Source organism: Subsaximicrobium wynnwilliamsii, from assembly GCF_007997225.1.
GTDB classification, from domain to species: Bacteria; Bacteroidota; Bacteroidia; order Flavobacteriales; family Flavobacteriaceae; genus Psychroserpens; species Psychroserpens wynnwilliamsii.
Genome location: NZ_VORM01000002.1, coordinates 288,357 through 344,048 on the forward strand (window position 1 = coordinate 288,357; position 55,692 = coordinate 344,048).

Genomic DNA, 55,692 nt, shown 5'->3' on the forward strand with positions numbered 1-55,692 from the left:
TTTTTCGGCACTAATATATTTTGAAACATAAACACCAACAATAATCCCCAGGATGGAAATGCCTGAAAAGATGAGTAAAAATGGCCATTCAATGCTTCTGCTTTGAAGGTCGCCCGTGAAACCAATGAGTGAATTGAGCGCGATGATGAATAAAGAACTGCCAATTGCGGTTTTCATGGGCATTTTGGCCAAGAGTACCAAAGCTGGTATGATTAGGAAACCTCCGCCAGCACCAACGACCCCTGTAAGTAGACCAACACAAATACCAATCAAAATTAGAAATGGGATATGGATGCTTTCGGCTTTTTCTTTAGACTCTAAATCCTCATGTGATTGAATCATCGAGAGAGAAGCCAAAAACATGATGACCCCAAAAAAGGCCATAATGAAAAGGTCTTTCGTGATGATTAGGTTGTCGGTTTGGAATAGAATATCTGGAATGGCGGGCACCAGATACCTCCTCGTAAAATATACCACTGTAAAGGCCGGTATTGCAAATATGATGGCTGTTTTAAAATCGATGAGTTGTTTCCGGTAATTTTGAAAAGCGCCAATAGAAGAGGTAGTACCCACCACAAAGAGTGAATAGGCAGTGGCTGTAACTGGATTTACACCAACTAAATACACGAGTACTGGGACCGTAATGATTGAGCCGCCACCACCAGTGAGTCCTAAGACAAGTCCCACAGCAAAGGCGCCAACATATCCTAAAATAGTATATAGTTCCATTATTTCATTTTTGGTAAAAGACAATTTAACATTATTTCGGCCATACTACTTGGAGTTTAGTCTTCAATCCCTCCTGAGGGTATTCCCCGAGGCTTGCCTCGAAATACAAAGAAATCTTTCAATTCATACCTTGAAGGCTTGCCCCGAGGTCATTGCTTTATTTTTATGGTATTTACTCCCGAGAGGTAGCTCAATGAGGCAATTTAGGCTTAAGTACTCCATACACATAAGTGCCTAAAATAGCAGCCGCAATTACAATGAGCATTGAGAATACACCAGTGCCGACAAGGATGTACATGGGGCCAGGACAAGCACCAGATAAGGCCCATCCCAATCCAAAAATACTGCCACCAACCAAATAATTGGTAATGCCGCTTTCCTTGGCAGGAACCTGCATTTGTGCGCCCTTGATATTCTTGAACTGAAATTTCTTGGAAATCAAGAGTAATAAAATTCCAGTAAGCACTGCAGTGCCTATGATGCCATACATGTGGAAGGATTCAAATTTGAACATTTCATAAATGCGGTACCAAGAGACTGCTTCCGATTTAACGAGTACTATTCCGAAGATAATTCCAACGAGTAAAAATTTCAAACTTTTCATAGTCAACTAAAAATTAAAGGAAACAGTAAATGAATCATGACCAAACCTCCCAAAAAGAAACCAACCACTGCGATGAGCGAAGGCAATTGCAAATTACTCAAGCCAGTAATGGCGTGCCCTGAGGTGCAGCCGCCGGCATAACGGGTGCCAAAACCAACTAGGAATCCACCAACAATCAAAATAGCTAAACCCTTAAAGCTCAATAAGGCGTCCCAACTATAGAGCTCTGGCGGTAGGAGGGCGTCTCCTGCATTTTTAAAACCAAGTTGGGACAAGTCGCTTACCGTTTTGGGATTGAGATCGATTGCGACTGGTGCCGATAACAAAAAATGTGCGATAAAGCCACCAATAACGGCTCCAAGCACTACAATGAGGTTCCAACGCTGGGCTTTCCAGTCAAAATCGAAAAATTCAGTCTTTTTTCCAGCACCCCCAATGGCACAAAAGGTGCGAAGGTTGGACGACATGCCAAAGGTTTTCCCAAAATAGATGAGCGTGAACATGACGATGGCAATCAAGGGACCAGAGATATACCAAGGCCAAGGTTGAATTAGGTATTCCATATAAGTGATGTATTGAATGATGCGATTAAATATAAAATAAGTTTTTGCGAAATAAAAGCGCTCTAGAATTCCAAAACCTCAATTTTGTTACGACTGAGTTTGAGGATGTGATCGTTTTCCAGTTTTTTGAGAAGTCTTGAAACCACAACGCGCGAGGTGTTGAGGTCTTCAGCGATATTTTGATGGGTTTTGCTAATGATGGTGTTGGCATTTAATTTAACCTGATTGGTTAAATACTTTAATAGGCGTTCATCCATCTTCATAAATGCGAGGGTATCTATGGTTTCGAGCATCTCGTCAAAGCGGGTTTGATAAGATTGTAGTATGAAATTGCGCCAGGTTTCGTTGGTATTGAACCACTGGCTCATTTTGTCGTTCGGAATCATGATGACCTTGGTATCTTTGTCGGCAATTGCCCTAATCCGGCTTTTAGATTTTGCCACGCAGCAAGTAAGTGACATAGAACAGGTATCGCCAGACTCTAAAACATAGAGCAACAGCTCATTGCCATTATCGTCCTCTTGCAGCACATTTATATTGCCATCTAACAGTAAAGGCACATGCGTAAGAGTTTGACCAATGTCTATAATGATTTCATCTTTTTTAAATTCCCTTACTTGGCCTTCTGATGCTATGTTTTTCAATAAGTCATCGTCAAACTGATATTGGAAAGGATTGAGTACGTTTAGTGGTATCATAAGCCAAAAATAAACATTTAGAAATTTGAAATAAATAGTTTGGTATATTTTTAATAAATGCTTTATATTTGCACCCACTTAAAAAAGCTTAGCGCAAGTATAATTGTTAAGATTTTTAAAGGGAACTGGAAGGTTTTAAAACATTCAAAAATCGGCCTCGTGGCGCAACTGAATAGCGCACTTGATTACGGCTCAAGAGGTTACTGGTTTGAATCCAGTCGAGGTCACGAATAAATCATACAATAAGAAAAAACGCCAAGTTTACTTGAGCGTTTTTTTGTTTGTATGATTTTCAAAGCGGAGCTTTGCTGGAACACCGCAGGTAATCCTGGAGTTTTCAATTGCTACAATGAATCTAATCTAGCTTGAGCGTTTTTTTGTTTGTATGATTTTCAAAGCGGAGCTTTGCTGGAATACCGCAGGTAATCCAGTCGAGGTCACTGGTGTTTATAAGGGTTTCAAGAAATTGAGACCCTTTTTTGTTTTCTATATTCACACTATATTCATACTATTTTAAAATTAAGGCTGTTCACACTACTCCTATATTCCAGCTTTTCCAACTTCCAGTCCATCGACTGAAAAATAATTATTTGTTTTAGGACTACACTTACTACATCTTTTTGAGAGCTGGTAAAAGAATAAGCATATTATGTACTCATAAACGGCTCATTAATCTTTTTGAAATAAATTTCAATAGTTAATTATATCCGATCAAGAAAATATAGACTTGATTTTGATGTTACGTAATTAAATAACATCTTCCGATAAGTGCGAGTCTATCATATGACAAAAAAACACTACGAATTAATGTGTAATTCAAAGCAAAAAAAATGAGAAGTACTTATATCCAAATGGCTACTATTAATGCTATAAATATAGTTTTTAGTAAAACTTAGTAGTTATATGCAATAACATATAGTATTTATAATTTTAAATGAATTGTATGTTATTGCATATAATTATGTATTTTTGTGTATAATTATACGTAAATACATATAATGGAAGAGTTGGCAGATTTTGTGAAAACACGGCGGAAAGAAGTTAATCTTACTCAAGAGGAGTTTGCTGATAGGGCAGGAGTGGCATTAACCGTGGTCCGAAAAATAGAACAGAACAAAACAAATTTGAATCTTGATAAGGTTAATCAAGTTTTAAAGATGTTTGGGCATAAACTGGTGCCTATAAGTTTGAAAAATATAAAAGAAGATGAGACAAGCTAAGATCTTATATGATAATGTTATTTGTGGATTATTGACAGAAACGGATGATGGAGAATTCACATTTAAGTATGAGGATGCTTATGTCAATCATTATCCCAGTCAATTCATAACGTTTACTATGCCTGTAAGAAATAAAGAATATAAGGAAAAACGACTATTTCCATTCTTTGAAGGTTTAATACCTGAAGGATGGCTGTTAGACATCGCTTCAAAAAATTGGAAGATTAATACCAACGACCGAATGGGGCTGTTATTGGCCTGTTGTCAAAATTGCATAGGTGCTGTAAGTGTTCAACCAATACAGATGAAAGATGAGTAAGTGTTTATACTGTTATAAGGAGGTTGCCTCAGGTGAAGATTTTCATCGGGAATGTAGCCTTGCTTTTTTTGGAGTTGAAAATCCTCCTAAAATAGAATACTCTCTAAAAGAAATGTCTGAATTGGCATTAGAAGTTGTGGAGCGCAGTGTTTCTGTTCCTGGAGTTCAACCTAAAATTTCTATGTCCTTGATTGAGGATAATAAAAAGGACAAACGATTAACAGTGGTTGGTGCTCTAGGTGGTAATTATATTTTTAAACCACCTTCAGAAGATTATGCTGAAATGCCAGCAAACGAGCATTTGACAATGAAAATGGCAGAACTATTTGGTATTGAAGTTGTTACGCATTCACTTATTAAGTTGGCTTCTGGGGAATTGTCCTATATCACTAAACGTATTGACAGAAACGAAGATGGTTCTAAAATCCATATGATCGATATGTTTCAGGTTGTTGAGGCATTTGATAAGTATCGCGGTTCTATGGAACGTATCGGCAAGGCTATTCATGAGTATGCAGATAATACATTATTAGATCTTCTCCGATTTTACGAATTGACTGTTTTTAGTTTCTTAATTGGTAATAATGATATGCATTTAAAGAACTTCTCTATGATAAAAACGTCTTACGGATGGGCTTTATCTCCTGCTTATGATTTATTAAATGTTGCCATTGTTAATCCATTGGACAAAGAAGAATTAGCATTAACTATTGCTGGGAAAAAGAAAAAAATAACGAAGAAAATACTCTTTGATTTTGGAGTTGGACTAGGTTTGTCTAAAAAGCAAATTGAAGGGGTTTTTAAACGTTTTAAGGAATTGCAAGAAGTTGCTATTGACTTGATTAAAATTTCTTTTTTGAGTGAGAGTATGCAGCGTAATTATATTGAATTAATAGAAAATAGATATCATTTATTTAATAAGACCCATTAAAAGGTTATAGGTTTTTTTATGAAAATTATATGGTTCTAATAGAGTTAATTGAACTTGTAATATTAAAGCTAAATATATGGAATTTGTAGGTCATATTGTTTTGAACACACCTTTCCCATGCCATGGTTCTTGCCTGAATAAAAAAATTGAAATTATTATTGGGCAGCATGTGGGGCATTTGTATATGCCTATTTTAAGGAATGATATCGAAAAAGAATCACTTCCTTTTCTTTCTGAACCTTTTCCTCAATCAACTGTCAAATTTAACCAAGAAGTAAATTGGGGTAGGTTGGTTGACTCGGGCAATAATATTTCATCTGTTGAAACTCTTAAATTTGTTTTCAATATCAAGGATGTAAATTTTTTAAATAACCAAGACAAATTTATAATAGAGACGGATCGTTGGCTTAAAAAGTTTGAAGAGAATTTGTTTCCACTCTATTGGATTTTAAATCTTGGAACAATTAGAGTTGCTGGAGAAATGAATAATAATTTTACATATTATTATAAAAATAACGAAGCAAAATCTCAAAATTTATATCAAAAACATAGTGGTACAAAAATTATAATAACGACTCAAGAAAAAGATGGTCTAAACCTCAAATTATTAAAAAAAATAGTCAGGTTATCAAATCAAAATAAGGAAATCTCCATTGATTATAGACTTTTACGCGATGCGCATAAATGTTTCTTAGCGGGTGATTATAGGAGTCAATATTATATATAGGCACTTGCTTAGATATTTTATTAGATACTTTGATTTTAGTTAGATTGCCTACAAGGTCAATTGAACTTAAAGAATGGATAATAAAGGGTAATAGGACAATTTTTAAAAAAATTGAAATAATTCATGAGTTTGGTCCTAAGATAAATGATTTGAAATATGTTCAAAAACAGATAAGCAATATTCGTAATGACGTAATTCATGCGGGTTTTGTGCCATCTGAAACAGAGTGTTTGCAATCATATACTTTGATCGCAAAATTGATGATAGAAAATCAAAAAAGGATTTACGTTTAATTTTACTTTATGAAAGACAATAGTCATGAGAGAAAGGATTGTGGTATTGGTTCATTATCCTCAAAAGTGGATTTAAAAAATATTAATAGTTTCTGCTCATTCAGATAAAATTTTCCTTTACTATTAGGAGTTTTTCCTAGTACACTGAAAAATTCATAGACATACTCTAGGCTGACTCTAGAAATGAGATGGTTTTGCATTTTTGAAAGATCCTCCTTTTTTAATTCAGGTTTCTTTGTATTAGCGATAATTTCTCCATTTAAATACTTTTTGAATATTGGTGTAAACAATTCATTTTTAGAAAATATAATGCTCCAAGCTCGATAATGATAACCTTCAAATACTCCATCTTGATAACCATTGCCTATTTCGAATTGGATATCTGAATTGATAGTGAAAAGAAATCCTTTGCCACTAGTCACTGTTGGCGACGATGATCTGTCAGTAGTAATAAACTTGAATACCTCATTGGCATAGCTTTCTCTATCTGGTGATCCTAAATTAAGAAGCAATGGTGTTATTAAATCTTTTTCGAAATCATTGAAACCTTCATTAAATCCTTCCGCATATTTTTTGAAATATGGTTTTAAATCTAATAAACTATTCAAATTGTGATTGCCTTCTAATGTATGTTTTTCAAATGGATGCAATAGGCTATTTATCTTAGTCCATAAACTTATCCTACTATGATATGCACCTTCAATTACGAAAGGAAAGGGAGAAATAGCCTGGCCATAAATGCTATAATTAGAGTTTTTAGAAAGCTTTTGCCACTCTTCTTTATATAATAAGCTTTTATTTTGCGCAATATAACTCTGCTTTATAGCTTCATCAATTGAACGATACATTAATAGATGATGATGAGTAAGTACATCAGGCACAATATTTATTGTTTCTACACTATTAAGAGTTTCAATAAATTTAAATTTTCTAATTTTTTCTAGAAGCTCTTCGTTTATTAAGATGTCTTTCATATTTGTAGTGTAGTAAGTGTATTAAATGTAGCTTTAAAACAAACAATTATATTTTAGAAGTCAAGTAAAGAATTCGCAAATTCCTTCTTTGCTTTATCTTCAAAACCTGCAAAATAATTCTTTGTTACATTGAGGTCACTATGATTTAATGCTTCACTAATAAATTCCATTGATGCTCCCTTTCGAATCGAATTAGTAGCAAAAGAATGACGCGCCCAATAAAAACTACAATCCTCAGGTAGTTCGTTTGCTTTTGCTATTCTTTTAATATGGTCATTTATATAACGATTGAAATTTTTAATTTTCTTGTATTGAGTTTCGCTTCCTTCGGTTTGTGTTACAATGTCAAACACCAAACCATTTTTCTTTTTGTCGCCTTATGTTTTAATCACGCTTTTTGTAAATTCGGTCAAATAAATAGTTAATTCTGTCTTTTCTGAGGACTTATCAAAAGTTTTGGCTCTATTATAGGTGAATTTATTATCAGCAATATCTGAATATTTCAGTAAGGCGATATCTTTCAAATTCACACCATTACAAGCATAGCTAAAAAACCAAAAATCTTTGACCTTTCCCTCGTTCTCATTGGCAACCTTAGCATTAAACAGTGTTTTGAGTTGCACACTATCTAATGCTTTTTTAACCTTCTTAATACGAGGTATTTTGTATTGGTTTTTTCCAAAGGGATAAATATCATTACCAATATCATTTTCTTGAATGGCATTATTAAAGACAGCTCTTAATGTCCTGGTATAAATTCCTATAGTGGTATAGCTTTTACCTTTGCCAACCATAAATAGTTCATAATCCTTCAACCAATCGACTGTAATATCAGTAAAGGATAATTTATCAATACTACATCTCTTTTGAGCTCACTAAAAGTAGCTAAGGAATTAAGGGTGTATCTGTAGCTTTCTGCTGTGCCAATTTTGTCATTACTTATATGTTTGTCGAGACTAAATTAAAATGATATTTTATGTTATTTTTATCGGTGGATTTTCAAAATAGCTTTGATTCAAATTTAGAAAAATCAAAAACAGACATTGCTTTGGCTTCATCATTCGCTCTTTTTTCAATAGCCTTTAACTTTAATATTATTTCTTTGTTCGTGCCTCTTAATTTTTTATTTTCAGGGTTTAACCATATGGTGTCAAACTCTTTTTCTGTTAAGCCGATTCCAGTGGTGAAGTATCTTACTTTTTTAACATTTTCATGATAAATTGAAATATTATAAGTCATCCCTTTTTGATTTAAACCAAAGATGTATGTATTCACACAATTTTCACACTTTTCATGGTATTAAAGAGTAATGAACAGGTATTGTATTTTGATGATATTAGTGAGTTGCTTGTAAACAAAGGGTTTTTTGAGTACTTAGGTAAAGTACAGGTAATGAACAAATACAAGGACTCTTGATTACGGCTCAAGAGGTTACTGGTTTGAATCCAGTCGAGGTCACGAATAAATCATACAATAAGAAAAAACGCCAAGTTTACTTGAGCGTTTTTTTGTTTGTATGATTTTCAAAGCGGCGCTTTGCTGGACCACCGCAGGTAATCCTGGAGTTTTCAATTGCTACAATGAATCTAATTTAGCTTGAGCGTTTTTTTGTTTGTATGATTTTCAAAGCGGAGCTTTGCTGGACCACCGCAGGTAATCCTGGAGTTTTCAATTTCTACAATGAATCTAATCTAGCTTGAGCGTTTTTTTGTTTGTATGATTTTCAAAGCGGCGCTTGGCTGGACCACCGCAGGTAATCCTGGAGTTTTCAATTGCTACAATGAATCTAATCTAGCTTGAGCGTTTTTTTGTTTGTATGATTTTCAAAGCGGCGCTTTGCTGGAACACCGCAGGGAATCTAGTTCTCCTATTTGATGCGCCAAGTGTACTTGAGCGACTTTCTATTTAAGTATTTTCATGGCAGAGCTCATTTTGAATCGCTGCAACTGATTCTGCAATTTATCACTTGCCCAAGCTTACTTAAATTTATCAGTTTGAACTTTTTGTTTGAAATCCCGAAGCTTCATGAGAAGCGTTATATGAACAACAAAGTTATGTCACTCAATATCCAATCAAAAACCGACAACCCCATTCTATATAACTCAAATTAAGTTCATACCTGAAAAGGTATAATTAAGAACAGAAATAAAAAATTATACCTAATGAGGTATAAAATTTATACATTGCATTACTTTACACCCTTATGGGTATAATTATGAAAGATTGGAATCGAAATAATACTATTGCTGAATTTGTTAGGAATAGCAGAAAAGCAAGTAAAATGACACAGTTAGAGTTATCTGATTTGACTGGTGTTGGAATACGATTTATACGAGATATAGAACAAGGGAAGCCAAATTTAATGACTGCAAAAATAAATCAAGTTCTACTGTTTTTTGGACAAGAACTATCTCCAAGGCCAATAAGTGATGCCACAAGGAGGAATTTGCTTGCATAACTACGATAGATTTTTAAGTATTGAGGAAGATGCTATATATTTTGAGGAAATCAAAGCGAAGATGCGTCAACAGTCCTCGCTCGCTGTTAATTAGCTCAATATATAAACAAAATTCTTAATATGAGTTTTAAGAATTAAAGCACGAATAAGTATAGATGAATTTGTATAGTTATTACATCATAGCTATTATGTATTAAATGTTGATTGTTTTACAATATTATTTTGTGTATATTTGCATCGTACTAATTATGTATGTAGGATTATGCAAAACAAATCAGTTGTTCTAAAATCAATTCTCGCTTATAACGGACTCTCTTCTGGGCACTCTTTTAGGGATAAAATAAAACACACCCACAATGGAAGCCTTCGTGTTATTCAGCTAAAAGATTTTGAGGAAAATTACACCGTTATTGGCAATGATTGTGTTTTGGTTGACGGAGAAAAAATCAAAACCAAAAACTATTTAGAGAATGGAGATGTACTTTTTATTTCTAAAGGGGCAAATAATTTTGCTGTATCTTACATGGGTTTCGACGACATCCCGACAATTGCTTCCTCTGCTTTATTCGTACTTAAAATAAATAAAAATCTCGCAAATCCAGATTTCGTTGCTTGGTACATCAATCAGTCAAAAGTTCAAAATTACTTCAAAACAAATGAGGCTGGCACATATACAACGAGTATAAACAAAGCAACAATAGAACATGCGCCAATTATACTTCCTTCTTTAGAAATGCAGACCAAAATAGCTAAAATTGCAAACCTTCATAATCAGGAGTTAGTACTTAACAATAAAATAATAGAACTAAAAAATAAACTAACAACTGCCCAACTTTTAAACATACTATAAAATGTCAAATAAATTGAAACCAACACAAGACCAAATAAACGCTGCATTATGGAATGCCTGCGACACTTTTAGAGGTGCGTTTGATTCCTCAGAATACAAAAACTACATTTTGGTTTTTATGTTCATCAAGTATTTAAGTGATGTTTGGAAAGACCATTACAATGCCCTCAAAGAACAGTATGGTGACAACGAGGAATTAATTCAAAGAAAACTAAAACGTGAGCGCTTTGTGCTTCCGCCCAATTGTTCTTTTGATTTTATATTCGATCATAGAAACGATACCGATATTGGCGAGAAAATAGATAAAATCTTTGCCCAAATAGAAGAGCGCAATATTGAAAAGTTGGATGGTGTTTTTAGAAACATCAGTTTCAACTCAGATAAATTAGGACAAACTAAAGATCGTAACCGTCGTCTTAAGAACCTAATCAATGACTTCGCAAAACCAGAACTAGATTTCCGTCCATCACTTTGGGATGATAAAGAAGATATTCTTGGAGAAGCTTATATGTATCTGTTAGAAAAGTTCGCATCTGGTGCTGGTAAAAAAGGCGGAGAATTTTTTACGCCAAAAGAAGTGTCTGGCTTATTGGCAAAATTAGTGTCGCCAAAAGAAGGAGACCGCATATTTGATCCAACGTGTGGTTCTGGTTCTCTTCTAATTAAAGTAGCCGAAGAAACCAAAGATAAAGAAGGCAATTCTACCAATAATTTTGCCATCTACGGACAAGAAAGTAATGGCGATACTTGGGCATTGAGTAAAATGAACTGTTTTTTACATAAAATGGATTCTGCTCAGATTGAGTGGTGCGACACCATTAACAATCCTAAACTTATAGAAGGCGACGCCTTAATGAAGTTTGATATTGTAGTGGCAAATCCGCCTTTTAGCCTCGATAAATGGGGACACGAGAACGCAGAAGCAGACCGTTACAAAAGATTTCTTCGTGGTGTACCACCAAAATCGAAAGGAGATTATGCCTTTATCCTACACATGATTGAAACCACATCGCCTAAAGGTAAAGTTGGTGTCATTGTGCCACATGGAGTGCTTTTTCGTGGAGGTGCAGAGCAGAAAATACGCCAAAAACTAATTGAAGAAAATCTATTGGAAGCGGTTATTGGCTTACCTACTAACCTATTCTATGGCACAGGGATTCCTGCTGCGATTCTTATTTTTAATAAAGCAAAAACAACAAAAGATATATTATTCATTGATGCTAGTAAAGGCTTTGAAGATGGTAAAAAGCAAAATGTGTTGCGAACAAAAGACATAGATAGAATTGTCGCTACACACAAGGATTTTAAAACTATTGAAAAATTTAGTACCGTTGTAAAACCAAAAGAAGTCGCTGAGAATGATTACAACCTTAACATACCACGCTATGTAGATACGTTTGAAGAAGAAGCCCCAGTTGACATCGCAGAAGTGCAGAAAAATATAGTCCAACTAGAAGCTGAATTAGTAGAAGTACGTGCAGAAATGAACAAACATCTAAAGGAGTTAGGATTTTTCCCATCCTAAATCCTTCCCTAAAGGAAGGACTTTTGATTGATAAAATAGAAATAGCAGTTGTTCGAAAATTTCGAATAACTGAATAAGAAAGTAGTAAAGTTGTCAAGTAATACTTGACAACTCAAAACAGAATGCTTATGAGTAATAAAGAAGAAAATAATATAATTATATACACTACACAAGATGGTAAAAGTTCCGTAGCGTTATTTGCGCGAGATGGTAATGTGTGGATGAATCAAAAACAGCTTGCAGAACTTTTTGACACCTCCGTGCCAAATATTAGTATGCACATTGCAAGTATACTGAAAGACAAGGAGTTAAATCCTGATTCAGTTGTTAAGGATTACTTAACAACTGCGGTAGATAATAAAGAATATAATGTTACTTTTTATGCCCTAGATATGATATTAGCCATTGGATATCGTGTGCGTAGCAAACGAGGTGTGCAGTTTAGGCAATGGGCAACCAGAAATCTAAGCGAGTTTGTGATTAAGGGTTTTGTAATGGATGATGAACGCTTAAAAAATCCTGATGGTCGTGCAGATTATTTTGATGAATTATTAGAGCGCATACGTGATATACGTGCTTCGGAAAAGCGCTTTTATCAAAAAGTACGAGACTTATTTAGTTTAAGTAGTGATTACGACCCAACAGATAAAGCCACACAAATGTTTTTTGCAGAAGCTCAAAACAAGTTGCTTTATGCTACCACAAACCAAACAGCAGCCTCGCTTATAGTAAAACGTGCTGATGCTGCAACATTAAATATGGGTCTTTCTACTTGGAAAGGTAGCGTGGTTCGAAAACAGGATATTACGGTAGCAAAAAACTATTTAACAGAAGATGAACTAGACAGTCTAAACAGGCTAGTCGTTATCTTTTTAGAAACAGCTGAACTACGTGCCAAGAACAAGCAAGATTTAACGATGCGTTTTTGGCAAAATAATTTAGATAAAATTATTGAATTTAATGATCTTCAAGTATTGAATAACGCTGGAAAGGTAAGTCATAAACAAATGGAAAAGAAAGTGCGTGCACATTACGAAGTCTATGATAATAAACGTAAAAAAGGAGCAGCAGAAGAAGCAGATCGTATAGATTTAGAAGATTTAAAGTCTTTAGAACAAAAAATTAAGAGACAAAAATGATACTACACCCAACCATAAACCGAAGCGTATTACTCGTTATACCAAAACAGCCTTTTTACGATTGGAGCAATACGCTATTTCCAGATTTAGAACCTACAACGCTAGCAGAGATCGATGAGTACAATAGTTACTTATTAGAAGACGAACTCTTTATAGACAACCCAAAAAAGGAATTAAAAAAATACTGGAAGAAAATTTTTATAAACGAACTCTATGGACAATGTATGGATGACACTACGTTTCCTCACTTAACTTGGAAACTATTTACAGAATGGTTCGATTTCCATCGTTCTGCTGTGATTTCAGATTTAACAAAAGACCCGCTTTATACTATAGATTATGACGAATAAAAATACTCAAAATGAGGTTGCTTTGGCTGAAGGAAAAGTAGGTTATAAAAAAACGAAGTTAGGTTGGATTCCTGAGGAATGGGAAATTGTTCAATTCAAGGAAATAGCAAAATTTAATCCTAAAGCTGAAGAGTTACCTGAAAAATTTATTTATATAGATTTAGAAAGTGTGAAAGATGGCACTTTAAGAAAGGAGAATAAAATTTCTAAAATTGAAGCACCAAGTCGTGCTCAAAGATTATTAGAAAATGAGGATATTTTATTTCAAACAGTACGTCCATATCAAAAAAATAATCTTTTTTTTAAGAGTAATGGTAATTATGTTGCTTCATCAGGATATGCTCAACTTAGAGCAAAAAAATGTAGTGGATTTATTTACCAACTCATATACGCTGAATATATAAACAATCAAGTAATGGCGAGATGCACAGGAACAAGCTTTCCTGCAATTAGTGCAAAAGATTTGTCTGGTATTTATGTAAAACTTCCACCACTTCCAGAGCAACAAAAAATAGCAACCATCCTAAATACTTGGGATAAAGCCATAGCAGCACAAGAAAAACTCATTGCCCAAAAACAAGATTTAAAAAAGGGATTGATGCAGCAGTTGTTAACTGGAAAGAAACGGTTTGCTGGGTTTGAGGGTGAGTGGGAGGAAGTGAAAATTAAGGATATTGCTGATACTTTTTCAGGTGGAACACCGTCAAGTAAGAAAGTTGAATACTACAATGGTAAAATTCCTTGGTTAAAATCTGGGGAGTTGAATAAAGGAATAATAAAAAATACTACGGGCTATATTTCTGAATTAGGTTTAAAAAAATCCTCAGCAAAACTAGTCGAGATTGATACAATTTTAGTCGCAATGTATGGCGCTACCGCAGGTGTTTGCGGAATTACAAAAATTAAAGGAGCTATTAATCAAGCTGTATTAGCTTTAATTCTTAACAAGGGATTTAGCACCTATTTTATTTACCAACTTTTAAAAATGAAAATGCCTCACATTGTTCATAGTATGGTACAAGGTGGACAGCCAAATTTGAGCGGAGGAATTATAAATAGTGTAAAAGTAAAAATACCTATACTCGGAGAGCAGGAAAAAATTGGAGAGTTATTATTAAATAGAGATTATGAAATAGATATGATACGGAAAAAACTAGGGAACATGAAAACGCAAAAACAGGGTTTAATGCAGCAGTTGTTAACTGGAGCGAAACGGGTAAAAATTTAAAAATATGCAAAGTCCTTTAGATAATGATATTATTGTGGAGTTGATGAAAACGAAAGCAAATGGTCGTCTTTACAAAAGAGAATCTACTGCGCTAGAGTTTAAATCTGATTTTGATTGGGATATAAGAGAGTCACGTATCAAGTATTTAAAATCTATCGCTTCCTTTGCCAATAGGTTAGGAGGATATATGATTTTTGGAGTTTCAGATAGTCCTAGATTAATCTCTGGAATTACAAAATCATTTATGGAAATAGATGATTATCAAATATCACAATTCATAAATCTCTATTTATCGCCTGCACCAGATTTTGAAAGAGAAGAATTTCTAATTAATGGAAAAAAAATAGGTGTAATGTTTATTCATCCAATAGATAGGAAACCTGTGGTTTGCATTAAGAGTTATGGTAATATTATGTCTGATTCCTCAATCTATTATCGTTACAATAGTTTGAGTTGTATAATCAATTCTGGCGATCTTATACATTTATTAGAAGAAGCGAAACAAAAAGAGAATGACAAATGGATGAAATTATTCACATCGGCTTCTACTGTTGGCGTTCATAATGCAGGAATTTTTGATATTAAATCTGGTAAAATCTCTACTCAGAAAGGTAATTCTTATGTTCTTGATGAAAATTTGTTAAAAAGATTAAAAGTATTAGACAAATACTCACAGCAAGAAGATGGTGCGGAAGCAGTTAGAATTATTGGGGAAATTGATAAGACAGGCACAGTTATTAATCGCCCTTTTGCAATTCATGACGATGATATTATCATAGGATTTTTAGGCGACAAAGATATTAATGCACCTATAGAATACTTAGAAGCAATGTGCTATCAAAGTTCAGGTTTTATGCCTATTTATTATTATATCAATAAAACTGATTTCAATATCGAAGATATTTTAAAAAAGCTCAAGAAAGTAAAGACTAGGTCTCAGGCCAAAAAGAAATTAATAGCAAGATTAGAAGATGATAGTAATATTTTAAATCAAAGAAAAAGTTTAATTATGGAAAATTCCACTTCGGTTAGAACTAAGAGATTGAGGTATCATAATCAATTGATTAATGGAGAGGAAATCATATATAAGAATACTGGAGAGGTCAAACGATTGTTAGAAGCTATTTGTAATCTACAGCATGGGACTTTTAATTTTGCTTATGTTAAGAATGTTCTCATTGATGTATATAACAATTATTTCAATACTGATCTATCGTCATTTATTAGAAAGACAGTTTGTTATTTAGATTTATTAGAAAATAAAAATTAGGGGAAATTTAAACGAGTTCCCTAAAAAACAATAAAGTTTCCCCAGAAACTGATAAGGGAATTAATGACGCAACTAATGCTTTAACTAATGATAACGCTAATTTTATAGGGTTTATAAAGAGTTTTAGAAGGTTTTGAAACAATAGAGAAGAAATTTTATACTAAGTTTTAATTCCCTGAAAACTCAAAATAGTTCCCCAAAAACATATAAAATTCCCCAAAAAGCAAAAATAATAAGGAAAGAAACAATGGTAGCTAATTATAAGGAATACAACGACTCACAAAAACCAGCTTTAGATTTACTTCAAAAAATGGGATGGCAATTCTTATCGTCAGAACAAGTTTTTGAGGCACGAGGCGACATGTACACCAATGTTATTTTAGACGATATCTTAGCACAACAATTGTCTAAAATAAACGCTTTTGATTATAAGGGAGCATCCTATAAATTCTCAACTGGTAGTATTCAAGGCGCTATTAATGCACTTAAAAATGTGCCAAACGAAGGTTTAGTGCAAACTAATGAGCGCGTGTACGACTTAATTACTTTAGGAAAAAGTTTTAACGAAACCGTACAAGGCGATCGTAAAGCTTATACCGTAAATTACATCGACTGGAAAAATCCAGAAAACAATGTATTCCACGTTACCGAAGAATTTGAAGTAGAAGGCGGTAAAGGAAAACGTCGTCCAGATTTGGTGCTTTTTGTAAATGGTATTCCGTTTGTAGTTATTGAAAATAAGCGCAGAGATAAAAATGATTCTATAGACGAAGCCATTTCTCAAAACCTAAGAAACCAAAGAGAGAAAGAAGGGATTCCAAAATTATTCTATTATGCGCAACTATTATTAGCAGTGCATCCAAACGAAGTCAAATATGGCGCAACAGGTACAGCAGCTAAATTTTGGTCATTTTGGAAAGAAGATGTAGAAAAGGAAGTCACCAAACTTTTAAAAAAGAAAATAAATCAAACTCCTTCGGAAGACCGTTTAGTTACCGAGCAAGATAAAGGTCTTTATTCTTTATGCAGTCCAAAACGTTTATTAGATCTAACCTATAAATACATTGTTTTTGATGGTCCCGATAAAAAGATATGTCGTTACCAACAGTATTTTGCAGTTCAGGATACCATACAGCGTGTAAAATCACGCAACAAGGAAGGCAATCGTCAAGGTGGCGTGATCTGGCACACTACAGGTAGCGGTAAATCTTTAACGATGGTGATGCTATCCAAAGCATTAGCCTTAGATACAACCATAGAATCCCCAAGAATTATTATCGTAACCGATAGAATAAGCCTTGACAAACAAATTTTTAAAACCTTTGTCAATTGTGGTAAACACCTAAAAAAGGCTAAAAGTGGTAACGATTTAATTGAGCTATTACAAGATAAAGGCAACGAGATCATCACAACCATTATCGATAAATTTGAAATTGCCACCAAGCGCGCTTCTTTAAAAGATGAATCAAAAAATATTTTTGTATTAGTGGATGAGAGTCACCGTAGCCAATATGGTTCAGCCCACGCAAATATGAAACGTATTGTTCCCAATGCATCCTACATAGGTTTTACAGGAACACCTTTAATGAAATCCCAAAAAAGCACCTCTAAGAAATTTGGTGGCTTTATTCATAAATATACTATAGACCAAGCGGTAAAAGATGGTGCGGTACTTCCGTTATTGTATGAAGGGCGATCGGCAAAACTAAGCATCAATAAAAAACAAATCGATAAAGGTTTTGAACGCTTGGCAGCACCGCTAAGCGAAGAAGCACAAAAAGATTTAAAAAAGAAGTTTGCCACCATTGCAAAAATTTACGAGTCAGACAATGTTATTGAGGAAATCGCTTTTGATATTTCCAAGCATTTTTCTGAAAACTGGAAAGGCACAGGCTTTAAAGCCCAACTTGCAGTTCCAAAAATTGATACTGCGATTAAATATCAAAAGTACTTTGAAGCGCAATCTAACGAGTCACTAAAAATAAACACAAGAGTCGTTTTTACACCACCAGACAGTAGGCAAAATAATGATGATGTTTGGTCAGATTCTACAAGTGAATCTAGAAAATATTGGGAGAAAATACTAGAACGTTTTAATGACCAGGAGGCCTATGAAACTTATGTTATAGATAGATTTAAAGAGTCAAGTAATGAAGTAGAAATCATAATCGTTGTAAGCAAGCTACTTACAGGTTTTGATGCCCCTAGAAATACCGTATTATATTTAGCAAAACCTTTAGTTGCCCACAATTTACTGCAAGCCATAGCGCGTGTAAATAGATTGTTCAGTGGAAAGGAATATGGTCACATCATAGATTATGTTGGTGTTTTAGGAAAGCTGGATGAAGCGTTAACTGAGTATAGCGCTTTAGAAGATTTTGATGAGGAAGACTTAAAAAACACCGTTGTAGATATTAAGGATGAAATCAGAAAACTTCCTGTTCGTCACGCCGAAGTGTGGGATATTTTTAAGGAAGTTTATAATAAAAGTGATATTGAAGCTTTAGAAAGACACATTTCAGAAAAAGACTTGCGAGATCAATTTTATGACCGTGTTTCTGCTTTTGCCAGACTATTACAAACAGCATTAGCATCAGATGATTTTTATTCAGAGTTCAATACCGAACAAATAGGGTTTTATAAAAATGAACTAAAGAAGTTTCAAAGCTTGCGTTTATCGGTTCAATTTAGATATGCCGAAAAGATTTCCTATAAAGAATATGAGCCAAGAGTTCGTAAATTACTCGACACCTATATAGATGCAGACGAAGTGCAAGTATTGGCTAGAGACGTCAACATATTTGATAAAAACATGGTGGAGGAAGCCTTGGAAACCTATGGTAAAACAGCAGCTTCAAAAGCAGACTTTATTGCCAACCAGATGAAAAGAGTGATTACAGAGAATATGGAAAAGGATGAAGCTTTCTATAAAAAATTCTCTCAACTTATTGAAGATACGATAAACGATTTTTATGACGGACGAATTACTGAAAAAGAGTACCTAGAAGCCATGCAGAAAACACGCGAAGATTTGGCAAATGGGTATCAAGAAGGAATTCCTGAAGGCTTACAAGACAATCCAAGAGCACGCGCTTTTTATGGTGCATTAAACGAAGTACTAATCAAAAAGCTTGACAAAGAAATCAGTAAAAAGAAAGTAGCAAAAGCAGGACTTGAAATAGAGGCTATAGTAAACAATCTTATCATAACAGACTGGAAAAAGAATGTAGATATCCAGAATAAAATGGAAAATGAGATTGAAGATTATCTCATAGGTAAAAGAACACAATTTGGAATTGAGATAAGCTTTGATGAAATTGATTCGATTTTAATTAAATGTTTAAGAGTTGCAAAAAATAATTTCTGATGCATAAAATACAATACGGTAGTCAAGAAATTTTCTATGAATTAAAAAGATCCAATCGAAAAACATTAGGAATTGAGGTTCATCCAGATAGTTCAGTTCACATTATAGCGCCAACCGAAAGTTCATTTCAAGATATTGAGCAAAAAGTAGAAAAACGAGCAAAGTGGATTGTAAAACAACAAGCCTATTTTGAGCAGTTTTTACCACGTACACCAGAGCGGAACTATGTTTCTGGTGAAACGCATTATTATCTAGGGAAATCTTACCTTTTAAAAGTTACTCTTGGAATAGAAAATCAAGTCAAACTTAAAGGGGGGAAGCTTGAAGTAGTTTGTAAAAATGAAATAAAACAAGAACAGGTTAAAAAACTATTGGCGCATTGGTATTACGTACATGCTGAAAAAAAATTTAGTTCGATAGCCATAGACGCTTATTCAAAATTTAAAGAGTATGATTTCAATATGCCTGAAATTGAAATTAGAAGAATGGCAAAACGCTGGGGAAGCTGTAATACAATTGATAAAGTAATCTTAAATCCAGAAATTATAAAAGCATCTTCAAAATGTATCGAATATGTATTAATACACGAAATGTGTCATTTGGTGGTTACTAATCATAACAAAGAATTCTATAATACACTAGGTTCAATAATGCCAACTTGGAAAAAATGGAAAGATAGATTAGAGCAGAAGTTAGCTTAATCCCACACTTGCAGCACATCCTTATTCCCTATTTCCGCAAAAGCTACATTCACTCAATAGTAAGAGCTCCCGGTTCTGTGCAATACTCTTTATGTCCATTTCGAACCTGCCTATCGGTCAGGCGCTACATTAACACAAACAGTATTTTCTGCCATGCCCAAAGACCTTTAAAATTTAAGTTTTCGAACCGTTTTTTTGTTTGTATGATTTTCAAAGCGGCGCTTTGCTGGACCACCGCAGGTAATCCTGGAGTTTTCAATTGCTACAATGAATCTAATCTAGCTTGAGCGTTTTTTTGTTTGTATTATTTTCCAAGCTTTACTTAATGAAGTACCGCCTTTGAAAACGAGATGGTTTCCAATCTCCATTCCAAACAAAACTTTTAGAACAAGATGTACCCACCAATCTTTTTCTACGGCATAAGCTGGTATTCCCGTATTAATTGAAGTCTGATTAAATATTTCAATTCTATCTTTTTTTGAAAGTAGTGCAAAGTTAATTTTTGTCATTGTTTAATGCTTTACTCATTGTTTTTTTAATCCAAACTGGAGCAAGTTTTATATCGTGTTTCAAATTCGTTTCTGATTCCTCTTGTAATAATTCTAATATTTTGAGTTCTTCATCATGAGTTACTTTTCCTTTTCCTATGGATCTTAAAGCTTGTATAACTAAACTACTTATTTTACCTATGGCTTTTAAATTTTTAGGTGTTGTGCGTTTAAGCTTTATAGCTTGCTTCCCTATCTGTATTTCTCTAGGTGCTCCATCAGTTAAAAAAGTTAGTTTTAGGGGAATTTGCTGACTAATTCCTAATGCATGTAAGGCATAAATTCCGGTTGGAACTATTTTTATCCGATCTCTTTGAGCAATGCCGTAAGCGACTTCTTCGGCAGTTGGTAAAATTCCACCTATTAGACTATTATTTTTAGGACGCACATATATGCCTTGTGCAATTCTAGTAATAAAACTATCCTTAAAAAGTCTATGTAATGCTAAGCGTACAGCTTCTGAAGAACCAATATCATTAAAATCCTCAGGGAATAACAATGTACCATCTTTTTGAGATATTATTTTTCGCTTAATTTTATCTTCTATGCTTATCATTTGTGTTTGTGGCGGAATAATTTGTAACAAATATATGTGTAATTTGTTACAAAAATTATTTTCAACCCCGAAGTCTCGTGAGGAGCTCTGCATGAACGCTGCGAATCCAGTATGATAGCTAAGCTATTCAATTTCAATCTTACTTGAATCAAGACACTTGGATTTCTAAATGTCTAAACCGAAGTTTCTTTGTGGCGCGCAACTCAAGCTTGATCCTATTCAATCTTAGTCATGTAAGCGTCTTAAATCGCAAGTTTTATTGTTTTAAAACGCCAATCTTCGCATAAAAAGTCTCAATGCCATAGTCTTTGGAAAGGGTAGTCACGATTGAGCTAGTGTTGTCATTTATCCCGAAAAAAATCTTGAATCCTATTCTTTTAAAGTTAAGTTAAATAAAAATCAAGATTCCGCGCTTCTAATATTTTAAAATTAGATTTGTGTCATTGGGAAGTACTCTTAACTACCACACATCTCCTTTTAATGAAAAAAAGATACATTGTTTTCACGCTTATCGTATGTGGAATAATTGCGCTCATTGCTTATAGGATAAGCGCGAACTCCAAAATCAATAACCCAAAAAATGAAAAAAAGACGGTCAATGTGATGGGCGTTGAGGGACAAGTGCTTGAAGCGCAGAAATTTGCAGATAATCTCACACTTTCTGGAACTTTGGAGGCCAATGAGGAAATTGAAATACGCAGCGAAATTTCGGGTATTGTTGAAAGTATTAATTTTGACGAAGGTGCTAAAGTCTCAAAAGGGCAAATACTGTTTCGCGTGAATGATATCGAGCTTCGTGCGCAATTGTCTAAAGTGCAAACAGCGCAGCAACTGGCTTCCGAAAACCAAAGACGCGCGAAACTTTTATTGGAAAAACAGGCCATAAGTCAGGAGGAATTTGACGTGTCTAAGGCCGATTTTGAATCTGCTCGTGCCGAATCGCAGCTCATTGCCGCCCAATTATCAAAAACAACCGTACGCGCTCCGTTTTCTGGCACTATTGGTCTGCGCTCTATTTCTAAAGGTACCTACGTGACTCCTGCAACACCAATCGCTAATTTGGTCAATACAAGTCAGTTGAAAATCACTTTTGCCATTCCAGAAAAATATGTCTCCCGAATGTACGCGGGCAGTCCTTTGACCTTTACAACCTCTAATTCCAAGATAGTATATAACGCTACAATTTACGCCATTGAACCTCAGGTTGACATTGCAACTCGCACTTTAAAGATGAGAGCATTGGCCGATAATAAGGAAGGTAAGTTATATCCAGGCACTTTTGCCAATGTCACGTTGCCGCTTGAGACGGTCAACGACGCGCTTCTCGTGCCTACAGAAGCTTTGATTCCCATTCAAAACGGTAAAAAGATATTTGTGTCTAGAGGCGGAAAAGCAAAGGAAGTTATGGTGGAAACCGGCGCGCGAACAGATAGTGTGGCGCGTGTACTCACAGGACTTAAGGTAGGGGATACCATTTTGACATCGGGTGTGATGTCGCTCAAAAATGGAACACCAGTTAAAGTGAATCTAACCAATTAATTAAACTGATGAGTTTATCTACCTTAAGTATAAAACGTCCCGTGCTCACGATTGTCATGAATTTGACGCTCGTGCTTTTCGGGATTATTGGCTTTACATATCTTGGCGTTAGGGAATTCCCATCCATTGATCCTGCACAAATATCGGTAAGTACCAGTTATTCGGGTGCCAATGCCGATATTATTGAATCCCAAATTACAGAACCGCTCGAAAAATCCATAAATGGGATTGATGGCATTAGAAACATGACTTCTTCCAGTAACCAAGGGTCTAGCCGTATTAATATAGAATTCAATCTCGATAAAAATCTCGAGGAAGCCGCTAACGATGTTCGTGATAAAGTCTCTCAGGCGGTAAGGAGCTTGCCGCAGGATATTGATGCACCACCCGTGGTTTCAAAGGCTGATGCCGATTCCCGTGCCATCATTTCAATGACGGTTCAGAGTGATAATAAAAACATTTTGGAACTTACAGATTATGCCGATAATGTGCTCGCACAACGTTTGCAAACCATTCCTGGGGTAAGTAGTGTCCAAATTTGGGGGCAGCGTCGCTATGCCATGCGCATGTGGATTGACCCCATCAAGTTGGCCTCTTATGGCGTGACGGTTGCAGAAGTGAGGGAAGCTTTATTATCACAAAATGTCGAATTGCCTTCAGGAAAGCTAACCGGTGCAAATACGGAATTGACCGTAAAAACCATAGGCAACCTTTCTAACGAAGAAGAGTTCAACGACATTATCATAACCTCTGAAGGCGGAAGAGTGGTGCGCTTCAGTGATGTTGGTAGGGCTACTTTGGAAGCCGAGAATATGGAAACCAAGTTGAGCGATTCTGGTCAACCCATGGTCGCTTTGGCCATCGTACCTCAGCCTGGAGCGAATTATGTGGCCATTGCCGATGATTTTTATGCTGAATTTGAGAAACTCAAGGAAGCTCTGCCCGAAGATTTTAAATTAAACGTCGTTATTGACGATACACTCTTTGTCAAGCGCGCCATCACTGAAGTGGTCGAGACCCTTGGCATTTCTATAGTTTTGGTTATTTTAGTCATCTTTTTCTTTTTTAGAAACTGGTCCATGGCGCTGCGTCCGCTTATCGATATTCCGGTATCATTGATTGCCACGTTTTTTATCATGTGGATGTTCGGTTTTTCCATTAATGTATTAACGCTGCTTGCGATTGTATTGGCCACGGGTTTGGTGGTGGATGATGGGATTGTGGTCACAGAAAATATCTATAAAAAAGTAGAGGAGGGCATGTCGCCCATTGAAGCAGCTATAAAAGGGTCTAATGAGATTTTTATGGCGGTTATTTCCATTTCGGTCACCTTGGCAGCAGTATTTCTGCCGGTAATCTTTCTTGAGGGTTTTGTGGGGCGTTTATTTCGGGAATTTGGCATTGTCATTGGGGCTGCGGTATTGATTTCAGCATTTGTGTCTTTGTCATTAACTCCCATGCTGAATGCTTACATGATGAAGCCCGGGAAACAGAACCAGACAAAATTTTATCGGGTTACGGAAGGCTATTTTGTAAAAATGAATAAAGCCTATGCGAGTTCACTTGGTAAATTCATGAAGAATAAATGGTGGAGTTTCCCGGTTTTGATCGTCTGCATCGTTATGATCGGGGTGTTCTACAGTTTGCTTCAGAAGGAAACTGCTCCCTATGATGATAGAAGTTATATTCGTCTTAGCGTTTCTGCCCCAGAGGGTGCGTCTTACGATTATATGGACCGTTTTATGAATGAAATTACGGAGCTCATCAACGATTCCATCCCTGAAAAGAAAGTGAGTTTGATCATTACGTCTCCAGGTTGGGGATCTTCGTCGGTCAATAGTGGGCTCGCCATTATTTCATTGGTAGACCCTAGTGACCGGGAACGCTCGCAGAAGGAAATCGCTGAAGATCTTACCAAATGGACCAGAACTTTTGAAAACGCCCGCACAAGTGTTTCTGAATCGCCAACCATTGCGGTCAATAGAAGAGGTGGGATGCCTATTCAATACATCGTTCAAGCACCTAATTTTGAAAAGCTGAAAGAGAAGATTCCTCTGTTCATGGAAGAAGCTGAAAACAATGCTGTGTTCGCCAATACAGACGTGGATTTGAAGTTCAATAAGCCTGAAATTTACGTGACCATTGATCGCAATAAAGCCAAGAGTCTAGGGGTTTCAGTGTTGGATGTGGCGCAAACCTTGCAATTGGCGTTAAGCGGTCAGCGTTTTGGCTATTTCATGATGAATGGTAAGCAATATCAGGTCATAGGACAATTTGATCAAAAGGACAGAAATGCCCCTATGGACCTGAAGTCGATGTTTGTTAAAAACGATAAAGGGGAATTGATCCAGATGGATAATTTGGTCACTACGGAAGAACAAAGCAGTCCGCCACAACTCTTTCACAACAACCGCTATATGTCTGCAACGGTGTCTGCAAGTTTGGCGCCTGGCATGAGTATCAACGATGGTATTGAAGCCATGGAATCTATAAGGGATAAAGTTTTGGACGATTCCTTTACCACAGATTTGGGCGGGGAATCCCGAGATTTTGTTGAAAGTAGTTCCAACACGCTTTTTGCATTTGGCTTGGCACTATTGCTCATATTCCTGATTTTAGCGGCGCAGTTCGAAAGTTTTATAGATCCGTTTGTGATTATCCTAACGGTGCCTATGGCGGTTGCAGGAGCCCTATTTTCACTTTGGTTATTTGGACAGACTTGGAATATCTTTAGTCAAATTGGTACCATCATGCTCATTGGGCTGGTCACAAAAAACGGGATCCTCATTGTGGAGTTTGCCAACCAACTGCGGGAAGAAGGCTTGAGTAAACACCAAGCCATCATGAAGGCTTCAGAGTCCAGATTGCGTCCAATTTTGATGACGAGTTTAACCATTGCTTTGGGGGCATTGCCCATTGCACTGTCTTTGGGTGCTGCTTCTACAAGCCGTATTGGTATGGGGGTTGTTATTATTGGAGGCACCATGTTTTCATTGGTGTTGACCTTGTTTGTCATCCCATCCATTTATATGTTATGGAGTAGAGAAAAGAAAAAACGCCCAGAATTTGATAAAATCGATAGTTATGAAGCCGTATAAATTGTGGTCCCTTTTTCTTAGTGCTTGCTTGGGAATCTGTGCCTTGCAAACATATGCCCAAGAGGTTTTGACGCTTGAAGCAGCGGTAGAAATTGCGCTGGAAAACAATTATGAAATTCGTTTGGCAGAGAATGATCTTAAGGTGGATTCGCTTGGTGTAAGTCCTGGGTTTGCGGGAATGCTCCCAAGGGTTTTTGCCGACGCCAGCGGGAATAATAGTACCCAAAATATTTCACAAACCCGGTCAGACGGCAGCGTCGTTGAATTGGATAATGCCAAAAACAACAACCTCAATTATGGGGTAGGCTTAGACTGGACTATTTTTGATGGTTTGAGTATGTTTGCGCGTTACGACCGGTTAAAGGAACTTCAAAAATTGGGAAAGGCGGAATTGCAAAGCACCGTATTGGGTCGCGCAAGTGACGTGATGATTACCTATTATGATTTGGTGCAACAGCAGCAGCAGTTGACGGCGCTGGATAGTACCTTGGTCATTTCCCAACAGCGAGTGGATTTGGCAGATAACCGGTTTAGCATCGGTAAAGCCTCCAAATTGGAAGTGCTCAATGCCCAGGTCGATCTCAATACCGACAGGACGCTGCAAATAAGGCAGATTGAAATGTATGCCAATACCAAAATCAGGCTCAATGAAATCATGGCGCGAGATACTCAAATCGATTTTAAGGTCAATGATGAGGTCCTCATTGCAAACAACTTAAAATTAGATGAGTTGGAACGTTTGGCCTCGACCCAAAATCCAGAATTGCAAGCGCAATTGATCGCAAAGCGTATTTCAGAATTGGAATTAAAACAAATTAAAAGGAATCGCTATCCCGTTATTACAGCCAATACAGGTTATAATTTCAGTGATTCAGAATTTAGTTTAGGCTTTGCCACAGAAAATAGGGCACAAGGCTGGAACTACGGCTTTACGGCGAGTATTGACATTTTTAATGGATCTAACCAAAATAGGAACGAGAAAATAGCAAAGCTTCAAATCGAAACGACAACCATCGCGATTGAACAGCAAACGCAAACCATAAACTCACAGTTGCAAACTGCGTTCCAGACCTACATAACCAATTTGAGTTTGATAGAATTGGAAACCAAGAACGAAGAAATCGCCAAAGAAAACCTCGATATTACTTTGGCCAAATATAAAATAGGCACCATCCCAACCATCGAGTTTAGAACAGCGCAACTCAATTATATCAATGCAACCTTACGTTTGAGCAATGCCATTTATCTGGCTAAATTATCGGAAATTACCTTGAAGCAACTTTCGGGTAATTTATCGTTGCAATAGTCACTTGTTGAAATTATCAATAATTCACGTACACCCAGCCCTGAATGGGTTTGTAGTTGGGGTCGTTTAAATTGAGAATGTAAAAATAAGTACCCACCGGCACTAAATTTCCATGATTGTTCAAGCCTCTATTGATGCGTCCTTCCCATCGTAAACTGTTGTCGCCTTCAAAAATTAGTGTTCCGTAGCGGTTGTAGATTTTGAGCTCATGCCGCTCAAAAATATCATATAAACCTTGGATGTTGAACCAATCATTGGCGCCATCCTCATTTGGGGAAAACCCCTGTGGGACAAATGGCGGACAATTCTCAACAGTCAACGCAAAGGCATAACGCTCATAACAAGGTAAATTCGCGACCTTCGCATAAACCATTTGCATGTCGCTGTTGGAAGTGTAGGCTGACGGATTTGTGATTTCAAAAGTATCTGCCGCCAAATCCTCCAAAGACTCGTAAAAAGTGATGTTAAGACTCGTATTGACCTGAGCGTTCAAAATCGCCTCCAAATCAAAAGTTCCAGTGCCTAAGCCTTCATTACAAGCCAATGCACCTGCAATGGGAATCACTGGAGATAAAATTAGCAATTCCAAAACTTGGGTATTGCTGTTGTTGTTCTCATTATTTTCTGTTACAATGCCGTTTCCGGTGCCGTCGTCATCCACTACCGCTGTGATTTCGATCGAAGTGGCATCGGTTTCGGGAATCATAATGTCAATACTTCCGGTTTCCGAAGCATTTATGGCAATCTCATTTTGGGTTGTTGTCTGGCCCACTAAAACACCATCCACATAGAACGCAATTGGAGTTTGGCCGGGTAGGGGATCAGTACTGTTGGTGTTATAGACGGTATAATTGAGGAGAATGTTAGAATCGCCGCAGGCAATAGCATTATCGTTCAAACGGATGCTGGCGTCTGGAGTTTGGCTGTTCAACACTGTAATGATGTTGTTGATCATCACAAAATCCTGACCAGAGGTTAGCGAAATCGTCGCGGCACTGTCGCCCACATCAATATTATTTTGAATGTCATAAACATCAATATCCATATTGTAAAGATTGGTGGCGCCAGTAAAACTGTTGGTGCCGTTAAAGGCGTTGTTTATAGGATTTAACGGTGGGTTGCTAATGGCGTTTCCATTGATTGAAAGCTGCTCGTTAACTGCCAATGCAGCATCGCCTTCCCAAGCAATAAAACCAATCTTGGCGCCTTGATTATCCAATACGTTCAAATTATTCAAGGTAATGGTCAAATTTTCAGGCACACTTTGCAAGCCGTCGTAAACGTTGAGTTGATTTAGCGGAAGGCTGTCTTCCTCATAAATAACAGCGATTGCCCAACCAGCAAAATTGGTGCCTGAGGAACAGTAAGGCGCAATCACCTCGGATAAATCCAAATCGGAAACCGTATACATACCACTACCTCCCAGTTGAAGCTGACTCGTCACATCGGCAAAGCCAGCAAAAAACACGCGATTTTCATCTAAAGAATCATTAAAGCTACGTTCAGCAGAAATCGCTTGTCCGTTTAATTTTATTTCGAAATCGCCCGTGCCAGAACCTGCCCAATAGAGGTAAGCGGCAACGATGCTTTGATTGGCATTTAAAGTAAGTTCTGCGGAAGCTTCGGTATGGATTTCACAGTCTATGGAGGTGCCATTTTCAGTCAAGTTGAAGCTGTTGCCTATCGCAGTATAATCAAAACGCCCATTGAATTGCTGATAGAGCGCGATGTCCTGAGCCTCTGCATATAGCGACATAAGCACTAGAAAACATAAAAGATTTTGTTTTAAAAACATGTACCGATTTATCTATCGTTTCAATGAAAAATGACCCTTAAAAGTTCGTCCGTCCTGAAGCTTTACCACGAACCAATAGTCGCTCGATGGCATAAGCTGGCCGTTCCAAGTGCCGTCCCATCCAGGGCCCAAGGGATCTAATTCTTTGAGCAGTTTGCCCATGCGGTCATAAATTAGAATTTGGGAATCGGGCTGGAAATTGGATGAAATCCCTTTCACTTGCCAATACGGATTATAAGTGTCGCCATTGGGCGTAAAATATTTTGGGAAACCAATCACAGAAACGAGCTTATCCACAATGCCGCAGTTATTTTTCACGTCCCGCACATACACCGTGTGGAACCCAAAAGGCACGTTCTCAAACACATTGCTGTCTTGATACAGTCCGTTGGGATTGTCCAAGGCGTATTGGTAGCTGCCCTCGCCAGAGACCAGCACCGAAATGCTGTTGTTTGAGCTGGCATCGGTAATTTCAATGTTGGTAATGGTCGCAATGTTAGACGGCAAAACAGTAATCGTTCTGTCTTTGAAACAGCCATCGGTGGTGGTCACACGAACGCTGTAAGTGCCAGCGGCGTTGATCTCAATCTCAGAGGTGGTTTCTCCGGTGGACCATTCGTAGTAATAATTGTTCGGGAGGCTTTCTATCAAACCACCAGTCAAAGTGCTGGTCTGCGGAAAGGTATTCAGGCAATAATAAACGGTTTCTTCTGGAAGTAGATTCGGAAGCTCATAAACTATCAATTCAATTTTGGATATACCGAAACAGGCGTTTGCATTTTCCACCCTGGCATAGATGGTTTGATTGTAAGGAATACTGTTGGTAAAGCTGTTGCCCAGAACGTCTGTTTCGGTTAAAGCATTTTCATAGGTTTCGTAATAACTGAGATTTAAATCAATTGGCAAACCCAATAGAATGGCAGCTTCCGCATCTTGAAGGTCGAAATTGTAAAACCCATCTTCCGTTCCGTCGTAATCACATGCTTCGAGGCTTGTATCGTTGGAAGCGGTGCTGCTGGTTTCTAAGGTCACTTCAGCAGTATTGCTGCAACCGGTTTGGGTGTTGATCACGAGTGCAAAAACAATTTGCGGACTCACATCATTTGTAAAGGCAGTGGCATCGATTTCATCTTCATCGTTCTCTAAGTCTGCCATGGAGGTATAAAACTTCAGGTCTCTGTTGGGCTCGTCATCGCTAATAAATTCGGAATAATCTGTCAAGTCATATAGGGTAAATCCTTCCGGAAGACCATCTTCATCACATTGTATAATCGAAATATCATTTGCCACCGGAATCTCTAAAACTTCGAGGTTAAACGACGTAATCGCCACACAATTAGAAGTATTGTCATCAATGCGAACAAAAACTTCAATAGGAGTTGGCGCTGTGTTGTCATAATTTAAAGGCAACGCGGCAGTTTCAGTTTGGGCATCACTCAACGAGGAATAGTAGTTTATGCTGTAGTCTATATCGGGAATGTTGGCTATGATTTCTTCGGTCTTGAGATTGAAATCAAAACGGGTTTGGCCGTTAAAGGCATTGCCATCGGTCTCATCGTCACAAAGTTCAAAATTACTGGGTGTATTAAAATTGGATAAGGTGTTGACGGTAAGCGTGAATTCATTCAAAATAAAACATCCGGTAATACTGTTTTCGATGCGAATAAAATAGGTTTGCGGACTCGCGGTATTTTCAAAAACAGTTGATAAGGCGTCTGTGTTCAAAATCGCATCACTTTCCGAACTGTGAAAACTTACCATCTTGTCCAATTCGCCATTAGTGATTGTGGTTTTTAATGCGTTGATATCCACTTGTGCTATTCCGTCGGAAAAAGGCACAAGATTATCACAAATCTCAAGGTTGGTTTCTTCTTGGGTCAATGGGTTTGAAGGATTGTCGGGAAAGGTCGCCGTGCCGGTCCATTCCAGTGAAAACGGACTGTTCCCAACCGGTCTGTCAATCACGATAAAATAGCTTTCGCCGGCCAGCACATCCAATTGTTTTACAAAACTGTTGCCAAGATCACCCGGGCCTTCGCTGGTTTCTGTGGATGCAGCGTTCATTCCCGTTAAATTATTGCCTTGATTTGAAGCTGCAGGGTTTGTGGTGGAGCAGCGAATCGCTTGCCCTATATTACCACAACTCACATTGGGTCCAAAGACAAAAAAGTCATAATCTTCATTGATGTTAGTGCTTTGTGGAGTCAAGGTGAATCCCAAAGTGCCTGAAGTGGCAATATTGACGGTAAGCCAAATGCTATTGTTTTCCTGACTTTGACAGGTGTTTGAATTGTTCAATTCTTGAGAGCCAACGCCACTTACATCAACACTCAAACTGGAATTGCCACAAACAATCACAGCGAACTGACAATCATTGGGCGCTTGCGCACTTACTGAAACTGAAAAGATTCCAAAAATAAAAATTAGGAAGACATACGTTTTGAAAAAAATCGGGTTTTGTTGCATTATTTGATCTTAGCGTTTTAATGAAAAATGACCTTTAAAAGTACGGCCGTCCTGAAGCTTTACCACGAACCAATAATCGCTCGATGGCATGTTGTTACCGTTCCAAGTGCCGTCCCATCCTGGACCCAAGGGGTCCAATTCCCTGAGCAGTTTGCCCATGCGGTCATAAATTAGAATTTGGGAATCGGGCTGGAAATTGGATGAAATCCCTTTTACCTGCCAATACGGATTATGAGTGTCGCCATTGGGCGTAAAATATTTTGGGAAACCAATCACAGAAACGAGCTCATCCACAATGCCGCAGTCATTTTTCACGTCCCGCACATACACTGTATGGAACCCAAAAGGCACGTTCTCAAAAACATTGCTGTCTTGATACGAGCCGTTGGGATTGTCCAAGGCGTATTGGTAGCTGCCCTCTCCAGAGACCAGCACCGAAATGCTGTTGTTTGAGCTGGCATCGGTAATTTCAATGTTGGTAATGGTCGCAATGTTAGACGGCAAAACACTAATCGTTCTGTCTTTAAAACAGCCATCGGTGGTGGTCACACGAACGCTATAAGTGCCAGCGGCGTTGATCTCAATCTCAGAGGTGGTTTCTCCGGTGGACCATTCGTAGTAATAATTGTTCGGGATGCCTTCTATCAAACCACCACTCAAAGTGATGGGCTGCGGAAAGGTATTCAGGCAATAATAAACGGTTTCTTCTGGAAGCAGATTCGGAAGCTCATAAACTATCAATTCAATTTTGGATATACCGAAACAGGCGTTCGCATTTTCCACCCTGGTATAGATGGTTTGATTGTAAGGAGTGCTGTTGGTAAAGCTGTTGCCCAAGGCATCGGTTTCTGTAAGTGCGTTGTCGTAGGTTTCATAATAAGAGAGATCGAGATTTGTTGGCAAACCGAATAGAATGGCAGCTTCCGCATCTTGAAGGTTGAAATTGTAAAACCCATCTTCCGTTCCGTCGTCATCACATGCATCTAGGCCTGTATCGTTGGAGGCGGTGCTGCTGGTTTCTAAGGTCACTTCAGCAGTATTGCTGCAACCGGTTTGGGTGTTGGTTACGAGGGCATAAATAATTTGCGGACTCACATAATTCTCAAAGGCATCGGCATTAATTTCGTCGTTGTCATTTTCAAGGTCTGCACGTGTTTCGTAAAATTGAATCTGGCGGTTGGCAGCGTTATTGGTTATGGCATCAAAAACTTCATTCAGGTTGAAAATGGTGTAGCCCTCCGGAATGCCGTCTTCATCACACTGAATAATCGTGCTGTCAATGGCTTCGGGAGCATTGTTGATTGTTAGGGTAAAACTGCTGGTGACGTAACATTTAGGCTTTTGCGTATTTTCAACACGCACAAAAATGACTTCAGCATTTGGGTTGCTATTCGCATAAACTTCAGCGATGGCAGCAACATTGTTATCGGCATCTGCTTGTGAATTGTGAAAAGTTATGCCAAAATCAGCAGCATCTTGCGTACCTAAAATGCCTTCCGCAAGAGCACTAAGGTCGATGCTTGTAAACCCATCCATCGCATCTCCGCTAAAATCGGTATCACACAATGTGAGATCTTCCAGATTTATGATTTGGGCTTGTTCAGCAACGCTAAAAGTAAAGCTGGTAAGCGCGTAGCAATTGGGATTGTCACGATTTTCAACACGCGCATAAATGGTCTGTAAAGCTTCTGTTGTATAAAAATTGCCCATAATTTCGTCTTGGCCCAAAAGCGCCTGTGCTTCCGTTGTAAAATACTTGACCACATAATCTTCTGGAGCTTGGCCGTCCAAAATTTCTAGATCCTTAACACTAAGGTCAAAATTGTTGGTGTTGGCATCTGCACATACCAAAAGGTCATCGGGTTGCGTTGCTGTTGGAATGTCAAAAACACCCACAACGGCATTGCCTTCAATGGGGCATTCGCCATTATTAGGCTCGATGAACACCTCGTAAAAACCGGGGGTGTCAACCATGAGTTGATAGCTGGTTTCGGCGAGAGGGTTTCCATCTTGGGTCCAAATATAGGTGGCACCTGCAATGTCTTCAGCAATAAGCATGTAATTATCGCCAGTGCAAAGGTTCAATTCGGTGGTGCTCAAGCCGTTTTTTATGATGTCTATTTGTGAATTAAAAAGGGACTGAATGAATGGAGGCAACCCGATGCGTCCCAAATTTTGAGAGCTGCCAGTCACATCCAAGAGTACGCCAGTTTCATCATAATTGGCGGCATTTCCCGTAAGCTCAGGATTATTGATGACCCCAAGAAAGCGCCCAGAATTAGAATTTGAAAAGTCGATTTGCGCTCTGTAAATGCGTTTGTCCAATCCCAATTGCAAAGCGCCGGCGTTAAAGATGTTGGATTGATGAATCACAATCGCAGAGGCTGGCACGTCGTCACTCTCCAAATCCCATTGGATCACTTGACTGGCACCAATGCCATTAGGCCCTGCATTGATGCTGGCATAAAATTTCTTGTTTTCTGCGGAAAACTCCACACCATAAGGGCTGTCGTTATTTTCAGGACCGTAAAGTTCCAGCGCATTGGAAACAATGCCAGTATCGTTATCAAAGTCAAAAAGATAAACACCACCAGGTGCATTGGCACCTTGGGTAGTTGCAAAACCCAAATGGGCCACCGCCAATTTTGTGCCGTCGGGGGATGCTTTGAGGTAGCCCAAAGCATTCCTACGGTACCCAGAAATTGGCACATTGGGCCCTACAGTAGATATTACGGGTGTGGTCTCAACGCCATCGGTATCTACCTTGAAAGCATAAAATTTGTTGGTAAAATGGGTAATGACCCAAAACGAATAGCAATCATCGGCTTTGACCGCTGTGATTTTTTCAGAGCATTTGTATTTTATTTCTTCGGAATCGTTAATGTCATAACTAACCAGTGGCACGTTCTTCTCGGTTGGATCCACATCACCCAAACCGCCATCAAGCGTCATATCCACCAAGGAATAATTGAAGCCATTATTAAAGCCATCATCCTGCTGCGGCACTGAGCCACCGCCATCGTAAGTTCCCGAAAATTGATTGGGATAGGCGTTTGCATTTTGATGGTGTGGCTCATCTACCGTGAAAACATAGAATTTGCTGGGGTCTTGAGGTTTCGGCACGATGAGCCCAGAAGAAGTGCTCGACGGGTCTCCCAACAAGCCGTTGCCGCCAAAGTAATTGGCATTGTCCATGATTTGGTGATTGGCATTCCATACAGTTTGCCCATCGGAATAAAACAAGAGATTGCCTTCGGTGTCTGAAATAGAGGTACAGCCTTCTAAAGTATCAATTTGCCCATCGGTCAAGGCAATTACGGTTCCCGCTCCCGCATAGAATCGTAATCCTGCATTTTTTCCGAAGTACCAATAACTGGCTTCTTGTTGCGAAAAAGTAGAAGCAGTGGTCAATAGGGTCAAAAGTAGTAAAGCGGCAATCTTTTTCATGTAGCATTTAGCATGTTCCTTTAAAGCTCCTCGATAGATACTGATTTCAAATCTCAAAAACCGATCACGAAATAGCAAGAAAACTATGAGTTTTGAGCCTGAGGCGCTAAAAGGGTCACTAAATATATTACAAATCTCGCTGCTTTAATAATCTATAGGATAAAAAGATAAAAATCGCTGTCCAGCCCAATACAATCGCCACTTCGTACCAATGCACGGCAAAGTCATAAATGAGCGCTTTACTGTCTGGCATCTTGGAGATTGCAATACGTTGGAAGGGTTGGTCTATCAATTTCCACATGGATTTAAGCGGAAAGAAATTCTGAATACGATCGGCAGTGTTCTCGTCCAATTTCCAGGCCATGAGTCCGTAAAGGATCCATTCCACAATAAAGAGCATGAACAAAAATGCCAAAGCGAAGGCAGAGCGTTTTACCAACATGCCCAAAAACAGACATAAACTGAAAAACCCGACCAGCTTTACAAAGTATGCCAGAAGAAATTCGGTTTCCCTGAAAATCAATGCGACCTCACTAATACTCGAGTAATAGAGCCCAATGCTGAGGCAAATGATAAAGATCAAAACCGTTGCCACTGCTGAAAAGAACACAATGGTATAAAATTTAGACAGAATGAATTCCTTTTTGCTCAAACCGTCAATCAGGTTTTGCTTGATGGTTTTGTTGCTGTATTCATTGCCAATCATGCTTACCACCACAATGGCAAAAAAGAACTTGAACTGTGCCGCAAAAAAAGTGGTAATGTGCCAAACAATGGGGAAATTGAACAGTCCGTAATGGCCAAGTTCAAGGACAAAGAGACCGAAGAAATTGATACGCAATGAAGACAGGATAATGACAAAAAACGGTAAGATAAAGGATATGAAGATCAAGATTTTACTGGCACGGTTGAGCAGTAATTTTTGAAGTTCCAGTTTTAAAAGTCGTAACATGGTGATGATTGTGTTTGGTGGTTTCCGAATAAAAAAATAATCGGGTTTTAGTTGCTTTGAAGCTTTTGGTCGTTGTTGTTATCGGTTAGCTGAAGGAATTGTTCTTCCAAACTTTCCTTGCGTTTCACAAGATGAGAAAGCACGATGCCCTTATCAAACATGAGCCTGTTGAAACTTGAGGCATCCATAGGTTCTAAAAGAATGACCTTGATGAGTTCATTTTCAACGCTAATGGTTCCGAATATTGGGTCTTCTTCCAAAACCTTGAGAAGTGCTTCGTGTTGTTGGGATTTCAGTTCGAAAAATCCGTGGCTGGCGATCATTTCATCCACCCGACCGGAATATAATTTTTCGCCTTTTCTTAAAACCACCACATGGGAGCAGACTTTCTCTACTTCATCGAGCATGTGTGATGCCAAAAGAATGGTAGTCCCGGTAGCGGCAATCTCTTTAATGATTTGTCTAATTTGATGGATCCCCTGAGGGTCGAGGCCGTTGGTAGGCTCGTCGAGAATCAATATCTCTGGATCGTTCAATAGGGCAGAGGCAATGGCCAAACGCTGTTTCATCCCCAAAGAATAGGTGCTGAATTTATGGTTTTTACGGTCCAACAAGCCTACCAACTCCAGCTTTTCTTCAATTTTTGCAGGTTCAACGCCTTTGATGCGGCAAACGAGCTTGAGATTTTGCGCGGCGGTCATGTAGGGGTAAAAGTTGGGACGCTCAATTATGGCTCCCACTTTTTTGAGTGCATTGTGGGTAGAGACCTTGCCGTCGAACCAATTGAAACTGCCCGAGGTTTTGTTGACCACGTTGAGCACAATGCCCAGCGTGGTTGACTTTCCGCTTCCGTTTGGGCCTAAAATGCCATAGACATTGCCTTTTTTTATATCAAAAGTCAAATCTTTGACCGCTGTGAGATAGCCAAATTTCTTAGTGAGGTTGTTGATGCTTAGAATGGATTCCAAAATGTGATTGATTTTTTTCTACGGAAAAGTTTCCGTTGAGATGGTTGTGCTGGTTCGACGAGCTACTTCAACATTTGTTACAAAACCATTGTTGGAGACAGCCTAGATTGGAGGATCATCAGGTGGACTGCATTTGATTGAGGTCAGTGAAGCCGAGGTTGGGGATTTCCACCATGGTCTTCCTAGTAATAGAAATTTTAGTTGATAAGAATGAATTAAACTGAGTTAGAAAGTGGTTTTCAGAAAAAGATGAAGCGCACACGAACGGAATTGTTGGAGGTAAACAGGAAGCATGGAAAAGCACAAAAATCAAGCTATAAACGGCAGATTTTTCAGAAGAAAATCATTTGGAGCACCAAAACAACAATCACGGTATTGATTGCCAATCGCACCCATTTCAATTTGTTGGTTTTGATATGAACCAATGCCATTACCCCTAGAAATAATGCCACAATGATCAACTGAGCCACTTCAATGCCCACGTTAAAACCGAGCAGTGGCAAGACCACAGATTCATCATCAAAAATCATCATTTTGATATAGTTTGAAAATCCAAGTCCGTGTATGAGGCCGAAAGCCAAAAGAATAAAATAGGTTACAACTACGGATTGTTGCTGCGGATTGACTTTCGCAAGCATCCAATAATTATTGAGACAGCTAAGTAAGATGGTAATAGGAATCAAGGTTTCCACCAGGTCGGCATCAATGCTAACCAATTGCATTCCGGAGAGAAAAAGCGTCAAGCAATGGCCTACCGTGAAGGCGGTGACCAGGCCGAGCAGTTTCCGCCAATCCTGAAAGGTATAAATTAAACAGAAGGATACGATGAAATATAAATGATCAAGGGCGTCAAAATCGAGGATGTGGTTAACGCCTTCCTTCAGATAAAATGTAAAATCCATCATGACTCGAAAATTTTAATTCCAGTTCTCATCAAAATCTAGATCTTCATAATCGTCGATGTCCAAATCGTCGTTGAACTCATCAAACTCATCATCAAAATTTTCAGCTTCAAAAGACTTTTCTGGGGCAGTATCTGGGATTTGACCATGTGCGAACATGAGATTGGGATAATCGGTGCCTTCTGCTTCTTCAGCAACATCAGCCAATTCAACCAAGAAGGTCCACATGCTTAAAAAGTCATAAACATAGATAAGTTTGGTCTGTTTTTTATTGACCACGTCGTTCAGAGCGGTTTCGCTCATGGTTCGTTTATCATCATAAGTGTCATTCACATCAATCATAGAGATTTCCTCGCCTTGATCCCACTGCTCATTACTCACATAAAAGGAGGCCATTTCGATACCATCAAAACCAAAAGATTGGGTAATGGCATTGTGTAAATCTTCCAAAGTGTCGGTTTCCCTGATCTCGATATCACGAAACACATCATCTTCGGCTTCGCTATCTAAAAGTATTCTGAATTTATAAATCATAACAAAAATTTGAGCTGCAAAGATACTATTTATGTGTTAATTGCCCTGTTCTCCTCAACGCGATTTTTCGCGCGACTTTCCAACAAAATATAGAACTGCACGCCAATCATGATGGTTGCAATCACGAGATGCAATGGTTGGGTTAAAAATGGAAAATCGAAGTAGTACATGAGGATGCCTGTTAAAATTTCAGCAAGAATACAGAGCATCAAGACATTGGTTTTTTTGTAATTGAGCTTTAATGTGCGGTTGCGGTACCACAGCCATCCATTCAATAGAAACACAGCTATTGAAAAACTACGGTGCACATAGAATTTGAGCGTGGGATTGTCTAGCCATTCCGATTTCACATAACCTATGGCCTTGACTTGCTCATCGATATATTGCCTAACCTGAATACCCAAAATAATTTGCATCAACGACAGGATAATCGCAAAAATCAAAAGATTTTTAAATCTCACGTCATAGACTTGGTCTTTAAAGCTACTTTTTGAGGCATAGATAAGGTAAAGAATAAAAGCCACGATAACCAGCGCCATGAGCATGTGAATGGAAATTTTATAAGGTGCCAAATTAGAATCAACCACAGTTTTGCCCAGCCAAGCTTGAAAGCCCATCCCAAGCACTGTGGCAATCGATAAGATGGTAAGCCATTTGTTTTTACGCCACAACCAGAAGGATACTATTGTAAAAATCAGGATGGGAATTCCCGCTACTACTCCAGAAAGGCGATTGATGTATTCTACCCAAGTATGGGTTGGATTGAACTGTGCGTAATCGTGTTTGGTATAAACCTCCCAGTGGATTGGGTTTATGGCCTCTGTAGATTTGAAATCTTCTATAGCCACCCACAGTTGCTCATTTTGCATGATGATGACGCCTTTTTTATACTCGTGATCTGGATGGAACTGAAGCTGGGAAATATCGGTTGGTGGGATGTAGTATCCAAAACATTTAGGCCAATCTGGACAGCCCATGCCAGAGCCTGTCATGCGCACCACTGCGCCAGCAATAATTACGATGTAAATCAAAACCACAGCAATTTTGGCGGTTTTTCTAAAGGTGTTTTGTATGTTCATAACGTGGCTTTGAGTCCGAGTTTTTCGCCTAATTTCAGCATCAATTGATGTGCTGCTTCATGTTCATTTGGGATATCACCTTCTAAAATGGCTTCTTTGATGGCTTCCTTGATTTGACCGATTTCCCGGGAAGGTTTCAGATCAAAAGCCTCCATGATTTCCTCTCCCGAAACTGGAGGTTGAAAATTGCGAACATGGTCGCGGGCTTCAACTTCATCAATCTTTTGACGCACCACTTGGAAATTCTTATGGTATTTTTTAAAGCGTTTGGGGTTTTTGGTGGTAATATCGGCTTCGCATAAAATCATCAAATCCTCCACATACTCTCCAGCATCAAAAATGAGACGTCGCACTGCCGAGTCGGTTACCATGTCCTGTGCCAACACAATGGGACGGGAGCTCATGAACACCATTTTCTGAACAAATTTCATTTTCTCATTCAAGGGCATTTTGAGCCGCTTGAAGAGTTTATAGACCATTTTAGAGCCCACAAACTCATGAGCATGAAAGGTCCAGCCCACTTTTTTGCTGAATTTCTTGGTGGGTGCCTTTCCAATATCGTGGAGTAAAGCAGCCCAACGCAGCCAAACATCTTCAGTGTTTTTGGCAATATTATCGACCACCTCCAAAGTGTGATAAAAGTTATCCTTATGGGTTTGTCCTTCCACCTCATCAATACCTTTGAGGGCGGTAAGCTCTGGAAGTATGAATTCTAAAAGGCCGGTTTTTTCAAGCAGTAAAAATCCTACGGAAGGCGTTTCGCTGAGCAGTATTTTATTCAGCTCCACAACGATACGTTCCTTGGTAATGATTTTTATACGTTCCTTATTTCTGAAAATAGACTCCAAGGAAGCTGCTTCAATCGTGAAATTAAGTTGGGTGGCGAATCGTATGGCGCGCATCATGCGCAAAGGATCATCGCTATAGGTAATGTCGGGATCCAACGGCGTTCTGATGATTTTGTGCTCCAAATCCTCAACGCCATTGAAGGGATCGAGCAGGTTTCCGAAGCTATCGGCACTCAAACTCAATGCCATGGCATTGATAGTGAAATCGCGGCGGTTCTGGTCGTCTTGCAGGCTTCCATTCTCTACGATGGGATTTCTACTGTCTTGGGTATAGGATTCCTTGCGGGCGCCAACAAATTCAATATCCATATCCTCATACACCAACATGGCGGTGCCATAGGTCTTAAAGACTTGCACCTTTGGGGAATTCGGGAGGTTTTTAGCCACTTGTTTGGCGAGTTTGATACCGCTACCAATTGCGACGATATCAATATCTTTGTGTTCGCCGCGCTCTAAGATGTGATCTCGAACAAAACCACCAATCACATAGCTATCCACGCCAATGTCTTTGGCAGCTTGGCTTATGATTTTAAAGATGGGGTTTTTTAGGGCTTCTTTATAATTCATGTTTAATTGACTAATGGTTGTGGATTTTTTGCCACGAATGCACGAATCTTTTTTTTATTAGATAAGACTAAAGTCTTTTGCTTAGATATTTTAACCGCTGTTATAAGAGTATTCTTTTGTGGTCCAGTAGATCTTTATGGAAATTAGCTAAAATGGCTAATTTAAGTTGAGAGACCTTTAAATAATTGATGCATTGTGAAAGCTGTTTGTCATTCAAGTTTTCTATAGATTTTATTTCTAAGATTATCTTATCGAAAACCACAAAATCTGCATAAAATTTATGACTTAAAAAAACGTCCTTATAAGCTACAGCATATTCTTTTTCTCTTTGAAAAGGAATGGCCCTGTCTTTGAATTCATATTCTAGGGCATCCTTATATACGATTTCAGAAAAACCACTTCCTAAATGATTATACACATCGAATAACGCTCCAACTATTGCATAACTTTCGTCTTTATAAAGAATATTTGCCATTATTATAAGATTAGATTTGTTAAAGCTTTTTCATAAGACAGGGAAATTAGTGACAGTACATAGAATTTAAATATGCTTCAAAAAAATTATATTCGTGTACCTGCCTGCCGGCAGGCAGGTTTGTGGCAACTTTAATTTATTCCCTAACAACAACTACTTTTCCATCATTGCCCAACTTAATAATCGCCGATGGCTGTGACGCGCTTTTTTCGTTTTGCAAATTTACGACATAGTCCACACCTTTTAAAATGTGCTCGCTTATTTCTTTGTAGCTTTTTGGAGTGGGTTGACTGCTAATATTGGCTGAGGTAGATACCAAAGGTTTGCCAAGATATTTAATGAGCTGTTCACAAAATTTGTGCTTAACCACACGAATGGCAAGTGTGTTATCTGCCGCTATGAGATTCTCTGCAACACCAGCCGGATGGTCATAAATGATGGTAGTAGGTTTTATAGCGACGTCTAAAATGGTATAGGCCATCTTAGGGACGTTATCCACATGTTTTTCTAGCATGCCATAATTGTTTACCATACAAATCAAGGCTTGCGAGTCGTCGCGCTGCTTGAGCTTATAGATTTTTTGAACGGCTTCGGCATTTGTGGCATCACAGCCAATGCCCCAAACGGTGTCGGTGGGGTAGAGTATGAGGCCGCCTTTTTTTAAGGCTTGAAGTGCTTTTTGGACTTCTATTTTTTGCTGTTCAGTAGTCATTTTTGTAAATCGATTTTTTGGGCTACAGTAGCAAATTGTTTGTATTTGATGTCTAATGCGGTAAAACAAAAAGGGATATTATAAAGCAAAGGTTTTATGGAGCCACTTGGATTGATACCTTGGTGTTGAAGTATTTTAAAACCAATGCTTTCGTACATTTTCCTAATGCTCTTTTTAGTGAACCAGCGCAAGTGTGTTTTGTCCATAACACCATGATCTTGATAATCCCAATCACCATTGACAACCAATTTTTTAAAACTTCGGAAATACCGCATGTTTGGAATTGAACTAATAATCAATCCTTTGCTCTTGAGTTTGGGTTTTAAATCCTTAAGCACCTGGTCTGGATAGGCTAAATGCTCTAAAACATCATTGAAATAAATGACGTCAAAATAGTTGTTAGGTAAGTCAGTTAAGAAGTCTTCTACAGCCCCAATAAATACTTTGTCCAGGATTGATTTTGCCATCTCACCTTCATTTGGCATGTACTCAATACCCCAAACTTCGGCATTATTAAGGTTTTTAATTTGGCCACCAAATGTACCTTGACCACAACCCACATCCAAAACGCATTGAGCCTCTTTGGGCAAGAACTCCAACATTTCAGGTCTTGGGAATTTGTAGTAAGTTTCGGGTTTGTTATTGTAATCCATCTTGTTTAAAGTTCATTTTTAGGGTTGTTGGTTATAATATTGAATCCCTCCAGAGGGTTTTAGTCCCCGAGGCTTGCCTCGAAATACAATGAACATCTTTCAATTCATACCTAGTGGGCTTGCCCCGAGGTTATTCATTAGATTTTGAAATATATTTTAACAGAAAAATTCAAAATTCAAAATTCAAAATTCCAAAATCGTCAATCATTTATCGTCAATCTACTTTAGGGTTTCATGGAATAAACCAATGAATTCCCTCCTCTGAGTAGGATTTTGAACGGGGCATAATATTTTTTAGGCTTTAAAATGGATTTGAACCCGTATTTTAAAAGCAACATCAAGCGCATGGCACAAAAATAGGAATAGGTGAAGTTTTTCTGAATCACATAGAGATACGAAATTGTAAATTCAGCTCTGATTTTCACATTCGTCGAGCTCTTGCCCATGAAATGAATAAAGGTGGATTCAGGATAAAAAACGGTTTTATAACCAGCTTTTTTCAGTCTCAAGCAAACATCCATTTCTTCGTAGAACAGAAAAATATTTGGATCAAAACCGCCTGCTTTTTCATAGGCCACTTTTTTAAAGAACATGAATGCACCAGAGACGATATCAACCTCGAATGGTTTTGATAAATCTGAGTTTGTTAGTCTTCCGTAATATGCCTGTGGTTTTTTCTGATTAAAAAAATGATAGTTAAAGCCAATAAATTGGCGATAGCTGTATCTAAATTGCTTTTGTTCAGCATTCACTTGGTGCAGGCCCAATACGCCGATATCTGGATGTGCGTTGCTGTATTGCAAAAGTTTGAGTAACGAATTTTCGGTTAATTCCACATCATTGTTGATAAAAGCATAATGTTTACCCGAGGCAAATTGGTAGCCGAGGTGATTTCCACCACCAAAACCCAAGTTTACTTTGCTTTTTATGAGTTTTACGGAAGAGTTTTCGAGATAAGTTTCAAGTATCAAAAGATCTTTTGAGGAGGAATTATTATCTACCACAATGATCTCAAAAGAAACAGTTTTGGTATGCCGATGGATCGACTCGATGCAACCTATCGTAAAGGTTGACGAATTGAAATTAATGATGATTATTGAAATATCCATAGGCAAATATGGCGCAAATTTAAACAAAAAAGTAGGTCTGTAAAGGCTTAAGTTTGTTCTTTTGATTAATATTGTAGACGAACAATGCAATAGTTATGAAAAAAATTCACGTGGGTTTTTTGTTGTCTTATGATTATGATAAGCTAAAAAAGTCAATACCCCCTGTTTATAAGAGTGCCGATCGTATTTTTATAGCGATGGATAAGGAATTGCGCACCTGGTCTGGAGAATATTTCACGCTTGATCCTTCTTTTTTTGAATGGCTAAAGGATTTTGACAGTGAAAATAAAATCGAGATCTATGAAGATGACTTTTACGTACCAGAATTAAAAGCCATTGAAAACGATAACCGTGAACGAGAAATGCTCTCCAAAAAAATGGGCATTGGCAATTGGTTGGTTCAGGTGGATAGCGATGAGTATTTTTTTAATTTTGAGAGTTTTGTGAAGGACCTTCGTAAATATGATAAATACCTCGATAATCCTGAAAAAAAGAACATTCAAATTGCTGCCTTTCTAATCAATCTGTACAAATATTCTGATGATGGGATTTTGTATGTCAAAGCGCCCACAAGGGGAGTGATGGCTACTAATTATCCCAATTACAAGGTCGCCAGAAATACCAGAAAACGGATTGTTTACACACAAAATTTATTGTTGCATGAAAGTATTGCCAGAACAGAGGAAGAACTATTGCTCAAGTTTGAAAATTGGGGACACAACATCGATATTAAAGATAAGGATGCCTTTATGGAAAAATGGCGTACTACCAATAAATCGAATTATGAGCAACGAGAGGATTTTTTCTATATAGAGCCTGAGAAGTGGAAACACCTTGATTATGCCCAAGGTAAAACCTTGGAGGAGATCGCGGGTAATATGGACTTAAAGGCCATAATGCCAAGTAAGACGTTTATAGCAGGTAAGAATTTTGGTCAATGGTTTAAATTCTTATTTAAGTAGCGTTTTATAAACTTCAATATAGCGTGAGGCCGCTTTGTCCCAAGAATAGGATTTGGCATGAGCGATTAGTTTTGCAGGGAGTTCGCTTTTGTTGGATTCAAAATGAGCCAATCCTTGATTGAGTTGTTCAGCCATGTACTTTGGATCAAAATGTTCCCAATAATAGGCGAGTGCGCCACCAATTTCGGGTAGAGAACTTTTGTTTGATAAAAAAACAGGCGTGCCATAAGTCATGGCTTCAATGGGCGGAATCCCAAAACCTTCGCGCAGTGAAGGAAAAACAAAGGCTGAACAATTTTGGTAAAAGTAATTCTTATCCTGCTCACTAATTTTTCCTGTAATGAGCACTCGGTTTTGAAGCCCCAGAGTTTTTACTTTCTCCCTAATTCTGTCGGCATAAGCAGTAGTGTCTTTGCCTGCCAACACCAAACTCAGATCCGGTAAGTGAATGAGCATTTCTAATAAGGTGTGAAAATTCTTTTTTTCCAAAAACTCTCCAATTGAAAAAAGATATGGTTGTCCTGGTAAAATTTTTGGTTGATAATCTTCAGCAATGGCTACAGCCTTATTTGGACTGCCATTATAAATCACATATTCTGGTACATTGGGTACTTCAAAATAGCAATGTGTCATGCTTTTGGCATAATTGGAAATATAAGTGATGGCGTCGCTTCTTTCTAGTTTTTCCTTAAAAAGCTGTTGTCGCTTTTTCAACTTTTCGCCTTGGTCTTCTTCCATGAAATTAACGTCGTGAACCGTTAAAAGATATGGAATCTTATGGTAAGGCTCCACTTTGGTGTTTTGGTTAAGCGAATGCCAGAGCTCGTATTTTTTTCTGATGCGGAAAAATGGTTTCCGTTGTAATGAATGGTATTTTTTATATATGAAATCTGTAGAAAATTTAGCTTTTAAATCGGAAGGATTTTTGCCCAAAACCGTAAGGCGAATTGCTTCGTCATTTAATAAGGCTTCTTGTTTACTTAATGCTTGAAGCAGATGAAAATTGAATTGACCAAAACCAAAGTGAAGATTACTGATGTTATGAGCCTCCAATAAAATGTTTTTCATCCCGAATTATTTGATGCAAATAAATCAAAAAACTCCAGTATTAACTAATTTGAGGACGATTTAAAATGAAATATTAATCGTAGTTTTGCCTCATGAACTTCAGAGTACATAACGAATATAAGACGCACACTGCGGCGTTGACCAATTTCATCCTAAATTTTGATACCAAAGGCGAAGATTTTGGGAACCAAGATCGAAACTCGTTAAAACTTTTCAAGATTGAAGCTAAGACACTCAACGCCAAGTCTTTTAGAATACCGAACATCATCAACCAAGTCGCCTATCGCTTTTTGAGAAAAAGTAAAGCCCAGCGTTCTTTTGAATATGCAAATCGGCTCCAAAGCTTAGGTATTGGTACGCCACAACCCGTGGCCTATTACGAATTTAAAACCTGGTTGCTATTCAAAAAAAGCTTCTATATATCAGAGCAATTAGACTGCGATTTAACCTACAGAGAATTAACCACAGATTCAAATTACCCTAATCACGAAGCGATTTTAAGAGCCTTCACAAGGTTTACTTATGATTTGCATGAGAAGCAAGTCAAGTTTTTAGACCATTCTCCAGGCAACACTTTAATTGAAAAAGTAGGGGAGGACTACGCGTTTTATTTGGTAGATTTAAACCGCATGGAATTTAAGAGCATGGATTTGGAAGAACGCATTAAAAACTTCGCAAAATTAACCACTCATAAATCGATGATTGAAGTGATGAGTGACGAATATGCCAAATGCAGCAACCTGTCCTATGAGGAGGTTTTTAATTTAATGTGGCATAATACGCAAGATTTTCAAAGACGTTATTGGAGAAGGCGCCGTATTAAAAACAAACTCCTATTCTGGCGCGCCCGAAAGTAACTTTTCCAAAACCTTATATCTAAAAAATACACCGTAGGCATTTAAACTGCAAATGGTGTAGCCTTCCCTGCCATCAAGAAATCCCAATCGAAACACGTAATTGGCTAAAAATTTATAGGCAGGTTTTATGTAAAAGTGAAAAGCATTTGGTGTTTTGCCTTTTTTGAAGAGTTCTTGGGCTTTTAGGCATCCGTAGTGTTCTGTTTTCTTCTTGTAGCTTTCGTAATCACTAAATGAGTAATGCAGCATTTCGTGTGTAAGCACAGCAAACTCCCCGGTAAAATCCAACACTTCATGCACTAATTTATCTTTTCGGTACTTGGTCACACCGCGCTTAAATAAACGAAATACACGGTCGGTCTGGAGTCCGCTAAAACGCATCATTTTATCATTGAACATAAAGCGACGAGGGATTTTGAAGGCTTCAATGCCATTGTTGTGCTTCACGGTTTCAACAATTTCCTCTTGTGATGCTTGCGTCAAGCGTTCATCGGCATCCATAAAGAAAATCCAATCACGAGTAGCTTGGTCAATGGCAAAATTACGCTGGTCTGCAAAGTTCTGAAACGCGCGCTGGACTATTTTTACATGGTTCATGGTAGATAGCGCTTCAAACGTGCCATCTGTGCTAAAGGAGTCAATCACGATGATCTCATCGGCAAATTCTAAATTTGAAATGGCCTCCTTGATGTGGCCAATCTCATTATAGGTAATCATCAAGGCCGATATGTTGCTGGGTTTAGCTGTCAAATTTGAGTGTTCTAACCGATTTTAGACTGTAAAAATAGTATTTTTGTGGTGATGTCAACGTACTTAAAAGCTTCCGTTATTATTAGTACTTACAACAAGCCTGAATGTTTGGCAATGGTGTTGTACAGTTATGGGCTGCAAACCGAACAGCAATTTGAGATTATTGTGGCCGATGATGGTTCAGATACGCGAACAGAAAAAGTGATTGCCGATTTTTCTGAAGCACATCATTTAAAAATCAGCCATGTCTGGCAGGAAGATGATGGTTTTCAAAAAACCAAAATTCTCAATAAGGCCATTTTAGCAGCAAGTGCCAACTATCTTGTTTTTACCGATGGTGACTGCATTGCTCGTAAGGATTTTGTGGAAACGCATCTCAAATTGCGTCGGGAAAATTGTGCTTTGTCTGGTGGATATTTCAAAATGAATTCAAATGTTTCCGAAGCAATAACCAAGGAAGTCATTTCAAATCAGAGTTGTTTTGATAAAGATTGGCTTTTGAAGCAGGGCCAAGCCAAAAGTTTTAAGCTGAATAAATTGACCAAATCAACCACGAAAGCAAAACTCCTAAACAGCTTAACACCTACCAAAGCCACTTTTGATGGCATGAATGTGTCCTGTTGGAAAGCAGATATCTTAAGAGTAAACGGTTTTGACGAGCGCATGGCCTATGGCGCTGAAGATAGGGAAGTTGGCGAGCGCATGATGAACAATGGGGTCAAGTTCTTACAGATTCGCTATAGCGCCATTTGTGTGCATTTGCATCATGAGCGTCCCTACAAAAATGAAGTTGTATTAGAGAAAAACAAAGGGATAAGGGCAAATACCAAAACTAAGAAATTGACCTATACCCAATTCGGGATTAAAAAAGACTGAGCCTTATTTTTTAATGGTGTACGCTTTAGAGTAGCTCTTCAAGGTAAAATAGTCCAAGCGTTTTCTTATTTTGTATTTCCGAATCAGATTGAGCGGTTTATTCTTGAGATTTGTCTTATCGGCATGAAGAAAATCAATAGTTGCATTGATAACACGGGTACTTGATTTTCCATCCTCATAAGGATGCAATTGTGCAATGAACGCCTCAATCTTTGAAAGAAGTGCTTCGGAAGGCTGCAGTGCTTGTTCAAAGGCTTTTTCGATATGCTGAGTATCTTCCACTTGTATCAAATAGTCGTGTTCTAGGGTGTGCCTGAATGTGACCACTGGTTTTTTCTGAAGCAAGAATTCCTGAATCGCTGAAGTAGTATCGGCAAACAAAAAGTCTGCCTTTTGAAATAACGGAATCAAATCTGTTGTATCGTAAAATTTGAAGTTCTGGTTTTCAAGGCTTTTCCATTTCGCGATGATTTCATCTGGCAATTTGGGATGTAAAACCATGATAAATTGATAAGTATCACTATTGGATAAACGTTCAATTTCTTTAAAAACCGCTGTGTGATACGCCAAGCTCAAACGTTGTGTGAAAGTTGAAGCGATCATTACGGTTGGCAGATTTTGCCTCGCTTTTTCCTTCAAAGGGAATAGGGGATCCATTTTACTCCAACCTGTTTGCTCGACTTTAAAAAAGCCTTTTGATACCGCCAATTTCTTAAAGACTGAAGTGGTGCTGGGGCCTTGGGTGCAATACAAATCAAAAAAGCCACGAATGCGAAAATGCGCAAATCTATTGTTCTCCTCCGGACGTTTTTGTGCGAAGAACCCGTGAAAAATCTGCACTTTGAGCCCTGAGATGAAATCTGGTATATCATCTGTGGCTGCCAAGACGATGTGTGGTTCAAAGGCAACAGCCTCTTCAATTGTTGCCAATAAATGCTCGTTATTTGCCAATGCCTTTTTCCCGCTTTCCAAATCACTAAACCATTTTACCGTATAGCCACGCTTCAGGATTTCCTGCTCCAATGGTTTCCCAATCGGGATGGCATAACTGTAAGAAATATAAATAAGGAACTTATAATTCATTTGCTGAATGTACTAAGGAATGCTTCCAGTTTGGACTTTACAAAACTGGGTTTGAATTTTTCGTAATAAAGGGCGGACTGCTTTTTGGCTTGCTTTACATCGGAAGCCTGGAGGTCGATATAATCGGATAGGTGTACCGCGACATTTTGAACCTCTTCGTTTTCACCAAACCAATTGTGCTTGTTCAAATAAGGCGAGAAAATTGTAAAGGTCGGGATATTGAGCGCTTTCGCCATATTATTTGCGCCACCTTCATTGCCTATAATGGCGTCGCACTGACTCAAGATTGCCAAAAATTCCCTCAAGCTTTTTCCGAAAACATCGAAATGGATCTGCTCTTGGGTTGAAGCTTTGCAAAGCTCATATACCGCTTTGGCCTCCTCTTCTTGAGTTGGGATATAATTAAAAAGGATTTGCGCGTTTTTAGTTTGGGCAACGGTTTCGATAAGCTTGGCCATATACTCAAAAGGATAGGTTTTTGAAGGATTAGATCCCAAAACCCCAATCATAAATAGCGGTTGATTTAATAAAATGTCATTTGTTTCTAAATAATTTTTGGCTGAAGTGATTTCATCCTCCTTAAGATAGATTTTTGGTTGGATGTTTTTGAAATCAATCCCCAAAGGTTTTAATAATAGCATTCTATTTTCTACGGCTAAACTCGCAGCATACTCGGGCGTAGATTTGCGTTTTATGGCATGGCTGTAAATAAACGAGGTGTGTTTTTTATGGTAGGCAATCTTCTTTTTGGCCTTTGAAAAGGCGCTCATTAAGATACTGCTTGGTTTTCCGTAGACATCGATGACCGTATCGTACTTTTCTTTTTGGATAGTTCTTGAAAAAGATAGAAATTTGAGACGGTTCTGCTCAATTTCCGGAGTAATGAACAAAAACTTATCAATAAACGGATTGTGCTCCACCACAGGAAACGTGTGTGAGTTGATGACATAATGCAACTCTGCTTTTGGAAATTTTTCACGCAAGGCCTCAAACAAGATACTTGTGGTTAACACGTCGCCAATCATTTTCTGTTGGATGATGAGAATTTTCATTTTTTACGGTTCAAAGTTCAAAGTTCAAAGTACATAGTTCAAGGTTCAAGGTTCAAAGTTCGAGGTTACAAATCTGCAAAATTTTGGAATTTGGAATTTTCTATTTTGAAATTTATGTTTTGCGTTTTAGTAGCACTGCTTACTGATAACTTTTCCCCTTTGGGGAAATGTCCGCAGCACAATGGACCTTTTTAAACCGCCACATTATACTCCCTCAGCGCATCGTTCAAAGAGGTCTTTTTATTGGTGCTTTCCTTGCGTTTGCCAATAATCAAGGCACATGGCACTTGATACTCGCCGGCAGGGAATTTTTTGGTGTAGCTTCCTGGGATCACAACCGATCGCGCAGGCACCACACCTTTCATTTCCTTAGGTTCGTCTCCAGTGACATCTATGATTTTAGTGCTCATGGTCAAGACCACATTCGCGCCTAAAACCGCTTCTTTTTCAACGCGAACGCCCTCCACCACGATACAGCGGGAACCAATGAATGCACCGTCTTCTATGATTACCGGAGCAGCTTGTAAAGGTTCCAAAACGCCGCCAATGCCCACGCCGCCAGACAAATGAACATTCTTGCCAATCTGGGCGCAGCTGCCAACGGTTGCCCAGGTATCTACCATAGTGCCTTCATCCACATAAGCACCAATATTGACGTAGCTTGGCATTAAGATCGTGCCTGAAGCAATAAAAGCGCCATGGCGCGCCACAGCATTTGGCACTACTCGAATCCCTCGGTTGGCGTAGTCACGCTTGAGCGGAATCTTATCATGGTACTCAAAAATACCAGCTTCCAAGGTTTCCATTTTTTGGATTGGGAAATAGAGCACTACTGCTTTTTTGACCCATTCGTTGACCTTCCAGCCATCTTCAGTAGGTTCCGCAACGCGCAATGTACCTTCGTCCAAAAGGTCAATCACGCTTCTAATGCTTTCTATCGTGACCTCATTGCTAAGCAATGAACGGTCTTCCCACGCGTCTTCTATGTTTTGTTGTAGTTGTTTCATGATTGTTTGTTGATGTTCACACAAAGATAAAGTTATATTCGGTTTGAGTAAATCTTCGGAAAAATAATGTCCAGTTTACAGTTTACAGTCTTCAGTCTTCAGTCTTCAGTCTTCAGTCTTCAGTCTCAAAGTAGCAACTTTGATGTGACTTCAATTTTTTTACTTCAAAATTCAAAATTCAGAGTTCGATATTCGTCAATCTTCCGTCTTCCGTCTTAAGTCTTCCGTCTTCCGTCTTCAGTCATCAGTCATCAGTCTTCTGTCTCAAAGTAGCAACTTTGATGTGACTTCAATTTTTTTTACTTCAAAATTCAAAATTCAGAGTTCGATATTCGATATTCGTTAATCGTCAATCGTTCAGAGTTCGATATTCGTCAATCTTCCGTCTTCCGTCTTCCGTCTCCAGTCTCCAGTCTTCAGTCTTCTGTCTCAAAGTAGCAACTTTGATGTGACTTCAAGTTTTTTACTTCAAAATTCAAAATTCAGAGTTCGATATTCGCTATTCGTTAATCGTTAATCGTTAATCTTCAATCGTTAATCTTCAATCGTCAATCGTTCAGAGTTCGATATTCGTCAATCTTCCGTCTTCCGTCTTCCGTCTCCAGTCTTCTGTCTCAAAGTAGCAACTTTGATGTGACTTCAATTTTTTTACTTCAAAATTCAAAATTCAGAGTTCGATATTCGATATTCGTTAATCGTTAATCGTCAATCATCAATCGTTCAGAGTTCGATATTCGTCAATCTTCCGTCTTCCGTCTTCCGTCTCCAGTCTTCCGTCTTCCGTCTTCCGTCTTCCGTCTTCCGTCTTCCGTCTTCCGTCTCCAGTCTCCAGTCTCAAAGTAGCAACTTTGATGTGACTTCAAGTTTTTTACTTCAAAATTCAAAATTCAGAGTTCGATATTCGCTATTCGTTAATCGTCAATCGTTCAGAGTTCGATATTCGTCAATCTTCCGTCTTCCGTCTTCCGTCTTCCGTCTTCCGTCTTCCGTCTTCCGTCTCCAGTCTCCAGTCTTCAGTCTCAAAGTAGCAACTTTGATTTGAAATCAAATTTCTACTTCAAAATTCAGCCTTCAAAATTCGATATTCGCTATTCTTCAATTGTCAATCGTCAATCCCTACAACCTACCACCAAATCCCTACGCCCTTCTTTCAAATAAGTGTCCAAAATCCCAATCATTTCCAACAATGTCTTAACTTTGCCAGATGGCACGACTTTTAGCAATAGATTATGGCACCAAGCGCATAGGGATCGCGGTGACCGATGAACTTCAAATCATCGCATCTGGTTTGACGACTGTGGCGACCAAGGATATTTATAAATTTTTGAAAACTTACACTTCCACAGAGCAGGTGGAATTATTCTTGGTTGGTGAGCCTAAACAAATGAACAATGAGGCTTCGGAAAGTGAAGTTTCCATAGCAAAATTCCTAGTTACGTTAGAGAAGACTTTCCCGAAGATTCCCATCAAGCGGGTGGATGAGCGCTTTACTTCCAAAATGGCTTTCCAGACCATGATTGATAGCGGGCTCAACAAAGGGCAGCGCAAAAACAAGGCTTTGGTGGATGAGATTAGCGCTACAATCATCTTACAGAGTTATTTGTATAATCAATAGGAAAATTTAAAATTTCAGTATAAGAATTGTATTTTTGCAAGCGAAAAATCAAGGAGAAATGACATTAGCAATAGTGGCTTACGGTGATCCCGTTCTAAGAAAAAAAGCCGACCCCATAGCCAAAGACCATCCCAATTTGGATGAAATCATAGAAAACATGAAAGAGACCATGTATGCCGCATTTGGCGTAGGACTGGCAGCACCACAAGTGGGATTGTCAATTCGCATGTTCTTGGTCGATACCTCTCCTTTTGCTGAAGATGAGGACTTCTCAATAGAAGAGCGCGCGCAATTGAAGGCGTTCAATCGCACCTTTATCAACGCCGAGATCATGGAGGAAGAGGGCGATGAATGGGCTTTTAATGAAGGCTGTTTGAGCATTCCCGATATTCGTGAGGACGTCTTTAGGCAACCCAAAATCAAAATCAAATACCAAGACGAAAACTTTAAGGAGCATGTTGAGGAATTTGATGGCTTGATCGCCAGAGTGGTGCAGCACGAATACGACCACATCGAAGGCATCTTGTTTACCGATAAATTATCATCACTTAAAAAACGCTTGATCAAAGGGAAACTGTCCAACATATCCAAAGGAAAAATCGACGTGGATTATCGCATGCGTTTTCCTTCAGTCAAGAAAAAAAGATAGTGCTGCATGTTTTAAATAGCAGCCTTAAAACACAAAAAATAAACCGGCCTAAAAACAGGCAAATTAAAATAACTTAAACGGTAAAAGTTTCTTAGCGACAATGCCTTTTTATAAACGCACAGTGGCGCTTGTCCTTTTACGTATCCACATGTATTATGAGTTTAGACAAAGTACTTTCCATTTCAGGAAAACCAGGATTATTCAAGATTCTCACACAAACACGCAATGGTTTTGTTGTTGAATCCTTACTAGATAAAAAAAAGGTCAATGTGACCATGCAAAATAATATTAGTGTATTGAGCGAAATCGCCATCTACACCTTAACGGAAGAGGTGCCATTGCGCCAAGTCCTTAATAACATCATGGAAAAGGAAGATGGCAAGCCAACTTCAATTAGTCCTAAGGATTCCAAAATCAAATTGGAGGAATATTTTTTCGAAATACTTCCCGATTATGATGAAGATCGCGTTTATGCCAGTGACATCAAGAAAATCATGCAATGGTACAATTTGTTGCAACAGCACGATATGCTTGATGTTTTGGAAGCGCCTTCCGAAGAAAAGGAAGCGAGTAGCGAAGAAGAGTAACATGAAAAGAGAGTTTAGAGCGTTGCGCTTCTAGATTATAGAATATAGACTTGTGCGATGAACTATTGCGTACAAAGGTTTCACTCAGTATTATTCTTAAATTAACAAGGTTTCTGAATGGTTTTAAACCTTCGAATGCTTGGTGTTTTTAGCAAAGCCAGTATAGATTCTATTTTATGTAGCATTCAAAACGAAAATTTTGAATGCTTTCACTTTTTTAATTTCAAAAATCCTTTATAATCATGGCCGATAAAATCCAACAACTCAAAGCTTTTGAACGCCTGCTCAACATCATGGACGAGCTGCGTGAGCAATGCCCATGGGACAAAAAGCAAACCATGGAAAGTCTACGTCACCTTACCATAGAGGAGGTGTACGAGCTTGGCGATGCTATTTTGGATGACGATCAAGAGGAAGTCAAAAAGGAATTGGGAGACGTGCTCTTGCACATTGTGTTCTACTCTAAAATTGGCAGCGAGACCGATGCTTTTGATATGGCCGATGTTTGCAATGGCATTTGTGACAAATTGATAGAACGCCACCCGCACATTTATGGCGATGTCAAGGTTGAAAATGTAGAAGACGTGAAACGCAATTGGGAGCAGATCAAGCTCAAGGAAGGTAAGACCAGCGTTTTGCAAGGCGTACCCAAAAGTTTGCCAGCCATGGTAAAAGCACTCCGAATCCAAGATAAAGTGGCTGGGGTAGGTTTTGATTGGGAACAACCCAAGCAGGTCTTTGAAAAGGTGCAGGAGGAGTTGCAAGAACTTCAAGTTGAGATTGATGCTGGTGACCAAGAAAAAATGGAAAGTGAATTTGGGGACGTGCTGTTCTCCATGATCAATTACGCACGCTTCTTAAAGATCGATCCGGAGAGTGCTTTGGAGCGTACCAATAAAAAATTCATCAAGCGTTTTCAATATTTGGAGCAAAAATCTAAAGATTCAGAAAAAAAAATATCGGAGATGAGCCTAGCAGAAATGGACGTTTTCTGGGAGGAAGCAAAAAAAATATAACTTTTTTTTAATCCTAGTGATCCAAATCTAAAATGGGAGCGTATATACATCAGATAGAAACTTGAAGAAGTTTCATAATCATAAGTAGGTAATCTTAATGTTGTAGTTAAGCGGACACATTAAGGTTTAAAATTTAGTTTAGTTAGGGGTAAAATCCTGTCTGTTAATTCAGACAGGATTTTATTATTAATGAGAACCACGTTTCAAAAGCCGAAGGCGCATTGAAACGTGATGTTCGAATTAATCCCGCTTTTTGGCGGGATCTTTTAATCTTAACTGAACATTTCTTCCGAAGCGAAATCCTTAGCTCAAAAATAAAAAAGCCGAAGGCGCATTGAAACGTGATGTTCGAATTAATCCCGCTTTTTAGCGGGATCTTTTAATCTTAACTGAACATTTCTTCCGAAGCGAAATCCTTAGCTCAAAAATAAAAAAGCCGAAGGCGCATTGAAACGTGATGTTCGAATTAATCCCGCTTTTTGGCGGGATCTTTTGATCTTAACTGAACATTTCTTCCGAAGCGAAATCCTTAGCTCAAAAATAAAAAAGCCGAAGGCGCATTGAAACGTGATGTTCGAATTAATCCCGCTTTTTAGCGGGATCTTTTAATCTTAACTGAACATTTCTTCCGAAGCGAAATCCTTAGCTCAAAAATAAAAAAGCCGAAGGC

The 55,692-nt window shown here is 38.3% G+C and carries 52 protein-coding genes and 1 tRNA gene (1 of these 53 cut by a window edge); 24 read left to right on the forward strand and 29 right to left on the reverse strand.

Annotation, left to right across the window (positions count from 1 at the left end; genetic code table 11):
• The 4 genes from ESY88_RS02615 to ESY88_RS02630 form a co-directional block, all read right to left on the reverse strand.
• Positions 1-729 carry the 5' portion of a sulfite exporter TauE/SafE family protein gene (locus ESY88_RS02615; protein WP_147085348.1) on the reverse strand. 69 nt of this gene lie to the left of the window's left edge, so the window shows 729 of its 798 coding nt (coding positions 1-729); it begins with the start codon at positions 727-729; the stop codon falls past the left edge of the window.
• Between the two features lie 190 nt (positions 730-919).
• A complete protein-coding gene (locus ESY88_RS02620) occupies positions 920-1,333 on the reverse strand; it encodes a DUF6691 family protein (protein WP_147085350.1) in 414 nt (137 codons plus the stop codon).
• A 2-nt stretch (positions 1,334-1,335) separates the two neighbouring features.
• On the reverse strand, positions 1,336-1,896 hold the full coding sequence (locus ESY88_RS02625) for a YeeE/YedE family protein (protein ID WP_147085352.1): 561 nt from the start codon (positions 1,894-1,896) through the stop codon (positions 1,336-1,338).
• Positions 1,897-1,958: 62 nt separating this feature from the next.
• Entirely contained in the window at positions 1,959-2,594 is a 636-nt protein-coding gene (locus ESY88_RS02630) for a Crp/Fnr family transcriptional regulator (protein WP_147085354.1), read from the reverse strand.
• 153 nt (positions 2,595-2,747) lie between these two features.
• Between ESY88_RS02630 and ESY88_RS02635 the strand changes: the two genes are divergently transcribed.
• From ESY88_RS02635 to ESY88_RS02655, 5 genes are all read left to right on the forward strand, one after another.
• Positions 2,748-2,821: transfer RNA gene (locus ESY88_RS02635), tRNA-Arg, on the forward strand.
• 771 nt (positions 2,822-3,592) lie between these two features.
• Positions 3,593-3,814: a helix-turn-helix domain-containing protein gene (locus ESY88_RS02640; RefSeq protein WP_147085355.1), complete on the forward strand. Its 222-nt coding sequence runs from the start codon at positions 3,593-3,595 to the stop codon at positions 3,812-3,814.
• Positions 3,801-4,133 carry a HipA N-terminal domain-containing protein gene (locus ESY88_RS02645; protein WP_147085357.1) on the forward strand — a complete coding sequence of 111 codons (333 nt, stop codon included), beginning with the start codon at positions 3,801-3,803 and terminating at the stop codon, positions 4,131-4,133. Before ESY88_RS02640 ends, ESY88_RS02645 begins: the two co-directional genes overlap by 14 nt.
• Complete coding sequence (locus tag ESY88_RS02650; RefSeq protein ID WP_147085359.1) at positions 4,126-5,064, forward strand: HipA domain-containing protein; 939 nt, start codon at positions 4,126-4,128, stop codon at positions 5,062-5,064. Before ESY88_RS02645 ends, ESY88_RS02650 begins: the two co-directional genes overlap by 8 nt.
• A gap of 76 nt (positions 5,065-5,140) precedes the next feature.
• Positions 5,141-5,791, forward strand: a complete 651-nt coding sequence (locus ESY88_RS02655; RefSeq protein WP_147085361.1) for a hypothetical protein — start codon at positions 5,141-5,143, stop codon at positions 5,789-5,791.
• Positions 5,792-6,107: 316 nt separating this feature from the next.
• Here ESY88_RS02655 and ESY88_RS02660 read toward each other — a convergent pair whose 3' ends face one another.
• The 4 genes from ESY88_RS02660 to ESY88_RS02675 all read right to left on the reverse strand — a co-directional run bounded on the left by ESY88_RS02660 (position 6,108) and on the right by ESY88_RS02675 (position 8,297).
• Positions 6,108-7,058, reverse strand: a complete 951-nt coding sequence (locus ESY88_RS02660; protein ID WP_147085363.1) for a hypothetical protein — start codon at positions 7,056-7,058, stop codon at positions 6,108-6,110.
• Between the two features lie 53 nt (positions 7,059-7,111).
• The gene (locus tag ESY88_RS02665; RefSeq protein WP_189702495.1) at positions 7,112-7,411 is read right to left on the reverse strand and encodes a tyrosine-type recombinase/integrase; all 300 of its coding nucleotides are present in this window, start codon (positions 7,409-7,411) and stop codon (positions 7,112-7,114) included.
• A 24-nt stretch (positions 7,412-7,435) separates the two neighbouring features.
• Complete coding sequence (locus tag ESY88_RS02670; protein WP_223270693.1) at positions 7,436-7,912, reverse strand: phage integrase SAM-like domain-containing protein; 477 nt, start codon at positions 7,910-7,912, stop codon at positions 7,436-7,438.
• 145 nt (positions 7,913-8,057) lie between these two features.
• A complete protein-coding gene (locus tag ESY88_RS02675; RefSeq protein ID WP_147129018.1) occupies positions 8,058-8,297 on the reverse strand; it encodes a hypothetical protein in 240 nt (79 codons plus the stop codon).
• A 976-nt stretch (positions 8,298-9,273) separates the two neighbouring features.
• On the opposite strand from ESY88_RS02675, the gene ESY88_RS02680 reads away from it, so the two are divergent.
• From ESY88_RS02680 to ESY88_RS02720, 9 genes are all read left to right on the forward strand, one after another.
• The gene (locus ESY88_RS02680; RefSeq protein ID WP_147085371.1) at positions 9,274-9,516 is read left to right on the forward strand and encodes a helix-turn-helix domain-containing protein; all 243 of its coding nucleotides are present in this window, start codon (positions 9,274-9,276) and stop codon (positions 9,514-9,516) included.
• Positions 9,517-9,778: 262 nt separating this feature from the next.
• Positions 9,779-10,366 carry a restriction endonuclease subunit S gene (locus tag ESY88_RS02685; RefSeq protein WP_147085373.1) on the forward strand — a complete coding sequence of 196 codons (588 nt, stop codon included), beginning with the start codon at positions 9,779-9,781 and terminating at the stop codon, positions 10,364-10,366.
• Between the two features lies 1 nt (position 10,367).
• On the forward strand, positions 10,368-11,891 hold the full coding sequence (locus ESY88_RS02690; protein ID WP_147085374.1) for a type I restriction-modification system subunit M: 1,524 nt from the start codon (positions 10,368-10,370) through the stop codon (positions 11,889-11,891).
• A gap of 128 nt (positions 11,892-12,019) precedes the next feature.
• Positions 12,020-13,030, forward strand: coding sequence for a virulence RhuM family protein (locus tag ESY88_RS02695; protein ID WP_147085376.1), 1,011 nt, complete (start codon positions 12,020-12,022; stop codon positions 13,028-13,030).
• Entirely contained in the window at positions 13,027-13,380 is a 354-nt protein-coding gene (locus tag ESY88_RS02700; RefSeq protein ID WP_147085378.1) for a hypothetical protein, read from the forward strand. Before ESY88_RS02695 ends, ESY88_RS02700 begins: the two co-directional genes overlap by 4 nt.
• Complete coding sequence (locus ESY88_RS02705) at positions 13,370-14,608, forward strand: restriction endonuclease subunit S (protein WP_147085379.1); 1,239 nt, start codon at positions 13,370-13,372, stop codon at positions 14,606-14,608. The genes ESY88_RS02700 and ESY88_RS02705 overlap by 11 nt, the downstream gene beginning before the upstream one ends.
• A gap of 4 nt (positions 14,609-14,612) precedes the next feature.
• Positions 14,613-15,878 carry an AlbA family DNA-binding domain-containing protein gene (locus ESY88_RS02710; protein WP_147085381.1) on the forward strand — a complete coding sequence of 422 codons (1,266 nt, stop codon included), beginning with the start codon at positions 14,613-14,615 and terminating at the stop codon, positions 15,876-15,878.
• A 247-nt stretch (positions 15,879-16,125) separates the two neighbouring features.
• On the forward strand, positions 16,126-19,245 hold the full coding sequence (locus ESY88_RS02715) for a type I restriction endonuclease subunit R (protein WP_147085382.1): 3,120 nt from the start codon (positions 16,126-16,128) through the stop codon (positions 19,243-19,245).
• Positions 19,245-19,946 carry a M48 family metallopeptidase gene (locus tag ESY88_RS02720; RefSeq protein WP_147085384.1) on the forward strand — a complete coding sequence of 234 codons (702 nt, stop codon included), beginning with the start codon at positions 19,245-19,247 and terminating at the stop codon, positions 19,944-19,946. Before ESY88_RS02715 ends, ESY88_RS02720 begins: the two co-directional genes overlap by 1 nt.
• Positions 19,947-20,224: 278 nt before the next feature.
• Here ESY88_RS02720 and ESY88_RS02725 read toward each other — a convergent pair whose 3' ends face one another.
• A complete protein-coding gene (locus ESY88_RS02725) occupies positions 20,225-20,455 on the reverse strand; it encodes a nucleotidyl transferase AbiEii/AbiGii toxin family protein (protein WP_147085386.1) in 231 nt (76 codons plus the stop codon).
• A complete protein-coding gene (locus tag ESY88_RS02730; RefSeq protein WP_223270688.1) occupies positions 20,442-21,080 on the reverse strand; it encodes a DUF6088 family protein in 639 nt (212 codons plus the stop codon). The genes ESY88_RS02725 and ESY88_RS02730 overlap by 14 nt, the downstream gene beginning before the upstream one ends.
• 450 nt (positions 21,081-21,530) lie before the next feature.
• Here ESY88_RS02730 and ESY88_RS02735 point away from each other — a divergent pair, with 450 nt between their 5' ends.
• From ESY88_RS02735 to ESY88_RS02745, 3 genes are read left to right on the forward strand one after another with little or no spacing between them, the layout of a single operon-like run.
• Positions 21,531-22,589 (forward strand): efflux RND transporter periplasmic adaptor subunit, encoded by a 1,059-nt coding sequence (locus tag ESY88_RS02735; RefSeq protein ID WP_147085387.1) that lies wholly within the window; start codon positions 21,531-21,533, stop codon positions 22,587-22,589.
• A gap of 8 nt (positions 22,590-22,597) precedes the next feature.
• Entirely contained in the window at positions 22,598-25,687 is a 3,090-nt protein-coding gene (locus ESY88_RS02740) for an efflux RND transporter permease subunit (RefSeq protein WP_147085389.1), read from the forward strand.
• On the forward strand, positions 25,674-26,993 hold the full coding sequence (locus tag ESY88_RS02745; RefSeq protein WP_147085391.1) for a TolC family protein: 1,320 nt from the start codon (positions 25,674-25,676) through the stop codon (positions 26,991-26,993). Before ESY88_RS02740 ends, ESY88_RS02745 begins: the two co-directional genes overlap by 14 nt.
• 16 nt (positions 26,994-27,009) lie before the next feature.
• On the opposite strand, the gene ESY88_RS02750 is transcribed toward ESY88_RS02745, so the two are convergent.
• The 13 genes from ESY88_RS02750 to ESY88_RS02810 form a co-directional block, all read right to left on the reverse strand.
• A complete protein-coding gene (locus ESY88_RS02750) occupies positions 27,010-28,788 on the reverse strand; it encodes a gliding motility-associated C-terminal domain-containing protein (RefSeq protein WP_147085393.1) in 1,779 nt (592 codons plus the stop codon).
• A gap of 12 nt (positions 28,789-28,800) precedes the next feature.
• The gene (locus ESY88_RS02755) at positions 28,801-31,254 is read right to left on the reverse strand and encodes a T9SS type B sorting domain-containing protein (protein WP_147085395.1); all 2,454 of its coding nucleotides are present in this window, start codon (positions 31,252-31,254) and stop codon (positions 28,801-28,803) included.
• Between the two features lie 9 nt (positions 31,255-31,263).
• On the reverse strand, positions 31,264-34,701 hold the full coding sequence (locus ESY88_RS02760) for a T9SS type B sorting domain-containing protein (protein ID WP_147085397.1): 3,438 nt from the start codon (positions 34,699-34,701) through the stop codon (positions 31,264-31,266).
• 127 nt (positions 34,702-34,828) lie between these two features.
• The gene (locus ESY88_RS02765; protein ID WP_147085398.1) at positions 34,829-35,653 is read right to left on the reverse strand and encodes an ABC transporter permease; all 825 of its coding nucleotides are present in this window, start codon (positions 35,651-35,653) and stop codon (positions 34,829-34,831) included.
• Between the two features lie 47 nt (positions 35,654-35,700).
• A complete protein-coding gene (locus ESY88_RS02770) occupies positions 35,701-36,621 on the reverse strand; it encodes an ABC transporter ATP-binding protein (protein WP_147085399.1) in 921 nt (306 codons plus the stop codon).
• A gap of 332 nt (positions 36,622-36,953) precedes the next feature.
• Complete coding sequence (locus ESY88_RS02775) at positions 36,954-37,526, reverse strand: HupE/UreJ family protein (protein WP_147085400.1); 573 nt, start codon at positions 37,524-37,526, stop codon at positions 36,954-36,956.
• A gap of 12 nt (positions 37,527-37,538) precedes the next feature.
• Positions 37,539-38,057: an IS1096 element passenger TnpR family protein gene (locus ESY88_RS02780; protein WP_147085401.1), complete on the reverse strand. Its 519-nt coding sequence runs from the start codon at positions 38,055-38,057 to the stop codon at positions 37,539-37,541.
• Between the two features lie 29 nt (positions 38,058-38,086).
• Positions 38,087-39,136, reverse strand: a complete 1,050-nt coding sequence (locus tag ESY88_RS02785) for a COX15/CtaA family protein (protein ID WP_189702496.1) — start codon at positions 39,134-39,136, stop codon at positions 38,087-38,089.
• Positions 39,133-40,551, reverse strand: coding sequence for a CCA tRNA nucleotidyltransferase (locus ESY88_RS02790; RefSeq protein ID WP_147085402.1), 1,419 nt, complete (start codon positions 40,549-40,551; stop codon positions 39,133-39,135). Before ESY88_RS02790 ends, ESY88_RS02785 begins: the two co-directional genes overlap by 4 nt.
• Before the next feature lie 100 nt (positions 40,552-40,651).
• Positions 40,652-41,026, reverse strand: a complete 375-nt coding sequence (locus ESY88_RS02795; protein ID WP_147085403.1) for a GxxExxY protein — start codon at positions 41,024-41,026, stop codon at positions 40,652-40,654.
• A 136-nt stretch (positions 41,027-41,162) separates the two neighbouring features.
• The gene (locus ESY88_RS02800; RefSeq protein WP_147085404.1) at positions 41,163-41,738 is read right to left on the reverse strand and encodes an L-threonylcarbamoyladenylate synthase; all 576 of its coding nucleotides are present in this window, start codon (positions 41,736-41,738) and stop codon (positions 41,163-41,165) included.
• Entirely contained in the window at positions 41,735-42,391 is a 657-nt protein-coding gene (locus ESY88_RS02805) for a class I SAM-dependent methyltransferase (RefSeq protein ID WP_147085405.1), read from the reverse strand. The genes ESY88_RS02800 and ESY88_RS02805 overlap by 4 nt, the downstream gene beginning before the upstream one ends.
• A gap of 224 nt (positions 42,392-42,615) precedes the next feature.
• Positions 42,616-43,500, reverse strand: a complete 885-nt coding sequence (locus ESY88_RS02810) for a glycosyltransferase family 2 protein (protein WP_147085406.1) — start codon at positions 43,498-43,500, stop codon at positions 42,616-42,618.
• Between the two features lie 95 nt (positions 43,501-43,595).
• Between ESY88_RS02810 and ESY88_RS02815 the strand changes: the two genes are divergently transcribed.
• Positions 43,596-44,462 (forward strand): hypothetical protein, encoded by an 867-nt coding sequence (locus ESY88_RS02815; protein ID WP_147085407.1) that lies wholly within the window; start codon positions 43,596-43,598, stop codon positions 44,460-44,462.
• Here the strand turns inward: ESY88_RS02815 and ESY88_RS02820 are convergent.
• A complete protein-coding gene (locus ESY88_RS02820) occupies positions 44,451-45,530 on the reverse strand; it encodes a glycosyltransferase family 4 protein (RefSeq protein WP_147085408.1) in 1,080 nt (359 codons plus the stop codon). The two genes, ESY88_RS02815 and ESY88_RS02820, sit on opposite strands and share 12 nt — an antisense overlap.
• 92 nt (positions 45,531-45,622) lie before the next feature.
• Between ESY88_RS02820 and ESY88_RS02825 the strand changes: the two genes are divergently transcribed.
• On the forward strand, positions 45,623-46,387 hold the full coding sequence (locus tag ESY88_RS02825) for a lipopolysaccharide kinase InaA family protein (RefSeq protein WP_147085409.1): 765 nt from the start codon (positions 45,623-45,625) through the stop codon (positions 46,385-46,387).
• Here the strand turns inward: ESY88_RS02825 and ESY88_RS02830 are convergent.
• Positions 46,364-47,137, reverse strand: a complete 774-nt coding sequence (locus ESY88_RS02830; RefSeq protein ID WP_223270689.1) for a glycosyltransferase family 2 protein — start codon at positions 47,135-47,137, stop codon at positions 46,364-46,366. The genes ESY88_RS02825 and ESY88_RS02830 overlap by 24 nt on opposite strands.
• Before the next feature lie 51 nt (positions 47,138-47,188).
• Here ESY88_RS02830 and ESY88_RS02835 point away from each other — a divergent pair, with 51 nt between their 5' ends.
• A complete protein-coding gene (locus ESY88_RS02835) occupies positions 47,189-48,013 on the forward strand; it encodes a glycosyltransferase family 2 protein (protein ID WP_147085410.1) in 825 nt (274 codons plus the stop codon).
• A gap of 3 nt (positions 48,014-48,016) precedes the next feature.
• Here ESY88_RS02835 and ESY88_RS02840 read toward each other — a convergent pair whose 3' ends face one another.
• The 4 genes from ESY88_RS02840 to ESY88_RS21645 all read right to left on the reverse strand — a co-directional run bounded on the left by ESY88_RS02840 (position 48,017) and on the right by ESY88_RS21645 (position 52,018).
• On the reverse strand, positions 48,017-49,096 hold the full coding sequence (locus ESY88_RS02840; RefSeq protein ID WP_147085411.1) for a UDP-N-acetylglucosamine 2-epimerase: 1,080 nt from the start codon (positions 49,094-49,096) through the stop codon (positions 48,017-48,019).
• Positions 49,093-50,148, reverse strand: coding sequence for a glycosyltransferase family 9 protein (locus ESY88_RS02845; RefSeq protein ID WP_147085412.1), 1,056 nt, complete (start codon positions 50,146-50,148; stop codon positions 49,093-49,095). The genes ESY88_RS02840 and ESY88_RS02845 overlap by 4 nt, the downstream gene beginning before the upstream one ends.
• 191 nt (positions 50,149-50,339) lie before the next feature.
• Entirely contained in the window at positions 50,340-51,155 is an 816-nt protein-coding gene (locus ESY88_RS02850; protein WP_147085413.1) for a 2,3,4,5-tetrahydropyridine-2,6-dicarboxylate N-succinyltransferase, read from the reverse strand.
• Positions 51,156-51,892: 737 nt separating this feature from the next.
• The gene (locus tag ESY88_RS21645) at positions 51,893-52,018 is read right to left on the reverse strand and encodes a hypothetical protein (RefSeq protein ID WP_262713065.1); all 126 of its coding nucleotides are present in this window, start codon (positions 52,016-52,018) and stop codon (positions 51,893-51,895) included.
• A gap of 341 nt (positions 52,019-52,359) precedes the next feature.
• Here ESY88_RS21645 and ruvX point away from each other — a divergent pair, with 341 nt between their 5' ends.
• The 4 genes from ruvX to mazG all read left to right on the forward strand — a co-directional run bounded on the left by ruvX (position 52,360) and on the right by mazG (position 55,022).
• Positions 52,360-52,770, forward strand: coding sequence for a Holliday junction resolvase RuvX (ruvX, locus tag ESY88_RS02855; RefSeq protein ID WP_147085414.1), 411 nt, complete (start codon positions 52,360-52,362; stop codon positions 52,768-52,770).
• A 58-nt stretch (positions 52,771-52,828) separates the two neighbouring features.
• On the forward strand, positions 52,829-53,419 hold the full coding sequence (gene def / locus ESY88_RS02860; RefSeq protein ID WP_147085415.1) for a peptide deformylase: 591 nt from the start codon (positions 52,829-52,831) through the stop codon (positions 53,417-53,419).
• A gap of 155 nt (positions 53,420-53,574) precedes the next feature.
• A complete protein-coding gene (locus ESY88_RS02865) occupies positions 53,575-54,006 on the forward strand; it encodes a DUF5606 family protein (RefSeq protein WP_147085416.1) in 432 nt (143 codons plus the stop codon).
• A 242-nt stretch (positions 54,007-54,248) separates the two neighbouring features.
• Positions 54,249-55,022 (forward strand): nucleoside triphosphate pyrophosphohydrolase, encoded by a 774-nt coding sequence (mazG, locus tag ESY88_RS02870; protein WP_147085417.1) that lies wholly within the window; start codon positions 54,249-54,251, stop codon positions 55,020-55,022.
• Positions 55,023-55,692: the final 670 nt, after the last annotated feature.

Bases quoted from the DNA above. Each gene is read 5' to 3' on its own strand.
- ESY88_RS02620 (WP_147085350.1), bottom strand. From the start codon at position 1,333: ATGAAAAGTTTGAAATTTTTACTCGTTGGAATTATCTTCGGAATAGTA.
- ESY88_RS02625 (WP_147085352.1), bottom strand. From the start codon at position 1,896: ATGGAATACCTAATTCAACCTTGGCCTTGGTATATCTCTGGTCCCTTG.
- ESY88_RS02630 (WP_147085354.1), bottom strand. From the start codon at position 2,594: ATGATACCACTAAACGTACTCAATCCTTTCCAATATCAGTTTGACGAT.
- ESY88_RS02640 (WP_147085355.1), top strand. From the start codon at position 3,593: ATGGAAGAGTTGGCAGATTTTGTGAAAACACGGCGGAAAGAAGTTAAT.
- ESY88_RS02645 (WP_147085357.1), top strand. From the start codon at position 3,801: ATGAGACAAGCTAAGATCTTATATGATAATGTTATTTGTGGATTATTG.
- ESY88_RS02650 (WP_147085359.1), top strand. From the start codon at position 4,126: ATGAGTAAGTGTTTATACTGTTATAAGGAGGTTGCCTCAGGTGAAGAT.
- ESY88_RS02655 (WP_147085361.1), top strand. From the start codon at position 5,141: ATGGAATTTGTAGGTCATATTGTTTTGAACACACCTTTCCCATGCCAT.
- ESY88_RS02660 (WP_147085363.1), bottom strand. From the start codon at position 7,058: ATGAAAGACATCTTAATAAACGAAGAGCTTCTAGAAAAAATTAGAAAA.
- ESY88_RS02675 (WP_147129018.1), bottom strand. From the start codon at position 8,297: ATGACTTATAATATTTCAATTTATCATGAAAATGTTAAAAAAGTAAGA.
- ESY88_RS02680 (WP_147085371.1), top strand. From the start codon at position 9,274: ATGAAAGATTGGAATCGAAATAATACTATTGCTGAATTTGTTAGGAAT.
- ESY88_RS02685 (WP_147085373.1), top strand. From the start codon at position 9,779: ATGCAAAACAAATCAGTTGTTCTAAAATCAATTCTCGCTTATAACGGA.
- ESY88_RS02690 (WP_147085374.1), top strand. From the start codon at position 10,368: ATGTCAAATAAATTGAAACCAACACAAGACCAAATAAACGCTGCATTA.
- ESY88_RS02695 (WP_147085376.1), top strand. From the start codon at position 12,020: ATGAGTAATAAAGAAGAAAATAATATAATTATATACACTACACAAGAT.
- ESY88_RS02700 (WP_147085378.1), top strand. From the start codon at position 13,027: ATGATACTACACCCAACCATAAACCGAAGCGTATTACTCGTTATACCA.
- ESY88_RS02705 (WP_147085379.1), top strand. From the start codon at position 13,370: ATGACGAATAAAAATACTCAAAATGAGGTTGCTTTGGCTGAAGGAAAA.
- ESY88_RS02710 (WP_147085381.1), top strand. From the start codon at position 14,613: ATGCAAAGTCCTTTAGATAATGATATTATTGTGGAGTTGATGAAAACG.
- ESY88_RS02715 (WP_147085382.1), top strand. From the start codon at position 16,126: ATGGTAGCTAATTATAAGGAATACAACGACTCACAAAAACCAGCTTTA.
- ESY88_RS02720 (WP_147085384.1), top strand. From the start codon at position 19,245: ATGCATAAAATACAATACGGTAGTCAAGAAATTTTCTATGAATTAAAA.
- ESY88_RS02725 (WP_147085386.1), bottom strand. From the start codon at position 20,455: ATGACAAAAATTAACTTTGCACTACTTTCAAAAAAAGATAGAATTGAA.
- ESY88_RS02735 (WP_147085387.1), top strand. From the start codon at position 21,531: ATGAAAAAAAGATACATTGTTTTCACGCTTATCGTATGTGGAATAATT.
- ESY88_RS02740 (WP_147085389.1), top strand. From the start codon at position 22,598: ATGAGTTTATCTACCTTAAGTATAAAACGTCCCGTGCTCACGATTGTC.
- ESY88_RS02745 (WP_147085391.1), top strand. From the start codon at position 25,674: ATGAAGCCGTATAAATTGTGGTCCCTTTTTCTTAGTGCTTGCTTGGGA.
- ESY88_RS02750 (WP_147085393.1), bottom strand. From the start codon at position 28,788: ATGTTTTTAAAACAAAATCTTTTATGTTTTCTAGTGCTTATGTCGCTA.
- ESY88_RS02755 (WP_147085395.1), bottom strand. From the start codon at position 31,254: ATGCAACAAAACCCGATTTTTTTCAAAACGTATGTCTTCCTAATTTTT.
- ESY88_RS02760 (WP_147085397.1), bottom strand. From the start codon at position 34,701: ATGAAAAAGATTGCCGCTTTACTACTTTTGACCCTATTGACCACTGCT.
- ESY88_RS02765 (WP_147085398.1), bottom strand. From the start codon at position 35,653: ATGTTACGACTTTTAAAACTGGAACTTCAAAAATTACTGCTCAACCGT.
- ESY88_RS02775 (WP_147085400.1), bottom strand. From the start codon at position 37,526: ATGATGGATTTTACATTTTATCTGAAGGAAGGCGTTAACCACATCCTC.
- ESY88_RS02780 (WP_147085401.1), bottom strand. From the start codon at position 38,057: ATGATTTATAAATTCAGAATACTTTTAGATAGCGAAGCCGAAGATGAT.
- ESY88_RS02785 (WP_189702496.1), bottom strand. From the start codon at position 39,136: ATGAACATACAAAACACCTTTAGAAAAACCGCCAAAATTGCTGTGGTT.
- ESY88_RS02790 (WP_147085402.1), bottom strand. From the start codon at position 40,551: ATGAATTATAAAGAAGCCCTAAAAAACCCCATCTTTAAAATCATAAGC.
- ESY88_RS02795 (WP_147085403.1), bottom strand. From the start codon at position 41,026: ATGGCAAATATTCTTTATAAAGACGAAAGTTATGCAATAGTTGGAGCG.
- ESY88_RS02800 (WP_147085404.1), bottom strand. From the start codon at position 41,738: ATGACTACTGAACAGCAAAAAATAGAAGTCCAAAAAGCACTTCAAGCC.
- ESY88_RS02805 (WP_147085405.1), bottom strand. From the start codon at position 42,391: ATGGATTACAATAACAAACCCGAAACTTACTACAAATTCCCAAGACCT.
- ESY88_RS02810 (WP_147085406.1), bottom strand. From the start codon at position 43,500: ATGGATATTTCAATAATCATCATTAATTTCAATTCGTCAACCTTTACG.
- ESY88_RS02815 (WP_147085407.1), top strand. From the start codon at position 43,596: ATGAAAAAAATTCACGTGGGTTTTTTGTTGTCTTATGATTATGATAAG.
- ESY88_RS02820 (WP_147085408.1), bottom strand. From the start codon at position 45,530: ATGAAAAACATTTTATTGGAGGCTCATAACATCAGTAATCTTCACTTT.
- ESY88_RS02825 (WP_147085409.1), top strand. From the start codon at position 45,623: ATGAACTTCAGAGTACATAACGAATATAAGACGCACACTGCGGCGTTG.
- ESY88_RS02835 (WP_147085410.1), top strand. From the start codon at position 47,189: ATGTCAACGTACTTAAAAGCTTCCGTTATTATTAGTACTTACAACAAG.
- ESY88_RS02840 (WP_147085411.1), bottom strand. From the start codon at position 49,096: ATGAATTATAAGTTCCTTATTTATATTTCTTACAGTTATGCCATCCCG.
- ESY88_RS02845 (WP_147085412.1), bottom strand. From the start codon at position 50,148: ATGAAAATTCTCATCATCCAACAGAAAATGATTGGCGACGTGTTAACC.
- ESY88_RS02850 (WP_147085413.1), bottom strand. From the start codon at position 51,155: ATGAAACAACTACAACAAAACATAGAAGACGCGTGGGAAGACCGTTCA.
- ruvX (WP_147085414.1), top strand. From the start codon at position 52,360: ATGGCACGACTTTTAGCAATAGATTATGGCACCAAGCGCATAGGGATC.
- def (WP_147085415.1), top strand. From the start codon at position 52,829: ATGACATTAGCAATAGTGGCTTACGGTGATCCCGTTCTAAGAAAAAAA.
- ESY88_RS02865 (WP_147085416.1), top strand. From the start codon at position 53,575: ATGAGTTTAGACAAAGTACTTTCCATTTCAGGAAAACCAGGATTATTC.
- mazG (WP_147085417.1), top strand. From the start codon at position 54,249: ATGGCCGATAAAATCCAACAACTCAAAGCTTTTGAACGCCTGCTCAAC.